A 57,671-nucleotide genomic window follows, 5' to 3' on the forward strand; every position below is an offset into this window, starting at 1 on the left:
CGCGGCCTGAAGCTGGTGGAGCTGGGGCAGGCGGAGCAGTGCTGCGGTTTCGGCGGCACGTTCGCGGTGAAGAACGCGGACACCTCGACGGCGATGCTCGCCGACAAGATGCGCCACGTGCTGGCCACCGGGGCGGAGGTGTGCACCGCCGGCGACGCATCCTGCCTGATGCACCTCGGCGGCGGCCTGTCCCGGCTCCGCGCCGGGGTGCGGACCGTGCACCTGGCCGAGATCCTCGCCAGCACCGAAGCCGACCCGGCCACCGGAGGTACCCGATGAGCGAGACCTTCCTCGGCATGCCCGCCACCGCCCCGCCCGGCGTGGGCCACCTGCGTGGCACCGAGCCGTTCCCGGTCGCCGCCCGGCAGGCGTTGGGCGACGCCCAGCTACGCCGCAACCTCGGCCACGCCACCGCCACGATCCGGAACAAGTCGGCGGCCGTGATCGGCGAGGTGCCGGACTGGCCGCGGTTGCGGGAGGCCGGGCGGGCGATCAAGACCGACACCATGGCCCGGCTACCCGAGCTGCTGGAGAAACTGGAAACGGCGGTCACCGGTGCCGGCGGAACGGTCCACTGGGCCACCGACGCGGTGGCGGCCAACCGGATCGTCACCGACCTGGTCCGGGCCGCCGGCGCCGACCGGGTGATGAAGGTCAAGTCGATGGCCACCCAGGAGATCGGACTCAACGAAGCCCTGACGGACGCCGGGATCGAACCGGTGGAGACCGACCTGGCCGAGCTGATCGTGCAGCTCGGCGAGGACCGGCCCAGCCACATCCTGGTACCGGCGATCCACCGCAACCGGGCAGAGATCCGGGAGATCTTCCTACGGGCTATGCCCGGCGTCGACCCGGGGCTCACCGACGAGCCGGCCGCCCTGGCCGCCGCCGCGCGCCGACACCTGCGGGAGACGTTCCTGAGCACCCGGGTGGCGGTGTCCGGGGCCAACTTCGCCGTCGCCGACACCGGCACGCTGGCCGTGGTCGAGTCCGAGGGCAACGGGCGGATGTGCCTGACCCTGCCGGAGACCCTGATCACCGTCATGGGCATCGAGAAGGTCGTGCCGACCTGGCGCGACCTGGAGGTCTTCCTGCAGCTGCTGCCCCGGGCCTCGACCGGGGAACGGATGAACCCGTACACCTCGATGTGGACCGGGGTCACTCCCGGCGACGGCCCGCAGTCGTTCCACCTGGTGCTGCTGGACAACGGGCGCAGCGCCGTGCTCGCCGACCCGGTCGGCCGCCAGGCGCTGCACTGCATCCGCTGCTCGGCCTGCCTCAACGTCTGCCCGGTGTACGAACGCACCGGCGGGCACGCCTACGGCTCGGTCTATCCGGGGCCGATCGGCGCGGTGCTCTCCCCGCAGTTGACCGGTGTGGCGGACAACGCCTCCCTGCCGTACGCGTCGTCGCTCTGCGGGGCCTGCTACGACGCCTGCCCGGTCATGATCGACATTCCGTCCATCCTGGTCCACCTGCGCGCCCAGGCACCCCACTCCCGCACGGAGGCGACGGCGATGGCCGCTGCCGCGTACACCATGGACCATCCCGCGCGGTACGCGGCCGCGCAGCGCGCCGCGAAGCTGAGCCGGCTCGCCGGCCGCCGCGGCCGCGGCCTGCCGCCACCGTTGTCCGGCTGGTCGGACAGCCGCGACCTGCCCGACCCGCCCGCGCGGACCTTCCGGCAGTGGTGGGCCGGACGGTGACCGGACGGGAGACGATCCTCGGCCGGCTCCGGGCCGCCCTCGGCGAGCCCCGGCCCACCCCCGACGAGATCCCCCGCGACTACCGGACCGCCGGTGTCGTCGCCGCCGACCTGGACGTCTTCGTGGACCGGCTCACCGACTACCGGGCCACCGTGCACCGCTGCGCCGACGCCGACGTCGCCGGACTGGTCGGCCAGCTGCTCGGCGGGCGACAGGTCGTGGTGCCGCCCGGGCTGCCCCGGCACTGGCTGCCCGAGACCGTCCACGCCGTACCCGACGACGGCCTCGCCGCGACGCGGATCGCCGCCGCCGACGGGGTCGTCACCGCGGCGGCGGTGGCCGTCGCCGAGACCGGCACCATCGTGCTCGACGGCAGCCCCGACCAGGGCCGCCGCATCATCACCCTGCTACCCGACGTACACGTGTGCGTGCTGCGCACCGACCAGGTCGTCGCCACCGTCCCGGACGCCCTGACCCGCCTCGACCCGCACCGGCCACTGACCTGGATCAGCGGGCCCTCGGCCACCAGCGACATCGAGCTCGACCGGGTCGAGGGCGTCCACGGCCCCCGGAACCTGCACGTGATCGTGACGGGCTGAGGGCGACGCTCTCCCCACGCCGACCGTGCGGACCTGGTCCACCACGGTCTCGCCGACAGCCCCAGACCGTAGTGCGGGGCGGTGTCGTGGTACCGCTCGACGTCAGTCCTGGGCCTTGCCGCTGGTGAGCCGCGCTGCAGGCCGCCGTGGACGCGACGAGCGCCGCAGCCATGGCGACGCCGGCGGTTACGCCAATCGTGATGGGTTTGCTCTATTCGCTGGCCGGGACGGATCTTTCGCCACCGGAGGTCGCCGTGGCGTCCGGCCGAAGGCGGAGCCCGTGCATGCCGCCGTCGACGGCGAGCACGGTCCCGGTGGTGGCGGCGGCCAGCGGGCTGGCCAGGTAGGCGATCGCGGCGGCGACCTCGTCGGCGGCGACCAGCCGCCCCATCGGCTGGCGGGCCCGCAGGGCGGCGAGTTCGGCGGCCGGGTCGGCGGCGGAGTCGAGCAGTCCGCGTACCCAGGGGGTGTCGGTGGTGCCCGGGTTGACGCAGTTGAACCGGATTCCCTGGGCGACGTGGTCGGCGGCCATGGCCAGGGTCAACGATTGCACGGCGCCCTTCGTCGCGCTGTACAGCGCGCGGTTGGGCAGGCCCACGGTCGCCGCGATGGAGCAGATGTTGACGACGGCGGCGTTGGCGGAGGCCCGCAGGTGGGACAGGGCCGCCCGGGTGACCCGGACGACGCCCACCACGTTGACGTCGAAGACCCGATGCCACTCGTCAGCCGGGTTCGCCTCGACGGTCCCCTGCGCGCCGATGCCGGCGTTGTTGACCAGGATGTCGATGCCGCCGAGGCGGTGGGCGGCGGCGGTGACCGCCTCGGTCACCGAGGTGTCGTCGGTGACGTCGCACCGCAGGCCGTGCAGCGGGGCCGGCACCCCGGACGGGTCCAGGTCGAGGCAGGCGACGGCCGCGCCCCGCTCGGCTAGCAGGCGGGCCGTGGCCAGGCCGATGCCGGAGCCGCCGCCGGTCACCACGGCGGACAGTCCGGTGAACTCGCCCGTCATGCCCCCTTCGCCTCCGCCCAGACGGGGCCGCCCGGGTAGGCGTAGTCGCTCATCAGGCGGCGCCCACGGTCTGGCGCTGCCTGCCGAGGCCGTCGATCTCGACCTCGATGACGTCTCCGGCCCGCAGGTAGGGCTTCGGCTCGGGCATGCCCAGGGCCACGCCGGCCGGGGTGCCGGTGTTGATGACGTCTCCCGGCTCCAGGACCATGAACTGGCTGACGTACCGGACGACCTCGGCGACACCGAAGACCATGTTCCTGGTGTGCCCGTCCTGGCGGCGGTGTCCGTTGACGGTGAGCCGCAGACCCAGTTGCTGCGGATCGGGCACCTCGTCGGCGGTGACCAGCCACGGGCCCAGCGGGTTGAACGTCTCGCAGGACTTGCCCTTGTCCCACTGGCCGCCGCGTTCGAGCTGGAACTCCCGCTCGGAGAGGTCGTTGGAGACCGCGTACCCGGCGACGCAGGCCATGGCCTGCGCGGGGCTGTCCACGTAGCGGGCGGTGCGGCCGATGACGACCGCGAGTTCGACCTCCCAGTCGGTCTTGACGCTGCCCCGGGGGATCAGCACCTGGTCGTTCGGGCCGACCACCGTGTTCGGTGCCTTCATGAACAGGATCGGCTCGGCCGGCAGCTGCGCGCCGGTCTCTGCCGCGTGGTCGGAGTAGTTCAGGCCGACGCACACGATCTTGCCGGGACGGGCGATCGGGGCACCGATCCGCAGCGAGGTGTCCGCGACCAGGGGCAGCTCACCGCCCGCGACCGCGGCACGCGCGGCCTGGATGCCCGCTCCGGCGAGGAAGCCTCCGTCGATCTCGGCCACCAGGCCGGAGAGGTCCACGAGGCGTCCCCGCGCGTCCAGTGCCGCGGGACGCTCCTGACCGGCCTCCCCCACTCGAAGCAGCTTCACTCCACACCCTCCGGCAAAACATCGGATCTGTCACCGAGTTGTATAGTGGAGTGACGCACATCTTGCAATAGGCAGTCCTCGATAGGATGCACAAAGGTCGGATGACATCGGCCCAACGGGATGGTCGGTAGTTAGTCGCCGGATAGACGACGCCCCGACCCTGCCGGGGCTCTCCCCCAGTCGAGGAAGGGCCTACTCCGGCTTGCCGAGGGCGTTGCGGAGCCACTGCTCGACGCCGGCGACGTGCACCGTGGCCCAGGCCCGTGCCGCTTCGGGTTGACGCGCCTCGATCGCCTCGCAGATCGCCTCGTGCTGCTCCCGCGTACGGCGTACCGCACCCTCCTGGGTCAGGCCGCGCCAGACCCGCGCCCTGGTCGTCGGCCCGGACAGGCTGTCGATCAGGGAACACAGGACCTTGTTCCCCGAGCCGGCCGCGATGTGGTGGTGGAACCGGAGATCGTTGGCCACCAGCGCCTCCACGCTCGGCGACTCACCCAACTCGACGAGGATCGCCCGCAGCCCGGCGATGTCCGCGTCCGTCATCCTGGTCGCGGCCAACTCCGTTGCCGCAGGCTCCAGGACCCGACGCACCTCGAGGAACTGCAACACCGTGTCGTCCTGGTGGAAGTCGACCACGAACCCGATCGCGTCCAGCAACAGGGCCGGCTCCAGGCTGGTCACGTAGGTGCCGTCACCCTGGCGTACGTCCAGCACCCGGATCAGTGACAGCGCCTTGACCGCCTCCCGCAACGAGTTGCGGGACAACCCGAGCCGCTCGGCCAGGTCGACCTCGCGAGGAAGGCGCGATCCCGGCATGAGCTCGCCCTGGACGATCATCGCCTTGATCTTCTCGATCGCCTCGTCGGTGACGGGCACCCTTGCCTCCCTCAGGAACATCCGATCTTTCGGATCCTACCTCGGTCCATCATGATGTCCGGGCCGGAAGGTGCGACCGGGACTGCGGATCGCTGTCCTGACCTCGCAGCGAACGGGTTCCCCCCGCAAAATCCCCGAGCTCACGGCCGACCGGACATTGGAGTTTGTCAGTGCGAAACCTTGCTCTGGGGCGAAACCGGCGGTAACGTCCGCGAAACACATCCGATGAATGGACGACCAAGGGGTTGCCATGCCGATCTTCGCAGGGAGAACGCCCGCCGCCCCACGGGCGTGCCCCCGGCACCCGGGCGGCCCGCCGCACCGGACCGTCGCCGCAGCACGGCGCTGGCCACCGCAGTGACCGTCGCGGCCCTCGGGCTGCCCGGTCCCCTCGCCGGACCCGCGACGGCGGCAGCGCAGCAGCCCGCACCGCCCCCGAACGGTACGACCCTCTGGTACGACAGGCCCGCCACCGACTGGGAGTCACAGTCCCTGCCCATCGGCAACGGAGCCCTCGGGGCCTCGGTCTTCGGCGGGGTCGAGACCGAACAGCTCCAGTTCAACGAGAAGTCACTGTGGACCGGTGGCCCCGGCTCGCCCGGCTACAACTTCGGGGACTGGACCACTGCCCGGCCGGGGGCGCTCGACGAGGTCCAACAACGGATCGCGACCGACAAACGCGTGGACCCCTCCTGGGTGGCAGGCAAGCTCGGCCAGCCCAAGAGCGGGTTCGGCGCCTACCAGGCCTTCGGCGACGTACGCCTGTCGTTCCTGCGTCCGCCGGCCAACTACACCGACTACCGCCGGCAGCTCGACATCTCCGACGCCACCGCCGGCGTCTCGTACACCGCCGACGGGGTCCGGTACACCCGCGAGTACTTCACCTCCGCCCCCGACAACGTCCTGGTCGCCCGGCTCACGGCGGACCGACCCGGCAGGATCGGGTTCACGGCGTCGATCACCACGGCGTCCGACCGGTCACGGAACCTCACCGCCGCCAACGGACGGATCACGCTCAGCGGCCGGCTCAACGACAACGGCATGCGTTTCGAGTCGCAGCTGCAGGTGATCAACACCGGTGGCACCCGGGTGGACAACAGCGACGGCACCGTCACCGTCGAGGGAGCGGACTCCGTCACGCTGCTCCTCGCCGCCGGCACCGACTACGCCGACGACTACCCGACCTACCGGGGCGACGACCCGCACGCGGCCGTGACCCGGCGGGTCGACACGGCGGCGGCCAAGCCGCACCAGGCGTTGCGGGCCGCACACGTGCGCGACTACCAGCGGCTGTTCCAGCGTCTCAGGCTGGACGTCGGCCAGCGGATGCCGGCCATTCCCACCGACGAGCTACTGACCAGCTACCGCAGGGGACAGACGGACCCGGCGGCCAGCAGGGCCCTCGAAGTGCTCTTCTTCCAGTACGGCCGATACCTGCTCGTCTCGTCCTCGCGGACCGGCTCGCTGCCGGCGAACCTGCAGGGGGTCTGGAACAACTCGACCAGCCCGCCGTGGTCCGCGGACTACCACGTGAACATCAACTTCCAGATGAACTACTGGCCCGCCGAGACGACGAACCTCTCCGAGACGGCCCTGCCGCTCTTCGACTACGTCGACGGCATGGTCGAGCCCGGCCGGGTCACCGCGAAGAAGATCCACGACAACCGCGGCTGGGTGGTGCACAACGAGACGAACCCGTTCGGTTTCACCGGTGTGCACAACTACCCCTCCGCCTTCTGGATGCCGGAGGCGGGAGCGTGGCTGGCACAGCACTACTACGAGCACTACCGGTTCACCCGCGACGACAGGTTCCTGCGCGAGCGGGCGTACCCGCTGATGAAGGAGCTGACGCAGTTCTGGCTCGACGAGCTGGTCGTCGACCCACGCGACGGCAAGCTCGTGGTGACCCCCAGCTACTCGCCCGAGCACGGGGACTTCTCCGCCGGCGCGGCGATGTCCCAGCAGATCGTGTGGGACCTGTTGACCAACGTGTCGGAGGCGGCCGGGGAGGTCGGTGACGGCGACACCGAGTTCCGCGCGCAGGTCGCGGCCACGCTGGCCACGCTCGACCCGGGGACCCGGATCGGCTCGTGGGGGCAGCTGCAGGAGTGGAAGGAGGACTGGGACAGCCGAGACGACACGCACCGGCACGTGTCGCACCTGTTCGGCCTCTTCCCCGGCCGGCAGATCTCCCCGCTGACCACGCCCGGGTACGCGGAGGCAGCGAAGGTCTCGTTGACCGCGCGCGGTGACGGCGGCACCGGCTGGAGCAAGGCGTGGAAGATCAACTTCTGGGCCCGGCTGCTCGACGGCAACCACTCCCACAAGATGCTCTCCGAGCTGCTCAAGACCAGCACCCTCGACAACCTCTGGGACAACCACCCCCCGTTCCAGATCGACGGCAACTTCGGGGCCACCGCCGGCGTGGCGGAGATGCTGCTGCAGAGCCAGACGGGCGTCATCGACGTGCTGCCCGCGCTCCCCGACGTCTGGGCCGACGGCTCGGTCAGCGGCCTGCGGGCCCGCGGCGACGTCACGGTCGGCACCGAGTGGAGCGGCCGCACCGCGACCCGGATCACCCTGGACCCCGGCCACACCGGACCGCTCCGGGTACGCAGCGCCCTGTTCGGCGGCCGCTTCCAGGTCACCGACGCCACCACCGGCCGCCGGGTCGACGTCGCCCGCGACGGGCAGGAGATCCGCTTCACCGGGGTCGCCGGCCACCGGTACGTGGCGGAGTCACTCGCCCAGGTGGCGATGCGGATGCCGGCCACCGCAGCGCCGGGCAAGCCGTTCCCGCTCGAGGTGACCTTCTCGGCCAAGGCCACGACGCTGCCGGCCGGCACGCTGACGCCGCACCTGCCCGGTGGCTGGACCTACGAACCCACCGCCACCGACGTGCGACCGATCCGACCCGGACGGTCCCGGACCTACACGTTCCAGGTCACGCCCGCCCTCGGTGCCGAGAAGCTCCAGGCGGTACGGGTCGCGCTGACCGGGGACGACTGGCGGGTGGAGTCCTTCGGCCGGCTGACGGTGGAGACAGCCGCGCCGTGTGCGGTACCCGCTCCCGCAGCTCCCGTCCTCGCCTGGGATCCCCGGTCCGGCTCCACCGTCGAGGACTCGTCCCCCCACGACCGGGACGCGACGATCGTCGGCACCCCCCACGTACGACAAGAGCGCGCCGACCTGGGACGGGCTCACCCCCGACGGTGAGACCTACCTGCGTACCGCCCCCACCTCGCTGGGCTTCCTCCGAGAGGCCAGCTTCGCCGCCGACCAGGACGGCGGACAGCGGTTGACCGGAGGGGTCGACCGGGTGGCGGTCTTCGCCCGCGCCCTGACCCCGACCGAGGTCACCACCTGGCAGTCCCGGGCGGCCAGAGTTTCGGGTTCGCCGCTGTCGGCCCGGGCGTAGGGCTGCAGGCAGCCGCGGGAACCACATGCACCGTCGCACCCGACGTGGTCGAGGTGCAGCATCATCGTCTGGCCCATCTCGGCCTCGTTGTCCTCATCATGGGCCAGAGCCGTGGCACCCGGTCGGATAACCTGTCTAGCGAGGTTCGGAGGTTACATGGACGAGGAACTACTTCTTACCCTGCTCAACAGCACGCCCGTGATCGATGGCACCCGCACCGACATCCTCGACCTCGACGTCGACGACCCGGCAGTCCTGCGGGCCGGTCGCGACCTCCTGCAAGCCGTCGTCCGCGGGAACGAGCCACCCACGGCTCTGGCGCCGCTGCTGCACGGCGTGACGTCACACCCGTCCATCGACGAGGACGGCCACCTGCTCTGGACGACCGACGCCCACGGCGCTCAGAGCATCCTGCTGCGGGCCATCACCGCCTGGGACGAGTTACAGCGCACCCGCCCCGATCGGCTCCGCCCGTGCGCCAACCACGAGTGCGCGCTGTTCCTGCTGGACCGCAGCAAGTCCAACAGCGCCCGATGGTGTTCCATGGCCACCTGCGGCAACAAGCTGAAAGCCCGCCGCCACTACCAACGAACCCGACGAGGCTGACCGCCTCCCCGTGTTCGTCCGGCCTCGACCGGGTCAGCGTCGAGGCAGTCCGGCCAGGAACTCCCGGATCAGCCGGGACACCTCGTCGAGGTTGGTCTCGAGCAGGAAGTGCCCGCCGCCCGGTACCAGGTGGATCTTCGCGTCCGGGAGGTCGTCGGCGAACGCGCGGGCGCCGGCCGGGCCGAAGATCTCGTCGCCCTCACCCCAGACGGCCAGCAGCGGCGGCTGGTGGGCGCGGAAGTACTCGTGCAGCTTGGGATAGAGCGGCAGGTTGCTCGCATAGTCGTAGAACAGGTCGAGCTGCACGGCGTCGTTGCCCGGCCGTGACACCAGGGCGAAGTCGTGCCACCACACGGTCGGGTCGACCAGCGTCGGGTCGGCCACACCGTGCACGTACTGCCAGCGGATCGCCTCGAGCGACATCGCATGGCTCATCCCGGCCTCGGTCTTCTCCTTGCGGTCGCGGTGGAACTCCCAGACGCCGTCCCAGAACGACGGCACGAACCCGGCCTCGTAGCCGTTGCCGTTCTGGGTGACGATTCCGGTGATGGCCGAGGGGTTGTTCAGGGCCAGCCGCCAGCCGATCGGGGCACCGTAGTCCTGCACGTAGATCGCGTACCGCTCCACCCTCAGCTGGGCCAGCAGCCTGTTTGTGAGGTCGGCGAGCGCGTCGAAGGTGTAGGTGAACTGCTCCACCGAGGGGGCGTCGGAGAGCCCGAAGCCGAGGTGGTCGGGCGCGATCACGTGGAAGTCCCCGGCCAGCCGTGGGATCAGCTCGCGGAACATGAACGAACTGGTCGGGTAGCCGTGCAGGAGCACGATCGTGGGCTTGGACGCCTCGCCGGCCTCACGGTAGAAGAGCCGGTGCCCGTCGACTGTCGCGAACCGATGGTGGACCATCGCCATAACCCCCTTGATTGTTTTTGGTAGTTAGAGCATGTCACCGTCTCCTGCAACCCGTCAACTCGGTTTCGGGGGTTAGATGAACAGAGAGCAACGTCGCACGTCGCTGACCGCCGCCGCTACCACCGGCACCAATCAGCCTCGTAGTGCACGTCGACCGCGTCGGGGTGTCCCTTGGAGAACACCACCTTCGCAGCCGCCGGCGCGGCGGTCGGCGCCTGCACCGTGCCGGCGACCACCACCGCCCCGGCGGCCATCAGGCCCGCGAGACCGCGAACCCCTCCCTGCCGCTCTCAATCTCCCCTTTCGCCCCGCGCGCCCACGGGCGTTGGCGCCTGCGGTGCGATCACCAGGACGCCTTGCGCACTCCGGGCATGTCGCCGCGCAGGGCCAGTTCGCGGAACCGCACCCGGGACAGCCCGAAGCGGGTCAGCATCCCGCGTGGGCGGCCGTCGGTCTGGTCGCGTGAGCGCAGCCGCACCGGGCTGGAGTCGCGCGGTAGCAGGCTGAGCCGGCGGACCGCCTCGGCGCGTACGTCCGGGTCGGTGTCGGGGTGGGCGACCACCCGCTTCAGCTCCACCCGCGCCCCGGCGTGCCGGGCCACCAGTTCCTCGCGGCGCGCCTGCCGGTTGACCAGACTCTTCTTGGCCATCAGCGGGCCTCCTTGAACTCGACGTGCCGACGCACGATCGGGTCGTACTTGCGCAGCACCAGCCGGTCCGGGTCGTTGCGGCGGTTCTTGCGGGTCACGTACGTGTAGCCGGTGCCGGCGGTGCTGCGCAGCCGCACGATCGGCCGCACATCGGTCTGGCGGGCCATCAGATCTTCACCCCCCGGTTACGCAGTTCGGCGACGACCTTCTCAATGCCCTTGCGGTCCACGGTCTTCAGCGCCTTGGCGGTCAGGGTGAGACTCACCCACCGTCGTTCCGACGGCAGCCAGTAGCGGTGGTTCTGCAGGTTCGGGTTCCACCGGCGGCGGGTGCGCCGATGGGAGTGGGACACGGCGTTGCCGAAGCTCGGCTCCGCCCCGGTGACGTCACAACGTCTGGACATGGTGATCGCTCCTTACCCAGGTGCCACGATAACGACAATCGTTTTCATTTTTACATCAACCGTTCGACCGGATCCACCCAGGGGCCCAGCAGGGACACCTGCGCGGGGGTCGGCGGCCAGCCGGGCCGCGACCCCCGTCGCGCGTCGGCGGTGGCAGCGCCGGCCGATCCGGTGGCACCCCTGCCCGCTTCGACCGCTCGCACGTGCCTATAATGACAATCGTTTTCAAGTAGCCCGGGAGGAATCCGATGTCGTCGTCACCTCAGGCCCCGCCCCATGCCGTGACCGTCGATGCCGACACCCGACCGTCACTGACCGTGCTGTCCGGGTTCTGGCCGGCGGCCACCCTCGCCGTCGCCCGCACGTTGCTCGCCGCCGATCCGTCGCTGCTGCTGGTGCGGCACGACCTCAGCGGGATCCGGCAGGGTGTGGTCCGGCGGGTGGTCCGTTGCGGCGTCGGCATCATCGAGGACGAGCAGGTCGAGCTGCGGCACGGCTGCGCCTCCTGCACCCTGCGCGAGGACGTGCTGCCCACCCTCGTCCGGTTCACCCGCAGTCATCCCGGCCAGGACCTGGTGTTGATGCTGCCCGAGGTGGTGGAGCCGGAGGCGGTCGCCGCCGCCTGCGCCCACTGCCTCGTCGACGGCGCCCCGATCACCGATCTCATCCGGATCGACTCGTACGTGACCGTCCTCGACGCCGAACACCTGCTCGACGGCCTGGCCAGCACCGACGACCTCACCACCCTGGGCATCCACGCCGCCGACGACGACCACCGCGCGCTCGCCGACGTCGTCGTCCGGCAGATCGAGTACGCCGACACCCTGGTGCTCTGGGGACAGTCCCGCGACGGCGCCTTCGACACCAGCAGGATGGCGGTCCTGTTGCAGCGGATGGCACCGTGGGCGACACACCTGCGCGTCGACGATCCGGTCGATGCCGGCACGTTGACCCGACAGCTGCGCCACACCCACCGGCACCGGTCGGGGACCCCCGGAACGCTCGCCCGCGGCCTGCAGGGCTACACCCTCGGGGCGCACGAACCGGAGCCCGACTGCGGCGTCGTCTCCGCCGTCCTCCGCGCCCGCCGGCCGTTCCACCCGCAGCGTCTGCACGACGTCCTCGAAGAGGTCAACGCCGAGGTCATCCGCTCCCGGGGGCACCTCTGGCTGGCCAGCCAGCCCGACACGGTGGTGGCCTGGGAGTTCGCCGGCGGTGGTCTGACGATGGGATCCCTGGGGCACTGGCTGGTGAGCCTGCCCGCCGACCGCTGGGAACACGTCGAGGACCAGCGCCGCCTCGCCGCCGCCCTGGAGTGGGATCCGTACTACGGCGACCGCCACCAGCACCTGGTCTTCATCGGCCTCGACCTCGACCCCGTCGAGCTGCACCGCGCCCTCGCCGGCTGCCTGCTCACCGACGCCGAACTCGCCGACGGCGAAGACACCTGGCGCAGTTACCCCGACCCGTTCGCCGGCTGCTTCCCCCTCGGGGCGGAGGAGCTGACCGACACCGACACCGAAGGAGCGCAGCGCGCATGAAGCCCGGCATCCATCCCGAGTACCGCCCTGTCGTCTACCGCGACAAGGGCGCCGACTTCGCCTTCGAGAAGTTCCGCGCCAAGTACGCCCGCCGCGAACCCCAGGGCGAACGAGCGCCGACGCGCCGGTCGACGGGACCGAACTGACGCCGCCGCCGGCCACCACTATGGAAACCAGGCCGCGAAGCCTCGAATTCCGCAATTTCGCGATTTCAGTCGCCACCCGGCCACGCATTGCGGAAGATAGGCAACACTAACAAAGGTTAGGCTTACTTGTTCGGATTCCCCGAAAGAGTAACCGCTGCGCATCGTGCCGGCTCTTTCGCCACTTTTTGCTATCGTCACGTCGTTGGCAATGTATTGTTTGACGCCGTGGGCACAGGGGTTCACCTCCCCTCGCCCAGGCAAGAAAGGAACGACCGACCCGCACGGCGGATCTACCCGCCGCGACAGCATGGAGGCGCCATGAAGACCTTGTTGCAGTCACCGCCTGTCCGCGAGTGCACCGCGACCGCATGCAGTTTCAACGACAACGGCTGCCACGCCCCGGCGATCACAGTAGCCGCGGCGGGCTCGGCCGCCTCCTGTGCGACCTTCGTCGAGTCGTCGGTGCAGGGCGGCATCGCCGAGGTGACCGGATCCGTAGGCGCGTGCGCGCGATCCGAGTGCGTCCACAACACCAACCTCGCCTGCACCGCCGAGTCCATCACCGTCGGCCCGAGCGCCACGGCCAGCGACTGCCTCACCTACCAGCCCGCCTGACCTGGCCGGCCGGACCGTCGACGATTTGGCAAGGTAAGGCTTACCTACTACTGTCAGACCCCTGGGCCGAACTGGCCCGTACCTCCATGGCCGAGGGGACTGACATGGCGCTCCACCCCGCCGGGCGGCCGACAGACCTGGCACACCCGCCTCACGGCACCGACGCGTTGGCGGCGGACGGGCACGACGCCGCCGTCGTGGCGCGCTCTGCCCTGTCCGCCGCCACTTCCCTGCGCCTCGCCGTCGCTGATGCCGCTGTCGACCTGACCGGGTCACACGCCGTCCTGCCCGAGGGCACGGTGGTCCTCGCCGTCGACGCGATGAGCAGGACCGGAGGTTTCCTGGTCGCTGCCCGTGGACGAACGGGAGCGGCACAGATCGACGTCACACACCTCGTCCCCGTCGCGGCGCGGTCACGGGTACGGGCCAGACTGCGGATTCTGGGTACGGCACGACCGTTCGACCCGGCGAGTCTGGACCTGTGTGACGGCGACACCGTCATGTCACTGCTCGCGCTACCTCCGGTAGCGCTCTGGACCGTCGAGCCGACCCGCATCCGCCTCACGCGCGACCACGACGAGCGGACCGTGGACACCGGCGCCTACCGCGCCGCGCGGGCCGACCCCGTCGCCGGCGACGAAGCCGCACACCTGCATCACCTCACCGGACGACACCGGGACCTCGTCGACCAGCTCGCGATGCTGCTCGACCCGACGTTGCGGGCCAGTTCGGCGCGCGTCCTACCGATCGCCCTCGACGCCGACGGTGTCGTCCTCCGCGCCGAAGCGCCGCACTGGCACACCGACGTACGGCTGGCGTTCCCCCGCCGCGTCGCCGGGGCCGTCGGCCTCACCGAAGGACTGCGCGCGCTGCTGGCGGAGGCGGCCCGAGCCGCCCGCTCCCCCGATCGGACATCGCGACCTGCGGGCTCCACCTGCGACTGCGACCTGCTCTCCGGGTGATCGTGTTGGTGGCGCCGGCCGGTGTGCAGTCGCATGCTCGGGGGTGCCGCGACTCTGTTCGTTGTTGTCCGTGCTGTCACCTGCTGGTGGAGGGTGAGGTCGCGGCAGATGCGGCCGGTGACTGGTTGGCGCCGATCGGCAGGAGGAAGGTCGCCGTGGTCAGTGCCGAGGCACCGGACCGGAAGTACGCGAAGAGGACCGCGTGCAGCCAGGCGGCTGGCCCGGTCAGGCGCAGCGGCTCGGTGTCGGCGAAGAGGAGCACCACGCCGTGCGGGTCGAGGTGGTATTCCAGGACGCCGGTGTGGTGGAACGCCAGCCAGCGTCCGTAGGAGTAGCACCAGGTCCGGGTGGGAGTGACCACGACCCGGGTGAGTTCGTGGTCGCGCCACTGCGGGCTCGCGAGGCGTGCCGCCCGGGATCGGGCGTTGCTGTTACCGATGGCGTTGGCGAGCAGGGCGCCGGTGACGAAGGCCGCTGATCCGAAGGCCAGCGCGGAGGTCTGCTGGTAGGTGACCGTCGTGCCGTAGTGCCGCGCGTAGTGCAGCCGGGCGTCCAGGTGAACCGGTTCGTCGATGAGGAACCCCGGGGGTGGGCACCGTGCCGGGCTGTCCGCCCCGGGCGAGGAATTCCAGGGTACGACGCGCGGCGTCACGACCCTCCGTCCAAGAGGTGTCGGCGGCCGGGGGTCGTAGTAGCCGACCGATGCCGTAGCCGGCGGCGTAGCTGGCAAGTGCCCATGGGGCGGTGACGCCGACGACGGTCACCGTGAACCAGCGACGGTGGCCGAAGCCGCGCCGGCGACGTCCCTCCGCCACCCCCACACACAACCCGGTGACCGCCGTCGCCGCGACGTAGGCACCAGCGATCAGTACCAGCAGGCCCAGGAGCGCGCTGATGTCCGAGCACGCGTCCGGAACTTCGACGTCGGGATCGTCGATCGACAATCCGTTGGCCCGCAGGCACCGATCCGTGGCACGGTACGACCGGTCGACGCCCCACACCAACGCCGGTGTGACGACCACGGTGGTGACGGCGGTGAAGGTCCAGTGCCGACTCTTCGGCAGTGGGGGCACGAAGGACATGACGGATCGTGGCTCCCTATGTCACCGCATCAGTACGCTCCGACGCGCGATGCTACCGCTCGGTCGATACGCTGTGGGGCCCACAGTGCACGAACGTAAGGTCTTTTCTGGTCACTGCGGCCACCGCGGCCACCGCGGCGCCCTCCACGTACTCCGCAGCATCCCCCTTGATCACGTACCCAGGACCTCGCCTCACGGGGGAGTCGGTGGCGGACACACCACCGGCTCCCCCGTCCTGCCCGTCCACGACCGACGATCAGAGTGCGCGACGCAGTCGGTCGAGGGTCTCGGCCCGCTGCCGCGCGGCCTCGGCGTCGAGCGTCCGCGTCCCGGGGCCGCAGAACCTGTCCTCCGGCATCGTGCCGTCGACCAGGTAGGCCGTGGTGACGTTGAGCGCGCACGCGTTGTCACCGAAGACGTAGACGCCGTGCCCGCTACCGTCGACGGTCACCAGCCGGGACCGGTCGTCGAACTTCTCCCGGAGCAGCTTCCCCCCACGCAGCGGGGTGGCCGGGTCCCGCCGGTTCTGCAGGATCAGCACGTTGCGCGGGCCGTCGTCGTTGATCGCCACCGGCGGCTCGGACGGCTCGTGCGCCCAGTAGGCACAGGGGACGATGTTCGCCCCGGCGGCGCCGAACATGGGGAACTTCTCGCGGTCCGTGGCCACCGAGGCCTGGTACCGCGCCACGTTCTCCGGCCAGTCGGAGTCGTTGCAGGTCACGGCGAGGAACGCCGACCAGTTGTTGTCCCACGGCAGCAGCTCCACCGGATCGTCGGCCCGGTTCGTGCGCTGCGGGACCGACCGGCTGTCGGCCCTGGCCACGAGCCGGGTGACCGCGGCCTCGTCGGAGTTCAGCAGCGACTGCCAGGTCTGCGCCAACAGTCCGTACTGCGCCTCGCTGTAGAGCGCCGTGAAGGTGAGGAACCGGAAGGTAGCGCCGTCGACGCCGGCGACCGGGGTCCGGTCGAGCCGTTCGGCGAGGGTGAACCAGTTCCTGGTCACCTGCGCCGGGTTGCGGCCCAGGCCGTACGCGCCATGCCGCGCCGCCGCAAACGCCGCGAAGTCGGGGAACGTCTGCTCCATACCCAGCGCGAACCGGCGCAGGGCCGCGCGGCTGAGGTGGGTGTCGCCGACGTTGCTGTCGAGCACGACCCGGTCGGTGGTCTCCGGGAACATCGACGCGTACGCGGCACCCAACGCCGACCCGTACGACGCCCCGTAGAAGCTGGCCTTCTCCTCGCCGAGCGCGACTCGGACCGAGTCCAGGTCGCGCGCCGTGTTCGCCGTGGTCAGGTGCCGCAGTCGGCCCTCGGTGTCGTTGGCCGCGCACCGCTCGGCGACCGTCTTCGCGATCGTCGCCTGCTCCGCGACCGCCGCGTCGTCCACCGCGTACGGCGGAACGTTGCCACGGTAGTCCAGGTCGCCGGTGAAGGCACAGCTCACCGGGGCCGACTGCCCGACCCCACGGGGGTCCACGCCGATCAGGTCGTAGCTGTTCGACACGGTGGACGGCAGGCCGAGGCTGACCATGTCCGCCGGCATCGTCAGCCCGGAGGCACCCGGCCCGCCCGGGTTGAGCAGCAGGATGCCCCGGCGCTCGGACGGGTTCTGGCTGGCGATCCGCGACACCATGATCTCGATCTCGGCACCGGCCGGGTCGCCGTAGTCCAGCGGAACCGGCACCGTCGCGCACTGCAACGACGGCGATACGGCCGCGACCTGCTCGGGGCAGGCTCCCCACTGGACCTGCACCCCCGGCTCGTCCGCCCCGGCGGGCACCGCGGTCAGGGTCGCGACGAGCCCGACGGCGACCGTGACAGCCATCCCCCGGCCCACGATTCGGCGTTGTTTCACGTTCTACCTCCGACTGGTGGTCTCACGGCGCTTCCTCTCCCCTGCATCACTTGTCTTCATGCCACCAGCCGGCGCATCGTGCCGACAGTGGTGCCGTGTCACCCCCAACGTGTGACGCGGTGGCACTGGCGCCACATCGGAGCCGACGGTACGGGGACAGGAGCCGGCGTCAGAGCGCGCGGAGGTGGTCGTGCGGGGTGGCTCGACGTCGAGGGGCTGCACCTCGCCTACGGCGGCGTGCAGGTCGCTACCCCGCCCGCGACGGTGGGCAGGCCGAACACGACCGGCACGCCGGGGGCGTACAGCACACTCACCGGCGCTGCGGCGGGCGCGGGCAGCCCGGCGGCGGCGACCAGTCCGTCATCCAGGTGCAGCAACTCGGCCCGGTGCAGCGGCCAACGGGGGTGCCAGTTCGGCAGGTGCAGCGTGCGTCCGTACGCCCGGGTGTGCAACCCCCAGCGGGCGGTGAGAAAGTGTTCCAGCGGGGTCGGGTCGGCGATCGGGTCGCCGACCCGGACCACCATGCGGCTCGCCGCGCCGGCCGGGCCGGGCCAGCGACGCCGGCAACGGTACGTGCAGATGTCGCCGTCACGGTCGATCCCCATCTTCGACCACAGGTACGGCAACCGCAGGCTCGCCCGGGCGACGAGCACGGGTACCAGCCGGGACGCGTCGAGCGACCGGAACACCACGGCGCGTCGCCCGGCGTCGTCGACGGAGTAGAGCCGGACGTTGGTCTCCCAGAAGGTGCCGAAGTACGGCACCCGCGGCCCCCGGCCGAGGCCCAGCCCGACCATCTGGAAGCCGACGAGACCGACATGGGTCAATCCGTCGAGGGTGTCCGGACGGGTGCCGGAGGGCAGCAGCGGTGCGACGAGTTCCGGCGCGACCGCCCAGTGCACGAACGTGAGATCTTTCCAGTACTGCCGCAGGCTCGCCCGGGAGAACGCCCGGCTCGGGGCGGGGTCGACCGGCTCGATGTCCACTGCCCCATCCTCCTCCCTCGCCGCTTCGGGCCGCGACCGAGGAGCGGGTTCAGGCCTTCGCCGGCAACAGGATCGCGGAGGGGTGGTCGCCATCGTGCAGGATCTCGAGGTGGGTGACGTGGGTGGTCGTGGCGGTCGCGACCGGCTCGTCCCCGCCGAGGTTGCGGGCGAACCGGGGAAACGCCCCGGCGGACACCTGAACGCGCAGGCGGTGCCCGCGCCGGAAGACGTACGCGGTGGGTGACAGCTCCACGGTCACCTCGGTCGTGCCGTCGGGCCGAACGGTGACCAGGTCGTCGCACACGTTGATCGACTTGCCGCGCTCGTCGACGTCGCACAGCCGGACGAACAGGTCATGGCTGGGCCGGTCGGCGCGCAGCCACACCTGCGCCGTGACCTGCCCGACAACCTCCAGGTCGGACTCGAGCACCGGTGAGGTGAAGGTCAGCACGTCCGCCCGCTTCTCCAGCGACCGGTTGTCCTTGGGGCCGGGACCGTTACCGTCCAGTTTCGGCCCGCCCACCGACGGGGTCGGGTCGTTCGGGTCGTAGCTGAAGGTGCTCGGCGGCGAGGCCGGGTTCACCCCCCGCTCCAGCGCGCCGCCGGAGCGCAGGTGCCAGCGCTGCTGCGGGTACCCCGCCGGTGGCCACTGGTCGAAGTCACGCCACTGCCCGGCACCCATCACGAACAACCGTACCGGCGCCCGGTCGGCCGGTTGCTCGCCCCGTGCGAGCGCGGCCCCCCAGTCGACCACCTGCTCGATCGCGGCGCCCATGCCCACCGGGGCGGCGTGCCACCACGGGCCGACGGTCAGCCGGGGGTTGCGGCCGGCGGCGGCCAGGGCCTGGAAGTCGCGCAGCTGGTCGGTCAGGAAGATGTCGTACCACCCGGTGATCGAGCTGACCGGCACGGTCACGTCGCCGACGGCGCCGCTGTGGTCCTCGTCCTTCCAGTACGGGTGGTTCTGGTCGTACCGCAGCGTCTCCTGAAAGAACGGTGACTCGTGACCGAGCAGTGCCGTGTCCACACCGGTCAACGGGAGCGTGTTCATCGCCGCGGCGACACGCTTACGGTCCAGGCCCAGCATGGACCGCAGCAATGCCCGCGGGCGCTCCTGCGTCTCGGTGTTCCACACCCAGTTGGCAAGCGTGTCGAGCTCGAACCGACCGGGACGCAGCAGGGTCAGCGCCAGCCGCGACGACGTGATGTGCGGAACCATCGCCTTGACCTGGACCGGTGCCTCAGCGGCGAGCGTGACTCAGTGTGCACCGAATCGTCGGATCACGAAGCTGTCCATGGCGGTTACAGGAGGTTGTGCCTACGGGCGTAGTTCGGGAACCCCGCCCCGGAGCAGGGCAGGCGAGCACCGGTCGCTCGCAGCGCCTCGATGAGGTTGCCGGCAGCCGTCGGGGTCTGCTTGCCGTCCCGGCAGGCACCGGCGAGAAGCCAGATGGTGCCGTGGACGCGGGCACCGTGGGTACGGGCAACCTGGGTCGCGTTCCTGTCGTCCGTGATGGCCACGCCTGCCCGCAGTTCGGCGGCGGCAAGAACGGATGTCGCGATCGCCCGAGCCGAGCCGGGCGGCCCGTTTGGTGAAACACCGCACCTCGTCGAGCGTGTCCAGTTCGGCAGTGGTCAGCCAGTCCGCCTCGCATGCGACGACCAGTTCCCGATACGCCTGCGAACCCACTCGCAGTTCCTCCCGCACCATCTTCGTCGTCCAGCAGTCGGCATCGAGCAGCAGATCCTGCAGGACGTCCAGCCGGTCAGCGAGAGTGAAGTGGCTGAGGACCATCGTGTCGAGCACAACGACGGATGCGCCTTGTGCCATCAAACTCACGGGGCGATCTCCGAGTCGTCGTCCTGCGGCAGGTCCGCCTCGACAATCTGGTCATGCATCAACTCCACAGCCCTCGCCCGGGTGATTCGCCTGTTCCGCAACGCCTCCATCACGGCCTGCGCGTAGGCGGGCGATACCCGTACTGACGCGAGGTCGGGCTGCGGTGCCCAGCCCAGCGCCTCCATGAACTCCGCGTACGTGGGCCGAGCCTGGCTCCAGGTCCTTCGGGTATCCGGGTCGATCACCCCCGCCTGCTCAGCCTGCCGCAATGCCAACAACCAGGACGTACGGTATCGGGCCGCGTAGCCGACGAGCTGTTCCCGGCTTATCGTCGCGTTGTCTGCGGTGAGCGCGAACGCCTGCACCGGCAGCAGCAGTTCCGCCGCGAAGACGTCGATCACCGCCTCCCGCTCCGCCCGCGATGTACTCACACCGAGGTCGGCGGAGTACTCGTCACCAACGATGAGATGCCCCAACTCGTGTGCTGCGGTAGCCCGACGACGGCCAGGATCACCCACCGTGCTGACGACAGCGACGGCAGTGTCTCCCTCGACCAGCGATGCGCCGTCGCCCGGCAGATCGGTGACCAGCACCCACTGACCTGCGCGCTCACAGACGTCCATGATGCTGTCGATCGGCTCCGCACCGAGCCCGAACCGCTGTCGTAACCAACGGGCTGCCCGACGAGCGTCATCCTCGCTGGCCACCGGGTGCGGGTAGCGAAGCAGCGAACGGGCACGCAACACCCCGATATCCCGCAACTGCTCGACATGACGGAGCCACTCGACCATGGCGATCTCAAGGCGCTCCGACGAACGTGCTACTTGGGTGTCGGTCTCCTCGGTCAGTGGCGCCGTCCGTCGGGACACCACCGCCGGCGGTGGATGGATCAGGTACTCCATCGACACCTTCAGAGCCTTGGAAAGCCGAGCCAACTCCAAACCGTCCACGCGACGGCTGCCCGCCTCGACCTTGGCCAGCATCGTCCGGTCCAGCCCCACCACCGCCGCGAGATCCTGCTGCGACATCCCTAACGACAGGCGGGCCCGCCGTACCTGCTCACCGACGAGCGGCCAGTCCCAGCCATCAGCCATAGTGCGATAATCGCACACTCGGCGTCGGAATGAGACAACACAAGAAGGTCTCCGGCTTTACCTCGAGCGTGAAGACGCCCGGGCCAAGGTGGTCGTCACCGTCCGATCGGCCGACCGGGCCGGCACCCCGTCACGCCGACCCGACCCGCAGGAAGGTGACCCGCTCGGCGGTCTCGGTCAGTTGCAGGGCCAGATCACCCGCGTCGACCTCGGCCGCGGGCCGCCCCAGCGCCTGCGCCACCGCCCCGGCCAACTCCCGCATCGGCACCGTCCCCCGGGGCCCGAACGGCAACGGGCCGAGGTGTCCCGGCGGGTCGTCGGTGCCCCCGGGAGCACGCAGCACCCGCCCGAAGGAGGTGCCGGAGGTGTCCGGCTCGACCGCCAGGTGCTGCGCCTCCGGCGGCTGATGCAGGTCCAGCCGGGCGAGCTGGTCGCCGGTGAAGAGGCAGAGCAGGATGTCCGGGGCGAGCCGGCGGCTCCCCCAGGACACCAACGGCTGCCTGCCCGCCAGGTCGGCGTAACCGTCGACGAGCAGCGCCGGATAACCGGAGACCACGTCGGAACGGATGAGCGCGCCGGTGACGGTGGGGAAATCCACCGGCACCGGGGCCACCGCGTCGCGTTCCTCGTCGGCCGGCCCGAGCCGGCCGATGCTGGTCGCCCCGTCGAGCAGGTGCCGAACCCAGGTCTGGTCCACGCCGAGGAACCTGATCGTCTCGGCCGGCAGCAGCCGCTCGTCGGGCACCAGGTAGGTGAGCGGGATCCCGTCGAGGCGGGTCAGACCGGTCAGCCAGTCGAGCACGCCGGCCGGCAGCGTGTCGTCGATCGGCGCCACGGCGAGCGGGTACCCGGGATCCACCTGCTGCTTGGCCCGCTGGTCCCGGCGGCGGCGCCACCCGTACAGGCCGGTGGCGACGTCGCCGCTGCTCAGCGCCAGCAGTCGGCCGAGCTGCCAGGCTGCGGCGTACCCGAGGTCGAACATGCCCAGCTCGGTGTCGAAGCGCAACAGCGCGTCCCCGGTCCGGGTCGGTGCGACCGGGCCGCCGTCGGTCGGGCCGGGGACCAGCGGACCCCGGTACCAGCCGATGCTGCGCCCGCCCTGACGCAACTGGTGCCGCAGGGGCACGAACCCCGCTGCGAGGTAGCGGTCGACGGCAGCGCCTCCGGCCGGCGGCAGCCGGAGCGTGCCGCCGTCGTCGGCCAGGTCCCGTACCAGCGTGGCGAAGGTGTGGTCGGCACTCACCGAGGCGAACCGCCAACTGGTCAGACTGACCAGGCGGACGGTGTGCGTCCGGCCGCCGCCCGGGGCCGGTCCGGGGTCGAAGACCGCCGGCCCGTCGCCCGTGGTCCGGAACCGGTGTTCCAGGGAGACCAGGTGCACCGTGCTGGTGCCCCCGGGTGTCGGCAGCCGGTTGCCGACCACCACGGCCGCTTCGGCCGCGTCGCCGTCGCCGGCGCGTACGTGCGCGAGCAGCGGCAGCTCGGCGTAGTCGGGCAGCAGCTCCGTCAACAGGTCGAGTGGGACGTCGATGACGGTGACCGGATCCTGGGCCGACTCGTGTCGCTCCGGGGTGGACGCCGCCGTGGGCAGCCAGCTGTCCGTCCCGAGCTGGCCGAGCGGTACGGTGTGCGGCTCGGGCCGTTCGTCCTCGGTGAAGAGCAACAGCGCCAGCCAGGGTGCGGCCGCCGGGTCGTCGCCGACCGGGCTGCGTTCCCAGGGCAGGGTGGCCCGCTCCAACACCACGTGCGGCAGTACGTTGCCGTGGTCGCCCACGCTGCCGTGTGGCGGGAACACCGCCCGGATCAGCGACGGGGCGAGACCGAACCGGTCACCGGCGACGGTGAACCGCCGGGTCACGGTGAAGTCCTCCGGTTCCAGGCTCACCTGCTGCGAGACGGTGACCTGGTAGTCGCCGGCGGGCAGCACCGGACGGTGGTGGGCGCGGAACTCCAGACGGGACTCAGACATGGGCGGCCACCTGGGGGATCGCGTGGAACTGGCTGGTGTCGAAGCCGGCGAGGTCGACCCGCGCCGAGGGCAGCAACGCGGCGAGCACACCGGCCCGGGCGGCGGCGACGGTGGGCGCGGTGATCGTCTGCTCGATGGTGGCCGCGCGGGCGGCCGGTTCGTCGGGTGCCACCTGCCAGCGCGGCGGCGGATCGAGGGCGATCGCCTCCCGGGTGTACAGCGGGGTGCCCGCGCGCAGGTGCGCCCGGTCGACCCAGGCCGGGTCGGCGGGGGTGACCGCCGGTCGGGGCCGGATCTCGTACCCGGTGACCAGGTCGGTCAGCAGCGCCGGGTCGGTGACCTCGGCCCGGAGCCGCCCGCCCCACAGCGCGTACGGCAGATCGGCGCGGACCGGGGTGTAGTCGAACCGGTCCTCGACCGGGGTGCCCTCGTGGGTGATGGCGATCCGGTGCACGGCGGTGACGGCGCCTACCGCGACGTCGACCGGTCCGACGCCGAACAGGGTCCGTCCGGACCCGGTGGGCAGGGCGGTCTGCCCGGTGCCGCGCACCGCGCTGCTGGCCGGCACGGCGCTGCTGCTGGTCAGCACCAGCCCGGTCGGGTCGGCGATGCCCAGGTCGTCGGCGGCGGCGTCCGGGGTGCTGCGGTGCGAGTCGGCGCGCAGGGACAGACCGACCACCTGTTCCCGGGGCGGCAGCAGGGTGTCCCGGAAGCGGGACCACGTCAACGGGGTGGGGGTGGACGTGGCGGCGGCCCCGAACGTGATGTCGATGCTGGTGACGTCCAGGTCGATACGCGCGGTGCCGCCGAAGTCCGGGCCCCAGAGCTGGACGTCGGTGCCGACGTGCACGCTTATCGTGTGCGCGCCGAAGGCCTGGAACGTGTACGACGCGGTGACGCCGACGTGCAGGGCCGCCTCGTAGTGGTACGGCTGCCAGGAGAGCAGGAAGTCCATCGAGGCGTCGAAGGCGGCGCGCAGCGAGTCGTCCTGCCACACCGCGCTGACCCGACCGCCGGCCATCAGCATGCTCGGGGTCAACGCGAAGTAGCCGCCGCCGGAGATGCTGAGCTGCTCGCAGACCTGCCAGCTGAAGCCGAGCCGGGGCACGTTCGGGTAGTGCGCCGGCACCGGGAAGTGCGGGTGGTAGCCGCCGGCGGTCAGGGCGAAGTCACCTGCGTGGTCTCCGGCGAACCAGGTGGAGAAGGCGAGACCGCCGGTGAGGTGACAGTCGGGGGACAGCAGGTACGACGCCCGGGTGAGCTGGGCGACCACCGTCAGGTAGCCGTCCTCCGGCACGATGCTGGCCCGCAGCGCGAGTTGGACCTGCGCGATCGGAGGGACCGGGGAGGCGGCCGGTTCCGGGGCCGGGAGCACCACCGTGGACAGGCCGAGCACGTCCAGCTCGAAGCGGTGCCCGAGGGAGGCGGCGACCAGCACGAACGAGTCCACCATCTCGAACGAGTTGAGCCGCAGGCCGAGGGCGAGAAAGTAGTCCCCGACCGACGGCGGCAGGTAGTCGTCGAGGATCCGCAGCTCGTCGGCGAGGGTGGTGCCCGGCGGTGGCCCACTGATCGCGTCGATGACCAGCGGGAACGTCGCCACCGCAGCGATCTCGGGGGCGATGAACCGGCGGTTGTAGCCGAACCCGGCGGCGAGTCCGCGTACCGACAGGAACGGTGGGCCGCCCTGGATGCCGTTGAGGAAGGCGTAGGCGAACAGCGACGGCCCGGCGGGCAGCTGGGCGTACGCGCCGAGCGCGCCGAGGGAGAACGACAGGGTACGAAGCTGCAGTCCACCGCTGTACGCGGGGTAGCTGTGTCCCTCGTAGGTGATCGTGCTCTTGCGGAACGCCCCGTCCACCCGCAGCGGGCCGCTGGCGTACGACAGGCCGATGCCGCCGAGGTCGAAGGTCGGCAGGCTGAGCGGGGCGGAGGCGGACACCTCGACGGTGAGGCCGGTCAGCGACAGGGTCAGGCCGGCCACCGTCACCGACGCGTCGAGCAGCAGCGCGATCCGGGCACCGCCGGCCGGTGGCCTACGGAACGCCAGGCCGACCCGGGCGATGTGCAGCGGGCCGAACGACCGTTGCACGGTGATCCACGACGCGTCGTCGCCGGTGCGTACCGGCGGGTTGGTAGGTGCCGGCCCGGGGCTGCCGGAGGTCGGTGCCGCGACCCCCGGCCGGCCGCCGACCGGCACGGCGAGCGCCTGGGTCAGCGGCCCGAGCATGACGGTGGCGTCGACGGTGAAGCCGGCGGCGAGGTCGCCGGTGGGCAGCCGGGGGGCGGTGTCGGGCAGCAGCGCGTTGAGCGCGGCGGCCTCGGCCGCGACGAGCGCCGCGGTGCTGGCGATCACCCGTAGCGGGTCGACGCCCATGGTGGTCGCTCCGGTGAGGTGGTCACCGACGACCGGCAGCTTCGCCAGGTCGAGCGTGGCGGCGACCTCCACCCCGAAGACGTACGACTTCGTGGCGCTGCCGGTGCTCGGGGCGGCCAGCGCGAACAGCGCCCGGCGCAGGTCGAGCCGCACCCCCTCGGGTACGTGGCCGGCGGCCGACGCCGACAGCGCCCCCACCAGGGCGCGCAGTTCCGGCACCGGATCGGTGGTGGCGTGCGAGTACGACGCGGCCAGCCGGCGGGCCGTCGGGTCCTGAGCGAAGTGCACGTCGAGCCGGGGGTGGAAGGTTCCCCCGTCGACCGGTACGGCCAGCGCCAACGCGCCGGCGACGGACCGGGCGGCGGTGTCCACGGCGACGGTGAGCGCCACCTCGGTGTCGTCGACCGGGAACCGGGCCTGCCCGGTGACCGCCAGCCGTTTCGCTCCGGTGGAGACCGCCATCGCGAGGTTCTCCACGGTCGCCCCGGCCAGCGGGGCCGGCAGTGCGGGCCCGCCGAGGCGGCTCGCCAGGTCGTCGAAGAGCCCACCGATCGGGATCCGCTGGCCCGGCCCGGTCTCCCCGGCGAACTCCCACCCGCGCTGCGGCGACGGGTCGTAGCCGGCCCGCACCCGGAGGCTTACCTGGTGCAGGTCGAACAGGGCCTCGGCCAGGAAGGTGGTCGAGGCCGACGTGTGGTCCAGGGCGAAGCTGACGGCCCGCAGCTCGACTCCGTCGGTGATCGCCCAGACGCCGTCGATCTCGATCATGCCGGTGAAGCTGGTGCCCTCGGTGCCGCTGCCCGGGAGGGCCACCTCGGCCATGAACGCGTCCACGGCGAGGTCGGGCAGGTGGGTCGGGTCACCTCCGGTGAAGTGTTCGTACACCTCTCGGATGCGCAGCGGTGGGTCGCCCTCGCGCAGGTGCCCGCCGAGCTGCCGGGTGCCCGGATCGGCGAAGAGCTCCAGCGTGCCCTCCTCGCCGATGCCGACCAGGCCGTTCACGGTGACGCCGAGGGCAGGGCTGCCGAACGGGTCGTTTACCCGGACGTTGACGTCGATCTGTTCCAGGGTCAGCAGGTCGGTGACGATCACCCAGTCGGCCTGCGTGTAGACGGTCGCGGTCACCCGGTCGACCGGGCGGGCCGTCCCGGGCGTCACGGTCAGGGCGACCTCGCCGAGGGTGATGCCGGCACCGGGATCGATGCCGAACGGGACGGTGAGACTGGACTGCCCGAGCAGGCCGGCGATGTCGGCCATGGTGACCGGGCCGAGCGGCCCGAAGTCCGCCGCGAGCCGGATCGACTGCCGCCACCCGCCGACCATGGCGCTGACCAGGACCGACCTGGTCCGGGTCGCACCGGCAGGACCGTCGGCCGTGCTGACGGGCAGCGCGCCGCCGACCCGGACGTACGCAACCACCTCCTGGTCGATGGTGGAGACGTTGAGTTGCGGCCGGCCGACCAGCTCGTACCGCAGGTCGGTGAGGGTGACCGGACCGAGGTCGAGTTGGTGTCCCCGATAGCCGGCCAGCTCCACCTCGGGCACCAGCGGGGTCGGCACGGGCAGGTCGGTGGGGGCGACCCGGCGCATGGTGAGCGTTCCGGTCACCGGGTGGGCGGTGCCGGGGAAGAGCAGGGTCAGCAGGCTCATCGCGGGGGTGATCCGCAGGTCACCGCTGAAGGCCATCGGCACGTCGGCCACGGCGGGCGCGGGGTCGGTCCCGTCGAGCAGGGTCGAGTCCAGGGTCAGGGTGGGGCCGTCGAAGCGCAGGTCGGCGAGGAGCCCGCCGCGCAGCGCCGGGAAGGCGTCGGCGAGGGACCAGCCCGGCCCGGCGGTGGCCGTGACGACGATTCCGGTGACCTCCTCGGCGACCAGCGTGAACCGGATCGTCACGGACATCGCGGCGAACGGTGCGGTGTCCCCGGTGCCGCTGACGACGGTGTCATCGCCCGGGACCGGCCGGGTGGCGGCGGTGAGCGTGATCCGGTGGGTGGGCAGGAAACGGCCGAGGTACCCGGCGACCCGTGCGGGGAGCGTGTCCACCGCAAGGTCGAACGTGCCGGCGTCGACGGCGGCCGTCAGTACGGCGAGGTCCCGGCGGTTCATCCTGGTGCCACCCAGGTGATGTCCAACGGCGACAGGGTGAGCGGCTGGGGCACGACCGATCCGGTGGAGTAGACCGGGGTCGTGATGTTCTCTGCCGACGACGGCGTGACGATTCCGTTGGGGTACGACCAGACGTCGTGTGCGGACGCTGCTTTGCCGTCTGTCACGAACTGGTTGTGGTACCGCTGCACCACGGCGCGGGACGGAAGCCCGTACCCCGGGTCACCGACCTTGCCGGAGCTGATCAGCGCGCGTTCGGTGGGCGCGACGAGCTGCACGAACTCCGGCGAGGAGGAGGTGTTGACGCTGCCGTGGTGGGCGACGTGGACGATGTTCACGTTCTTGAGCCGCTTCTTGTACTTCTTCGCCCAGATGCTCTTCGTCATGAGGTACTCCTCGGTCGACCAGGTGGCGTCCCCGCAGAGCAGCAGCTTCCTGCCGAAGACCTCGACCAGGGTGACCACACAGGCCCGGTTGTTGCCGTCGTTGGTGTCGTCGTCGGCGACGTACTTCTCCTCGACGCCACTGGCCAGGATGGTGATCGTGCAGTTGGGCTCGGTCAGGATCCGTAGCCCGCCCTCCGGATCGAGGCTGGGTGGACCGGCTCCGAGCGGGTGGGGCTGGTATTTGGTGTCGCTCGGGCCGCGGCGCTGCAGGGTGGTCGAGCCGTTGTCGTCGGTGTCCTCGTTGCAGGTCACCCACCACTCCGTGCCGGTCTGGCTCTGCTGGATCCATTTGCTGAGGGTGCTGCTGTACTTACTCAGCTCCCTGCTGTGATAGATCTCGCCGACGGTGACGTCGCCGTCGTGCAGCTTCATGACCTCCTTAAGCTTGTTGAAGTGGTCCTTGTCGCAGTGGGTGAGGATCAGAATGTCGATCTGCGGATAGTCGGCGCTGAGGAACCGGTCGCAGAAGAGGTTGTGGTAGGCGAAGAGCTTCAGGTAGGCGTCGGAGAGGCCGTCGTCGGTCCGGGAGGAGCCGCAGTCCACCAGGACGACCTTCCCGCCGGGGGTCTTGAGCACGATGCAGTCGCCCTGGCCCATGTTGACGAAGCGGGCGTAGAAGTTCCCGTCGTCGCGGGTGCCGGTCAGGCTGCCGTCGCCGCCCAGCGTCAGGCGATGCTTCAGGTTCGTGACGTCCGCCGGCTCAATCTTGATCTTCTTGCTGGCGGTCGGATCCTCGACGATCTTGCGCTTGCGTGCCATCGGAACGCGTCCTCCTCGTCGTTCAGCCCGGGAAGGCGATCCGCCAGCGGCCCTGGCCGACCCGCTCGCCCTTGCGCCGCCAGGTGAAGACGTGCCGCCGGTCGTTGTCGAAGGGACTGAAGTCGGCGGCGTAGGCGAACTCGTTCTGCAGCACGTTGAAGAGGTCGAACTCCAACTGCCCGGCGGCGAGCCGCACCAGCGCGCGCAGTTCGTGCGCGCCGATGGAGACCCCGTCCACGGTCAACGCCTGGAAGGTGCCCCGCGCGGCGCTCACGTCGATCAGCCCTTCGGAGCCCCCGTCCTTGAACGTGATGCCCTCGGGGCGGCCCTCGATGCGGTGCCAGAACTTGTGGGAGTGGTGGAACCTGATGCTGGGATAGACGTCGACACCGTTCGGCGTCTGCGCCTGGAACAGCTCCAGGAACAGCGCCCCACCGCCGGACTGCTCGTCGCGACGCAGCTGAAGGTGGTCGGAGCCGGCGGTGACCACCACCTGACCGGACCGGACCCGGTTGGCCCGCACCTCGGCGGCGTGCGCCACCGCGGCGTGCACGTCGATCAGCCCCTCCGATCCCCCGTGCTTGAACGTGATGCCGTCGGGGTTGGCCTCGATGCGGTGCCAGAACGCGTCCGCGTGGTGGAACCGGATGCTGGGGTAGACCTGCACACCCTTCGGGGTCGCCGCCTGGTACAGCTCCAGGAACACCGGGCTGCCGCCGGTCTGCTCCTCCCGGCGGAGCTGGAGGTGGTCGGTGACAGCCTGGACGGTCAGCCGCGCCACCGGGGCGGTGGTGCCGACCCCGACGTTGTTGCCCACCGGGTTGATCGCCAACGGCGCGCCACCGTGCGACTGCACCCACGAGTAGCCGCGGTCGTAGCCCAGCCGCAGGTTGGGCTGGTTCGTCGGTCCGACGATCACACTGCCCGCGTGACCGTTGGTGCTCTGGTCCACGACGTGCAGCCGCGCCTCGGGAGCGACCGTACCCAACCCCGCCGCACTGCCCGCGAAGACCAGCGGCGCACGCTCCACCTCGACGGCGAGCACCCCGTCCCGGAAACCGGGAATGTTGCGGTACGCGAGCAGCACCGGTGCCCGCCCCGGGCTGGCCAGACCGTGCACCTCGCTGAGGGTCAGGTCCCACCAGCCGTCCGGCGGTACCGCGGTGTCCTCGTCGGGAATCAGCGTCCACTGCGCGCGCTGGCCCAGCTGCTCCCGCCGGACCTGCCACCCACCGCCGGCCGGCCCACCGACGGCGAGATCGACCGCCCCGGCCGTGCCGGCGTCGGTCAACGCCCAGTCCCGGGACTCCTCGGCCAACTGCACCTCGAAGGAGAGCACCAGCTCCGACGGGGCCACGCCGTCGGCCCCGGTCAGCGGCACCGCGACGTCGCGGGACAGGTTCGCCACCCGCAGGCGCAGGGTGCTGGCGGTCACGCCGTCGCTGAGTACCCGGTCACCGCCGACCAGCCCCAGGTGCAGCGGAGGATCGGAGCGGCCCCGGTCGTTGACGATCTCCAGGATCTGGTGCCGGGCGCCGGTCAGCTCGGTCGGCTCGCCGACGTACCCGACACGTCGGTAGCCCAGCTCCACCCGGCTGCCTCGGGTGCCACCGGCCGCGTCGGCGCGTACCCCGGCGATCGGCAGCTCGACGCTCTGGCCGGCCGGGATCGTCAGGGCGTCCGGCCCGCGCAGGTAACAGGTGGTGGGGCCCGCGTCGGTGGTCAGGGTCCAGCCCGGGACCGACAGGGTGGGCACGGAGCCGGCGGCCAGCACCCCGCCCCGGAACCGCAGCGCGACGTGGTGCTCCTGCGCCGAGACCGGCCCGAGCCCCGGCCACAGGGTCAGGTCGTGCCGCGACGAGTTGGTCAGCCGCAGGGTGAGGCGTTGACCGGTCGGCGTGTCGTCGATCCGGAGCACCGGCTGTTCGTCGGCATCGACCAGCTCGAAGCCGATCGGATGGGTACGCACGAACGACGGCCGGACGGCCTGCCCCGCGCCCATGTCCTGACGCAGCTCCTCGACCGACCGGGTGTCGCTGTGCACCCGTACCTGGGCCGCCGAGAAGTCGAGGTACGAACCGGCGGCGTCGGGGTCCCGCCCGAGCGTGAACGGTGCCGTCGTGGCACGCACCGGCGCGGGCAGCGCGGTCTCGGCGACGACCACCCCGTCGAGCAGGACCCGGGCCGTCCGGTCCTCGCTGGTCACCGCCACGTGGTGCCATTCGCCGAAGGTCAGCGTCCCGGTGGGGGTGTCGTGCTTGACGATGCCGTCGGTGGTGACGAGCTGGTGCACGAGGCGACCGTCACCGAGCAGCCACAGCGTGAAGCCCTCCGCCTGCCCGAACAGGACGCCCGCCGCGTCGGCCGACATCGGCGGAACCCGCACCCAGGCCTGCGCCGTGACCGGTGCCGGCAGAGCCGAGACGCTGGTCACCGCGGCGGCACCGCCACGCAGCTCAAGGCAGCTGCCGAACCGCTCGTCGGGGCGGACCACCGCAGCACCCTCCACCGTGCCCGTCGTCCGGGCGACCGGGGTGCCGACCACCAGCGGACCGGATGCCAGGTCGTCGAGCTGCCAGTGCAGCAACAACCGCTCGCTCATGCCGCCACCTCGCTGGACGTGGTCGGGACGCCCACGGTGACCGGGCTGGTCGCGGCGGCCGGGGCGGTGGCCGGCTGGAGCTGGGCGCCGGCCTGCTCGCCGATCGCCTCGATCAGCGCGTAGACGCGCACGTAGGGCAGTTGCCCGAGCGCTTCCAGGACGGTGTTTGTCTGGTCCAGCGAGAGCTGGAGGGTGATCTGCGGCATCGGTGCGGTCCTCGATCCGACGGTGGGGTTCGGCTGGTGGCTCATCGGGTGGGGGCGGGTGGGCTGCTGCGCAGGGCGAGCCAGCCCTCGCGTGCGGTCAGGTCGGTCGGGAACCCGGCCTGCGGGCCGGGCGGGTCGTCGGTCTCGGTCCAGCCTGTGGCGTCGCGCTCGCGCCAGGTCCAGCTCCGGCCCGGCTCGGCGGCCAGGGCGAGACCGACCTCGTCCGCGCCGGTCAGCACCGGGGCCACCAGGAAGCCGGTCTCCAGGCGGGCCAGCGCGTCGTGGTGGTGGGCGGTGTCCAGACGCACCGAGACGGTGGGCAGGATGCCGGTGGTGGCGTGGATCGCTCCCGCGGGTTCCAGCAGCACCGTCAGCGTCTCGTCGGGCAGACCGAAGGCCAGCCGTAGCGGAGGATCGACGCCGGCTGCGGCCATCGCGGCGACATCGTGGTAGTCCGGGTCGAGAGCGCCGTCGGGCTGGTGACGCCAGAAGCCCAACACGCCGTCGCCGAGCCGGCCGTGCTCACCGATCCGGACCGGGAAACGTACCAGCGGAAAGCCGTTGGTCTCCCGGCCGGCCCGGCCGAGATCCTCACGGAACACGTTCCAGTCCTGGTGGATCGGGGGCGGACCGAGCAACTCCAGCCCGACCGTGAGCCGAACCACCGCGACGGGTCGGCCGGTCAGCCGGGCCCGGAGCAGGTGAGCGCCGGCCTCCGCCGGCTCCACCGCGTCCAACGCGTCGTCCAGTCCGCCGAGGAAGTCACCGACCCGGCCGGGGCCGTACGCCCGCAGCCGGGAGACGACGGCCCGCAGCCCCGGATTGTCGATCTGTTCGACGGCGGGCACGCCGCTGAGCGGGGCGGCCCGCCAGAGCGCCCACTCAGGTCGGTCCACGTCGGAGGTGGGATGGAGCGTGCCGAGCCACTCCCCCGTCTCGGCGTGGACCCGCAACCCGTCGTCGAGAAAATCGGGCAGCAGCCAGCCACAGACCGGTGTGGACTCGACCAGACCGCTGCACGGCTGATCGGGGCGGTCGGCGTCGAGCAGGCGCAGCCGCAGGCGGGCCGGTTGGGCCAGCCGGGGCGGCAACTCCACCCAGCCCGGTCGGGCGGAGACCCGCAACCGGTCCGTGGTGGCGAGCCGGTCCACCGGTACGTCGTGGCCGATGCCGAAGTTGTCCACCATGCGGATCCGGGCGACGCGCAACAGGCCGGCCCGGATCGGGTTGAAGTCGGCCAGCGGTACGGGCGCCTGCCGGTTCTGGTCGGCGACCCGGTCCCGCACCTCGGCGGCGAGCTGCTGGTCGCCGGGGAACCCGAGCGGGTCGGCGACCGGCAGCTGCCGGGTCAGCCGGTGCATGACCAGGGCGTCGTTGAAGCCGCCGAGGCTCTGCGCGAGGTTGCTGCTCTCGTGTTCGGCCAGATGGGCGTAGGCGGCGGCGAGCAGCGGCAACCGGGGTTCGTCGCTCTGGTCGGCGCACCAGCGCAGCAGCCGGTCCGGCTCCTGCCGGGCCTGTTCAGGGGTGATCGGCTCGGCCCCGGCGACCCGGTGCTCGTCGTTGCGGCGCAGCAACGGGGCGCCGGTGAGATACCGCAGGATCCGGGTGGAGAGCACCGTCCGGGCGGCGGAGGACAGCACGGTCACGCCGGTGTAGCTGGTGGCCACCGCGTCGGCCACCGCCCGGCCCGGCCGGGGGGTCAACTCCACACCGTCGTGGGGTAGCCGGTAGCTGGCCTCGACGAAGCCCGGGTCGTAGTCCCGCCCGTCCGGTCCGAGGTTCGTGCCGGTGCGGGTCGGGAAGAACTCGACCTCCCAGTGCAGCAGCACCGGATGCCACGGCTGTCCGGTCCAGCGGCGCAGCGCCGGATGCGGCTCGTCGAGTGAGCTCAGGTAGGCGTCGATCCGGTCGCCGAGCTGGGCGAGGGTCTCCGCGTCGCTCGGCGCGGGCACCTCCAGCACCGCGCCGGGCAGCACTCCACCGGGATGCTCGTCGTCCCGGCCGTACCGGTCCGACGGAGTCGCGGAGGCACCGGTGAGCAGCACCACCGGCTCGTTCGGCACGAAGTACGGGTCGTCGGGCAGCTGCTGCAACCGGTAGCCGAGCCCGTCGGGAACTGCGGCGTTCACCGAGTCCACCACCTGCTCCACCGCCCGCAGCGCGGTCAGCAGCCGGTGGGCCAGCGTGTCGCCCGTCCCGTCGGGCGGGAACTCGCCGGTCTCGGCCAGCAGCGCGTCCAGATCGGTCATCTCCTGCCGCAGGTACTGCGCGACCAGATCCGGATCGGGATAGTCGTGCGACTCCCCCGGCGGCGGGTAGGCGCAGACCAGGTAGCGGTGCCAGTCCGCGAAGAGGCGGCGGCGGGCCCCGTCGACGTCCGCCCCCGCCCTGTCGTACGCGGTCTGGGCGGCGTTCAACGCGACCAGCAGGTCACCCAGCTCGGTGGGGAGGTCCGCGCGTTCCCGGGCCGGCGCGGCGGCCCGGTCGCCGGCGGCGGCGACCAGCATCCCGGCATCGGTCTGGGCGGGCGCGTCGGCGGGCCGGACCGTCCACCGCAGGCCGGCGGCGACCGGGGTGAACGCGCCGGTGTGCCGGGCCTCGGCGAGCCGGATCGGCAGGTCCAGTGCGGCGGCTTCCAGTTCGTCCGCGCTGACCAGCGCCGCCAGCAGCCGATCCATACTCTCGGCGGTGACACCGGGCAACGCGTCCCCGAGGTGGCCGGCGAGCGCCTCGGCGGCGGTGTCGGCGATCCGGACACCACTGTCGTCGACGCCGGGCGGAACGGTGGTGACCCCCTCCTCGTCGAAGATCAGCCGACCGACGCAGACCATCCGCTCGGGCGCGGCACCATCGACCCGGGTGGTGGACCAGCCGAGCCGGTCGGCGATCTGGTCGGCCCACCCGTCGACCTCACCGACCGCCAGGGCGCGGGCCAGCTCGTCGAAATCCCCCCGGGAATAGAATCCGAGCAGGTCGTAGCGGGTTCCGGCCGGCGGACGCTCGCGGTGGTCCGGGTCGAAGAACCCGAAGACGCTGTACGAGTTCGGGTAGCTGGCGGCGAAGCTCGGCTCCCCGTAGCCGAGAGCAGTCAGCCGGGCCACCCGGTCGACATCGGTGCCGGGCCAGTCGGCCAGCGGCAACGTCCGGCCCAGCCGACGGTAGGGGCGGCCGGTCGTACCGGGCGGGTCGTCGGGCGTCAGGGGGTAGCCGACCGCGTCCCCCTCGTCGCGTAGGGCGTCGCTCTCCACCACCCACCGCGCCCGACCACCGTCCCGGTCGGTCCGGGTGACCAGCCACCGGTCAGGCACCCGGGGCGGCTCGTCGCCGTGGGTCAGCCGGGTGAGCGTGTCCGGCAGCGACCAGTGCAGGTGGACACCGGGGGGAAGGGTGAACTCCTGCTCGAACGCAGCGCAGAGCACCGCGTCGCTGAGGAACGGCTGGTCCTGGTTGACGTCGCGTCCGCTGCGCAGGTCCAGGTAGGGCAGGCGACTGAAGTCGGCCACCGGGCCGGTGACGTTCCGCTCGGCGGCGAGCCACAACGCATCGATGCGGACCGGCACGGCGAGCACACGCATGGCGGCATCCCTTGAGGCAGATGGCAGGTGGTGGCCCGCCATCAAACCCGCGGGCGAAACCGCGGTTACGGCTGCGGATCCACATTAGACTGTTACCAGCATCGAGAACAGTGCCGGGGATGCCCACCGTCCACAGGACGATCCCGCTCGGCGCGAAGATCCGGAATGGCGGACCCGGGAGTCGAACCCCTATGCCTGCCCTCGGCGCGCCAGGCGTCCGGAGCTTCTTCGCCGCAGCCGCCCGTCAACCCACGTCGTGGTGAGTCGTCGATCCGACAACTCACCCACGACCAGGACGAGCCGTTCGAACTACCGCTGCCGTTACTAGTCCTGCCAGACGTTCAGTGCCCAGGCCAGGACGTACCAGACGCAGACGTACTTCCGCCCGGAAGCGATTCCGGCGATGTGGCAGGTGATCGGGTCGGGAAAGACACCCTGAAGCCCCCACCCACCCGCCGCCATCGAGACGGGAACCACACTCGAAGCCGCGTTGACGGCGGGCACCGGAGCGGCTTGGGCAGCCCCGACCGTCATGCCCAGGCCACTGGCCACCAAGGTGACCACCACCATGGTCTGGGCCAGTCGCTGCCGCAGGGATCTTTTGCGCATCAGGCTCCTCCCACACCCCAGGCCCAACGTTCGACCGTGGGCGTCCGTCGATGAAACGTTGCGATACATGCAAAGCCGGGGAGGAGCACCAGAGCTAAAGCAAAGTTAGTTGATCTTCGTTTCGCCTGGTGAGGCGGCGTGCTCGCGGGTCAGCTCCGGGGTGGTGAACGGGTGCGGCCTTCCTCAGTAGACGATGACGGTTCTTCACGCCAGTCGTCGTCTGCAAAGAAAGGCCGCTCGTGTCAGTCTCCCATGCTGTCGTCGGTGTCGTCACGGATGAGGGTGGGGAGGTCGACACCGGGCAGGTAGCCGCGCTGGCTGCCGTGTTCGGGCAGGTCAGCGATCCGCGTAAGGCACGGGGCGTGCGTCACCGCCTGGCTGCGGTGTTGACCGTGGTGACGCTGGCGCTGTTGCGCGGAGCGCGGAACTTCCGGCAGGCCGCAGATCGGGTGGCCGAGTTGCCGCAGCCGTTGCTGGCCGCAGCGGGTGCCCGCCGGCACCCGGTCCTCGGGATCCGGACTCCTCCGGGTCGAGACACGCTGCGCCGGCTGGTCGAGGCGGTCGACGCGGCGGTGGTGGACCGTCTGGTCTGCGCCCGGCTGGCCACCCGGCTCGCCGATCCCGCCGAGGTCGGGCTGTCGCTGGACGGCAAGACCGTCCGGAACTCCGGTGGCGGCACCGGCATCGACGTGCAGTTGTTCTCCGCGATGCGGCATGACACCGCAGTGGTCATCGCCCAGAACCAGGTCCCGGCCGACACCACGGAGGTCACCCAGATCAAAGCCCTGCTCGACCCGATCGACATCACCGGCATGGTGGTCACCGCGGACGCCGCGCATCCCAGCAGCGGCACCGCCGCCTACCTGAGACAACGAGGCGCGGACTACGTATTCACCGTGAAAGGCAACAGGCCCGCCCTGCTGGCCGCGATCACCGACCGGCTACCAGAGGCGACAGCGGCGACCAGCGCCCACACCGACACCGCACGCCGCAGCGGCCACCGGATCACCCGCACCATCTGGATCGCATCCGCCACGGGCATCGACTTCCCCGGCGCGGCCCTGGTCCTCCGGCTCCGCCGCGACGTGTACACCCCCGACGGCCAACGCGTCAGCAAGCAGATCGTCCACGGAATCACCAGCCTGAACCGCACGGCAGCCGACATCGCCGCCTACGTACGCACCCACTGGTGGATCGAAAACAAGATCCACTGGGTGCGGGACGTCCTGTTCGGCGAAGACACCCACCACGCCGGGCTCGGCAACGTCGCCCACACCATGGCTGCTCTACGCAACCTCGCGATCGCCCTGATCCGGCTCGCCGGACACTCCAGGATCAAGCAGGTCATGGAACGTCACCACGCCGACAAGATGCTCATCCCCGCCCTGCTCAACGCATCCCGACCATGATCAACAGACTTTGCTTCGGCTCTGGCACGGATCTACCGCGAACTAGGGCTAACCCTGACCTACCGGCCAACCACCCGGATCGTGTCCGCTCAGGCAACCCCAAGTGGATCATGTACTAGTTTGTGTCCGAGGGGGGACTTGGACACCGATCTGAAGCACTCATGCTTACATGAGTGTTCATGGGCCTAGTGTACCGCCTCCGCGGATTGCAGGTTCGACATGAGTGGCCCGTTTCTATCGGCACCACAGTTGGGCTGACGCGGGCGCGAGAGCTGATCGGGTACGCCCGATTCCGGCCGGAGCAACCTCTGGTCCCGGCAAGGTCGCTTCCGAGGCCGGCACTCCTACAACCAGACAGCCATTTTCATCCTGCGTAGTGGTTGGCCTCGACGTGGTGTAGGACGAGGATGCCCCCCGGGGAGGTCGTCGGCCTCCTGGGCGTCTCCGGCTCGGGCAAGACCACCCTGGCGCTCGCCCTGCTCGGTCACCTGCGCCCCGGACTGCACCTACGGTCGGGGCGGCTACGGGTCTTCGGCACCGACCCCTTCCGTCCCGAGGGCCGGGCCCTGCGCGGCCAGGTCGTCTCCTTCCTCGGCCAGGACCCGGCCGCCGCCCTGAACCCCGCCCGCCGCCTCGGTGCCCAACTCGCGGAGGCCGCCGGGCCGGGCCGGGTCGGCGAACTACTGGCGGCGATGAACCTGCCCACGGACCACGCCTTCACCCGACGACGGCCCCACCAGATCTCCGGCGGGCAGGCCCAGCGGGTGGCCCTGGCCATCGCCATCGCCGGCAACCCCCGCCTGCTGATCCTCGACGAACCGACCAGTGGCCTCGACGTACCCCTCGCCCGGGACCTGCGCGAACGGCTCACCACCTACCTGCGGGACCGGGACTGCGCCGCCCTGGTCATCACCCACAACCCCACACTGGCCTCGACCATGGCCCACCGGATCCTCCACCTCGACTCCGGACGCCTGGCACCCGCCCCCGTCCACCCCGACCCGCCGCCGTTTCCTTGCTGCTGCGGCTCGGGGACTGGGAGGTGGCGGGTTTCAGCCCGGAGATCGCCCGGGTCACCCCCGACGGCACGGTCGTGACGCAGCCCCTCGCCGGCACCCGCGCCCTCGACGGCAGCCCGCTATTCGACGCCGCCCGCTGCGACGAGCTGTACCGGGACGCCACGGAGGTGTTCGAACACGCCCCTCGGTCCACCTCGCCGCCACCGAGATGTCCACCGTGTGCGCTCGCGCGAACCGACCGCCGCCGACGCCGGTGCGGGGCCTGCCCTCGTACCGCTGCCGGTGGCCTGCTCGCCAACGGCTGTCTGCCGGTCGCCGCCCACGGCCGGAGCGGGTGGAGCCGGTAGCACACGCCAGCCTGGTTGGCCCGATGCGCCTTGTTCGCGGTCGCGGCCGCTGCTCGTGCGCCGGCCCCGCCCGCCACCGCCGTGTCGAAGCCCACGGCGATCGCCTCCGCGGGAGCCACAGTCGACTGCTCCGCCGCTGGCACGGTGGAAAACGTCCGGGGTACGAGGCGCAGCCACGCAGACGATCCGACCAGTACGGGTTCCGCGGCGCCGCCACTCCCTCCTGCGGTGCCCGACCCCCGACCCCGCCGTGTGATCCTGCCCGACTGGTGACCCGTACCACCCGCTGCGGAGGTGGCGTGAAAAGGGCGTCAAAAAGCAGCTCACCGCCGTGATAGTTGCGTTAACACCCCTGTTCGGCCGGCGGCCCGAGGCGTTTGCTTGCCCGGCACGACCGGCCCGGTCGTGCCGAAGTCGTCCCGGTGGGAGATCAGTCGTGTCCGACGTGCCGTTCGTGGTGTTGACGGTGGTGCTGTTCGCAGCGCTCGCTCTCGTGGTGAGGGGGGTGGAGAAGCTGTGAGTGCTGTCAACGCCGTCGGCTTGGTGCTGGCGATGGGCTTGGCCGTGTTCCTGGTGATCGCCCTGCTCTTTCCGGAGCGCTTCTGATGACCACGACGACAGCTGGCGTGCTCTTCATCCTGTCCCTTCTCGCCGCTTTGGTCGCGGTCTACCGGCCCTTCGGTGACTACATGTACCGGGTGGTGTCCGGCACCCGGCAGTCCCGCGTCGAGCGGGGGGTCTACCACCTCGTCGGTGTCGACCCGGCCGCCGAGCAGACCTGGGGGGTGTACGCCCGCAGTGTGCTCGCCTTCTCCGCGATCTCGATCCTGTTCCTGTACGCGTTCCAGCGCCTCCAGCACCACCTCTGGCTGTCGCTGGGGCTCGACCCGGTGGTGCCGCACGGCGCCTGGAACACCGCGGTGTCGTTCGTGACCAACACGAACTGGCAGTGGTACTCGGGTGAGTCGACGATGGGGCACCTGGTGCAGATGGCCGGCCTGGCGGTGCAGAACTTCGCCTCGGCGGCGGTGGGCATCGCGGTGGCAGTGGCCCTGGTACGGGGGTTCGCCCGTCGTCACACCGGGGAGTTGGGCAACTTCTGGGTGGACATGACCCGTATCGTCCTGCGAATTCTGCTACCGATCGCGCTGCTCGGCGCACTGGCGCTGATGATCGGCGGGACGGTGCAGAACCTATCCGGCGGCACCGAGGTGACCACCCTGACCGGCGGCACCCAGACGATCACCGGCGGGCCCGTCGCCAGCCAGGAGGTGATCAAGGAACTGGGCACCAACGGCGGTGGCTTCTACAACGTCAACAGCGCCCATCCCTTCGAGAACCCGTCGGCGTGGACGAACTGGCTGGAGATATTCCTGCTCCTGCTGATCCCGTTCAGCCTGCCGAGGGTCTTCGGCCGCATCGTCGGGCAGCACCGGCAGGGCTACGCGATTGCCGCCGTCATGGGAGTCCTGGCACTCGCCAGCGTCACCCTGACCAACGTCTTCGAGCTGACCGGGCACGGCACCGTCCCGGAGGCGGTCGGCGCGGCGCTGGAGGGTAAGGAGGTCCGGTTCGACGTGTCGAACTCGGCCACCTTCGCCGCTGCCACCACGCTGACCTCGACCGGCGCGGTGAACTCGTTCCACGACTCCTTCACCGCGCTGGGTGGAGGCATGCTGCTGAGCAACATGATGCTCGGTGAGGTCGCGCCCGGCGGGGTCGGTGCCGGCCTGTACGGGATCCTGATCCTGGCGGTGATCACCGTCTTCGTGGCGGGCCTGATGGTCGGCCGGACCCCGGAGTACGTGGGTAAGAAGATCGGCTCCAGGGAGATCAAGTTCGCCTCGGTGTACTTCCTGGTCACGCCGACGCTGGTCCTGGTCGGCACGGCTGCGGCGTTCGCCACCGGGAACAACTCGACCGCGTTGAACGTCGGCCCACACGGGCTGTCCGAGGTGCTGTACGCGTTCACCTCGGCGAGCAACAACAACGGTTCCGCGTTCGCGGGCATCACCGTGAACACCCCGTGGTGGAACACGGCCCTGGGGCTGTGCATGCTGCTCGGTCGTTTCCTGCCGATCATCCTCGTGCTCGCCCTCGCCGGCTCGCTGGCCCGACAGACCCCCACTCCCGCCTCCGACGGGACCCTGCCCACGCACCGGCCACTGTTCGTCGGCATGGTCGTCGGGGTCACGGTGATCCTCAGCGCGCTCACCTTCCTGCCCGCGCTCGCCCTCGGCCCTCTGGCAGAAGGGCTGTGACCAGTATGAGAGAGATGGACATGACCACCTCCACGCCGGCGCCGCACGGCACCGCCGACACGGGAACCGCCAGTACCCCGGGCGCCCACGGCAGCCGGACCGGTGGTGGCCTGCTTGACCCGAGGCAACTGCTCCGCTCGCTACCGGAGGCCGTGCGCAAGCTCGACCCACGGACGCTCTGGCGCAACCCGGTGATGCTGATCGTCGAGATCGGCGCGGCCTTCACCACCGTGCTCGTCGTCGCCGCCCCCTCGATGTTCGCGATCGCGATCACGGTCTGGCTGTGGCTCACCGTGATCTTCGCCAACGTCGCCGAAGCGGTCGCCGAGGGCCGGGGCAAGGCCCAGGCGGCCACCCTGCGCCAGGCCAAGACGAACACGATCGCCACCCGGCTGATCGACTGGGCCCCCGGCACCCGCGCCGACGCGCTGCGGGACGAGGCGGTACCCGCCCCCGAACTGCGACAGGGCGATGTCGTCCTGGTCGTGGCCGGTGGGATCATCCCGGGTGACGGTGACGTGGTCGAGGGCATCGCCAGTGTGGACGAGTCGGCCATCACGGGCGAGTCGGCTCCGGTGATCCGGGAGTCCGGCGGTGACCGCAGCGCGGTCACCGGCGGCACGAAGGTACTCTCCGACCAGATCGTCGTGCGGATCACGCAGCGCCCTGGCGAGAGCTTCATCGATCGGATGATCGCCCTGGTCGAGGGTGCCAACCGACAGAAGACCCCGAACGAGATCGCGCTGAACATCCTGCTCGCGGCGCTCTCCGTCGTCTTTCTGCTGGCCGTGGTGACCCTGCAGCCACTGGCGATCTTCTCCAAGGGCTACCAGGCCGCGGCCCCGGACACCCAGGCGATCACCGACACCGGCGTGACCGGCGTGGTCCTGGTCTCCCTGCTGGTCTGCCTGATTCCGACCACCATCGGGGCGCTGCTGTCCGCCATCGGTATCGCCGGCATGGACCGCCTCGTCCAACGCAACGTCCTGGCGATGAGCGGTCGGGCCGTGGAGGCCGCGGGTGACGTCAACACCCTGCTGCTCGACAAGACCGGCACCATCACCCTCGGTAATCGGCAGGCGGCGGACTTCCTCCCCGTCGGGGGCATCACCGCTGCCGAGGTGGCGGACGCCGCCCAGTTGTCCAGCCTCGCCGACGAGACGCCCGAGGGTCGGTCGGTGGTCGTGCTGGCGAAGAACGAGTACGGCCTGCGCGAGCGGGAGCCCGGACTGATGCCGCACGCCACGTTCGTGCCGTTCACCGCCCAGACCCGAATGAGCGGCGTCGATCTGGCCGCCGCCGGTGAGGGATCGGACCGGCGGGTGCGCAAGGGAGCCTCGACGGCGGTGCTCAGATGGGTCCGCGACAACGGCGGAGACCCCACCGCTGACGTCGCCGGGATCGTCGACGCCATCAGCGGCAGCGGTGGTACTCCGCTGGTGGTCGCCGAGCACGTCGACGGCGAGCCGGCCCGCGTCCTCGGGGTGGTCCATCTCAAGGACGTGGTCAAGCCCGGGATGCGGGAGCGGTTCGACGAGATGCGTCGGATGGGCATCCGGACTGTGATGATCACTGGGGACAATCCCCGTACCGCGAAGGCGATCGCCGACGAGGCGGGGGTGGACGACTTCCTCGCCGAAGCCACCCCGGAGGACAAGCTCGCCCTGATCCGCAAGGAGCAGGAAGGTGGTCGACTGGTCGCGATGACCGGCGACGGCACCAACGACGCGCCCGCCCTGGCCCAGGCCGACGTGGGCGTGGCGATGAACACCGGGACCTCGGCCGCCAAGGAGGCCGGCAACATGGTCGACCTCGACTCCGATCCGACCAAGCTGATCGAGATCGTGGAGATCGGAAAGCAACTGCTGATCACCCGGGGTGCGCTGACCACCTTCAGTATCGCCAACGACATCGCCAAGTACTTCGCGATCATCCCGGCCATGTTCGTCGGCATCTATCCGAGCCTGGACACGCTGAACGTCATGCGTCTGTCCAGCCCCGAGTCGGCCATCCTCGCCGCGGTCGTCTTCAACGCACTGGTCATCGTGGCGCTCATCCCGCTCGCCCTGCGGGGTGTCCGGTACCGACCAGCCGCGGCCTCGAAGCTGCTCACCCGCAACCTGTGGATCTACGGTCTCGGCGGGATCGTCGTCCCGTTCGTCGGCATCAAGCTCATCGACCTGCTCATCCAGTTCGTACCGGGGATCTGACATGCGACTTCCCACCTGGCTCAACCAACACGTCGCCGCGCTGCGCGCACTGCTCGTCCTCACCGCGCTGCTCGGGTTGGCCTACCCGCTCACCCTGGTCGCCGTCGGGCAACTGCCCGGTCTGTCCGGCAGGGCAGACGGTTCCCTGCTCACCGCAGACGGCAGGGTCGTCGGCAGCGCGCTGATCGGCCAGTCCTTCACCGACATGGACGGCAACCCCGTTCCGCGCTACTTCCAGCCTCGTCCGTCGGCCGCCGGTCACGGGTACGAGCCCACCGCCACGGCCGCCAGCAACCTGGGCCCGGAGAGTGTCGTCGACACCCTCTCCGCCGAACCGGACGGAGCCGCCGAGAGCCTGCTCACCCAGGTCTGCTCACGCAGCAAGGCGGTGGGTGACCTGGAGGACGTCGACGGGCGCCGACCGTACTGCACCCCGGACGGGGTCGGCGCGGTCCTCGCCGTGTTCCGCTCCGACGGGCTCACCGGCCCGATCACCCGCGTGGTGAGCGTGAACCAGACCGCCCCGGCGACGCCGTTCGTCGGCACCTACGAGGGCGTACCGGTGGAGCTCGCCCAGCCGGGCGAGGACTACCTCGCCCAGGGCGGACTGATCATCCCGGTCCGCGGAGACGCCCCCGCCGACCCGGTCGTGCCCGCCGACGCGGTCACCGCCAGCGGCAGCGGCCTCGACCCGCACATCTCCCCCGAGTACGCCCGCATCCAGGTCACCCGCGTGGCACGGGAGCGCGGCGCGGACCCGGCGGCCGTCCGACGACTGGTCGCGACGCACACCACGGGCCGGGCGCTCGGCTTCATGGGCGCACCCGGCGTCAACGTCCTGGCCCTCAACCTCGCCCTGGACAGGGAGCTCCCGACCCGCTGAGGCACGATCCCGGGCAGGGTCCATCCCTGCCCGGGATCGTTCACCCATCGACGGCCCCAGCGGGCCCGAGGCCCACCCGACGAGCCACGAGCAGATCCACATCCAGAGAGGACCTTCCAGGTGTCACGAGGAGAACTCCGAATCTACCTGGGTGCGGCCCCTGGGGTCGGCAAGACCTACGCGATGTTGGAAGAGGCACGACGACGTGCCGAACGCGGCACGGACGTGGTGGTCGGCTTCGTCGAGACCCACGGTCGCCGGCACACCGCCGCCATGGTCGGCGACCTGGAACAGGTCGACCGCCGCACGATCACCTACCGGGGGACCGGGTTCACCGAGATGGACCTCGACGGTGTCCTCGCCCGTCGGCCCGAGGTGGTGGTGGTCGACGAACTGGCTCACACCAACGTGCCCGGCTCCCGCAACGAGAAACGGTGGCAGGACGTCCAGGAACTCCTCGACGCCGGCATCTCGGTACTGAGCACGGTCAACGTCCAACACCTCGAATCGGTCAACGACGTGGTCACCCAGATCACCGGGACCAACCAGCGTGAGACCGTGCCCGACGAGATCGTGCGGGCCGCAGGACAGGTCGAGTTGGTCGACATGACGCCGGAGGCGCTCCGCCGACGGATGGCACACGGCAACATCTACCGACCCGACAAGATCGACGCGGCGCTCGGCAACTACTTCCGGGTCGGCAACCTCACGGCGCTTCGTGAACTCGCCCTGCTCTGGCTGGCCGACAAGGTCGACGACCAACTCGACCGTTACCGGAACCAGCAGGGCATCTCCGACACGTGGGAGGCCCGTGAGCGGGTCGTCGTCGCCCTCACCGGCGGCTCGGAGGGTGAGACGCTGATCCGACGGGCCGCCCGGATCGCGGCCCGGAGCAAAGGCGCCGACCTGCTCGCCGTGCACGTGGCTCGCAGCGACGGCCTCGCCGGGTTCGACCCCGCCCAGCTCGCCCGGCAACGGGTGCTGGTGGAGAGCCTCGGTGGCACCTACCACCACGTGCTCGGCACCGACATCCCGACGGCGTTACTCGACTTCGCCCGAGGGGTCAACGCCACCCAGCTCGTCCTCGGCGCCAGCCGCCGGGGCCGCCTCGCCCAGGTGTTCTCCCGGGGGGTCGGGGTCACGACCACAGCCCTCTCCGGCGCCATCGACGTCCATCTGGTCACCCATCCCGAAGCCGGGCGGGGTCGGCCGGGCAGCGGGGTCCCGGCGGCGCTGTCACGGCGACGCCGGCTGCTGGGGTACGCACTGGCCGGGGTGGGCATGCCGGTGCTGACTCTGCTGCTGCGGGCCCTGCCGGACCTCAACCTCAGCAACGACATCCTGCTCTTCCTCGCCGGCGTCGTCGGCGTCGCGCTGGTCGGCGGCCTCTGGCCGGCCCTGGTGGCCGCACTCGCCGGGTCGCTGCTGCTGAACTGGTTCTTCACCCCGCCGTACCGCACGCTGACCATCGCCGAGGCGGACAATCTCCTCGCCCTCGGGGTGTTCGTCGGCGTCGCCCTCGCGGTGAGCTGGGTGGTCGACGTGGCTGCCCGCCGTACCCGGGAGGCGGCGCGCGCGTCCGCCGACGCACAGACCCTGGCCACCGTGGCCGGCAGCGTACTGCGTGGGCAGCGTCCCCTGCCGGCGCTGCTGGACCGGCTCCGGGAGACCTTCGGGCTGCGCGCGGTCAGCGTCCTGGAGTTGACCGCCGAGGCCGAAGGACGCCCCGGTCGGGCCCGCGAGGTGAACGCCTGGCGGGTCGTGGCAAGCGTCGGGGAGGCACCGGCGGGCAGCCCCGAGGAAGGCGAGACAACGGTACCCGTCGACGACCGGCTCACCGTCGTGCTCTGCGGCCGCCGACTGGACGCGGCCGACCGGCGGGTCGTCGAGGCGTTCGCCGCGCAGGCCGCCGTCGCGCTCCGTCAGGAACGGCTCGCCGAGGAGGCGGCCGCGGCCAAGCCGCTCGCCGCAGCCGACCGGATGCGCACCGCCCTGCTCGCCGCCGTCAGCCACGACCTGCGTACCCCGTTGGCCTCGGCGAAGGCGGCGGTGAGCAGCCTGCGCAGCCTCGACGTCGAGTTCGACGCCGACGACCGCGACGAGCTGCTGGCCACCGCCGACGAATCCCTCGACTGGCTCGGCCGGCTGGTGGAGAACCTCCTCGACATGAGCCGGCTCCAAGCCGGGGCGCTGGGCGTCACCGCCACCGCCATCGGGTTGGAGGACGCGGTACCGAGGGCTCTGGACGAGCTGGGGCCGGCAGCGGCCGACGTCACGACGGACATCCCCGCCGACCTGCCGGCGGCCGTCGCCGACCCGGGACTCCTGGAACGGGTCCTGGTCAACATCATCGCCAACGCCCTCCGGTACAGCCCAACCGGACAGCCACCCACCATCACCGCGAGCGCCCACGCCGGTCATGTGGAGCTACGCGTCATCGACACCGGCCCCGGCATCCCGGAGGACCAGTGGGAACACGTCTTCCTGCCGTTCCAGCGCCTCGGCGACCGGGACAACACCACCGGCGTCGGCCTGGGTCTCGCCCTGTCCCGGGGCCTCGTGGAGGCGATGGGTGGCAGCATCACCCCCGAGACCACTCCCGGCGGCGGGTTGACCATGGCGCTACGACTTCCCGCGGCCGCCCAGACCGTCACGCAGGAGTCAAACCGATGACCCGGATCCTCGTCGTGGACGACGAACCGCAGATCCTGCGGGCCCTACGGATCAACCTGCGCGCACGGGGCTACGATGTCGTGGTGGCCGAGAACGGCACGACGGCCCTCAAGGCTGCGGCCACCCACCCACCCGACCTCGTGGTTCTCGACCTCGGCCTGCCCGACATCGACGGAGTCGACGTCATCCGGGGGCTTCGGGGGTGGACCGCTGTACCGATCATCGTCCTCTCCGGTCGCACCGGCAGCGAGGACAAGGTGATCGCCCTCGACGCGGGTGCCGACGACTACGTCACCAAACCCTTCGGCGTGGACGAACTCCTGGCCCGCATCCGAGCGGTCACCCGTCGCCTCGCCGCGACGCCGACGGACTCCGCCGCGCTGCCCGTGACGGCCGCTGCCCGGGTGGGACGGCACGTCGTCAACCTCGCCGACCGCACCGTCACCCGCGACGACGGTGCCGAGGTACGGCTCACCCCCACCCAGTGGGCCATGCTCGAGCAACTGCTGCGCCATCCGGGCAAATTCATCAGCCAGCGTCAACTACTGCGGGAGGTGTGGGGCCCGGAGTACCAGCACGAGACGAACTACCTGCGGCAGTACATGGCCCAGCTACGGCGCAAGCTCGAAGACGACCCGGCCCGCCCCCGACACCTGATTACCGAACCAGGAATGGGGTACCGATTCCGCCCCTGACCATACCAACGGCCCGAAGAGTCATCGAAGCAGCGGCCCGGGGCGTCAGGTGTCACGTCGAGACCGGTGGCGCGACTCTCACCGACCGGTAAAGCGATTGGACTCGCGCCTGCCACCTAAGGTGTCCATCTGGTCGGCAGCATCCGACGTGGACGTACCCCCGCCGACTCACCAGAAGCTGACGCCTTCGCCATATGTTGGTCACTTCACTCCTTCAGGCTGGCGGGAAACGACAGGCCCGGAGAAAAGCCGGCCAGGATCCCATCAGGCGGTCCGGCGCAAGGCAATCACATTGTCGGTCACCTCGGCCGTCTGGCCACCTGGGCCGGTGGCCGTCCGATCGCGGGCTTCGCAATAGAGCACCTGCCAGGACGCGAGATCGAGATCCAGCCCGGCCAGGGTCTCGTCCGGGGTGGGAATCGTGGCCCCCTTGTTCCACGACCACGGGGCCACCGAACCATGGTCGACGATCAGCAGCATGCCACCGGGGTTCACCTGTCCGCCGAGATCACGCAAGATACGGGCCCTGGGAAACTCGAAGAGGCTCTGCAGGTAATGAGCGCTGACCAGGTCCCAACTTCCCGAGGGCAGGGAATCCGCCAGGTCATGCCGTTCGGTGCGGATCCTGTCGCTCAACCGCTCGTCGGCGGCGCGCTCGCGCAGCCGCTGCAAAGCGGCCTCGGCGATGTCGACCGCGGTGACCTGCCAGCCGCGTTGTGCGAGCCACAAGCTGTCCGCACCCTGACCACATCCCAGGTCGAGGGCGGCACCCGGCGGTAGGTCGCCGACCGCAGCGGCCAGGACCGCGTTGACGCTCAACTCCCAGGGGGAAGCGGCGATCTGTTGGTGCAGGCTCTCCCAGAACTCGGCCGGTGTGGCCGCGTCCGGTCGTTCCATGTATGTCATACGCTCACGTCCTCGCGATCGATCGGGCTCCACGGGCACAGTGCCCTTCGATCCACCCCCGGGCAAGTGAACTTGCGATATCGGCAAAACTGACCGGTGACGCCCCCAGACCACCGCCCGTCGCGTCCATCCGGCGCCACCGCTCCATCTACGCCGCACGACCAAGATCAAGGACTCGGGGTGCTGGGTCAGCTACGGAGAGACTGGGCAGGAGAACCCGCTCGAGCCGGTAGACAACGCGGCACAGGCCGCCGGCCACGGTCAGAGGAGAGCGGCGGCGCTGATGACCATACCGATCGACATCAGCAGATGGCACCCGGACGCGCCAGCCAGGGCCAGTGCCAACGTCGGTGGTGGCGCCTGGACTGGTGTCACTGTTCAAGTGTCGGAGGTCAGGCGAAGCGAGCTCTCCGGCACCTCGTTCAGCGACCAGGCAGAATCGGAGACCTCATGGGCACCTCAGCGGTGACGAGGCGATTCGAAGTCGTCGGCGATGACGACCCGCTGTTCCGCCGGGGCGGCCGGGTCGACGTACAGTTCCGGGCAGCCACAGTTGCAGTTGCCGCAGAGGGCGAGCGCCTAAACGAGGGCGGTCCTGGGTCATGAGTGCCTCCGGTGACGGGGTTTCACCCACCGTAAGTAACCCCCACCGGATCCGACATGCAGGACTGTCGCTTCTTCGGTTGTCGGAGGACCCGCGACCTCCGGGAACTCAGTCGAGGTCCGGACCGACCAACCGCCACACCAGCCCACCTCAGCGGGACAGCACGGCCGCGTCGATCAGGAGGCCGCCCACCCACCCGGCCGCGAGCAGGTCGGCCGCCTCAGGTCCAGCGGTCGCGGTCAACCCGCTCAGGGTACGGCTGCCGTCGCAAGCCAAATACAGGTCGTGGGCCTGCACGGTCAGCCGGAAGGTACGGACCGCCCCGTCGGGACGACCCGCCAGGGCCAGACAGGTGGGCCCGGACGCAGCCGGTGGGCGACCGCCGGCGAGCGCGAGCACATCCGCCTCGAAGCGGGCCACCCGTACGTGCGGGGCGAGCCGGAGGAGGGTGCCGGCCTGCGGCGGCGTTCCCCCGGGGTGGTGAGCCTGCACCCACGCGGCGCCACGCGCCGCCTCGGGGCTGTATCTCAGCTCCGCACGGAGCCATTCCAGCCAGGCCAGGTCGGCCACCGCGGTGGGTACCTCACCCCGGGCAGCCAGCTCAGCCAGGTACCCGACGAACCGCTCCCCCTCGTCGATCCACTTGGTGACCTCGTCTCTGGCGACCAGCGGTACGACCGACCGGAGGTAGCCGATGACGAGCCGGTCGGCGGCCTCCGGGCCTCCGGCGACCCGGAGTGTCGCCGGGAACATCCGCTTCAGGGTGCGGGCCCGGGCGCGTTCGATCCCGCCAGCGGTGAAGTCGAGCCGGTCGGGGTCGATGGCGGACAACATCCGGCGGTCGTCGGCGTCGAGGTCCAGCTCACCTGAGAGTAGCCGGGGGTCGCTGCGCCACCGGGCCCGCAGCTCGGGTTCGACCAGCAGCCGCGCCAACGCCTCCTGGAATCCGGAGGTGGTCACCGCAGGCCGCCCGGCCGGACGCCGAGCACGTCGCGGGTGCGGGCGATGTCCGCGAGGATCTCCGGGAAGTCGTCCGGGAGTTTCCCGTCCCGCTCGATCATGAATCCGCTGATCGGCGCCCGCGGTAGGACGTGCCGGAGCAGGTCCCACACCTCGGTGTGGACCGCCGCGCGGTGGTTGTCCTGGAGCAGACCCTGGGCGTACGTACCGCCGGCGAGGTGCACCTGGACGACGCGTTCCAACGGCAGGGCGTCGAGGTAGGTCAGGGGGTCGAAGTGGTGGTTGACCGAGTTGTTGTAGACGTTGGTGAGGTCGAGCAGGATCCCGCAGTCCGCCGACTCGACGATTCGGGCGAGGAACTCGGCGTCGGGCATCTCGCCCGGCAGCTCGATGAAGGAGCTGATGTTCTCCAGCAGGAAGGGCACCCCGACGACCTGCTGGATGTGGCGCACCTTGGCGGCGACTGCCCTGACCACCTCGTCGGTACGCGGTAGCGGCACCAGTGCGCTCAGGGCGATGCCACCCGCCCTCGTGTAGCAGAGGTGGTCGCTGCACCAGGGGGCTCCGACCAGGGCGACCAGCTCCGCGAGGCCGGTGAGGTACGCCTCGTCCAGGGGTTCGGCGCTGCCGATGGAGAGCTCGACACCGTGCGGTACCAACGGGAACCGCTCCCGGAGCGCGGGCAGGGTGGCCCGCCGGTGCGGGCTGAACACGTAGTCCTCGGTGATCAGCTCCAACCAGTCGATCCGGTCGGCGTGTTCGACGACGAGTTGCTCGATCTCCGGTCGTAGTCCGACGCCGACGCCGAGGCGGGGCATGCGGGCGGCGGCTGGCCACACACTCATCGGTTCCTCCTTCACTCTCGTACGGGTTTGCGGGCCTTCCAGATGACGTCGAACGGCCAGTTCGCCAACCAGTGGCGCCAGGTGGCCTCGTCGAGGTGGTCGGGAACCGGGACCGCCGGGTCAGGGGTCGGCTCGACCAACGCCTCGACGGTCAGTCCGGCCTGCCGGAAGGTCTGGATCCACCCGCCGTAGGGCAGTTGGAAGCGGACGGTTCCGGTGCCACCGGCGGATCGCCGCAGGTCGAAGTAACCCCGGCGCAGGTCGGTCCCGGGCTGGTCGGCGTCGGGTGCGGTGCAGAGCCAGTAGATCGGGCTGGCGGCGCAGACCACCAGCAGCCCACCCGGGCGCAGCACCCGGGCCGCCTCGGGCACCGCGACGACGGGGTCGGCGAAGCTGAGGGCACCCCAGTTCGAGACGGCGAGGTCGAAACTGCCGTCCGCGAACGGCAACCGTTCGGCGTCCCCGTTGACCAGGCCGACCCGGGCCCCCCCGGTGGGTGCCGCCGCGACGGCATGGGTCAGCTGCCGCGCCGCGGCGTCGATCCCGACGACGGTGGCCCCCTCGCCGGCGAGCCTGCGGGCCCACCCGGCGCCACCGCAGCCGAGGTCGAGCACGACCCTGCCCGTCACCTCGCCGAGGATCCCCAGCTCCCGCTCGGGGTGCCGCCACCACCCCCAGGTCAACTCCTGCGGGACGCCCATCTCCGCGAGGATGTCCTGGTACTGGTCCGCCATCCGGTTCCACGCCCGGCGGTTCCGGCGACCGTGGTCCTCGCCCGTCTCCGATCTCATCCCGTCTCCCTCCCGTTCGTCGCCGTGCCCTCGCCGGCCCGCAGCGGAAAGAAGGCCAGGTGCCGCCGGCCGGTGACCGGGTGCACCGACGGCACCGCGCCGACCCCGAACACCGTGCCGACCAGCTCCGGGCTCAGCACCTCCTCGGGTGGACCGCTGGCGACCACCCGACCGGCGTCCAACACGTACAGCCGGTCGCAGTAGGCCGCGGCGAGGTTCAGATCGTGCAGGGCGGTCAGGGTCGCGATCCCGAGTTGCCGCGTCAGTTCGAGGGTCTCCAACTGGTGCCGGACATCCAGGTGGTTCGTGGGTTCGTCGAGCACCAGCAGATCCGGTTGCTGGGCGAGCGCCCGGGCCAGCAGCACCCGCTGCTTCTCGCCACCGGAGAGGGTCCGGAAGCGGCGGTCGGCCAACGACGCGGCACCGACCCGGTCGAGCGCCTCGGTGACGATCCGCTCGTCGCCGGTGGTGGCCGGCCGCAGCACCGACAGGTACGGGGACCGTCCCATCCGGACGATCTCGCGGACGTCGAAGTCGAAGTCGGCGACCGGTTCCTGCACGAGGGCCGCGACCCGGCGGGCGGCTGCCTTCGCGGTCAGGTCCCAGATGCTGTGGCTGTCGACCTCAGCCCGCCCCGCCTCCGGTCGCAGCACCCGGTACACGCCGCGCAGCAGGGTCGACTTCCCGCTGCCGTTCGGCCCGACCAGTCCCACCACCTCACTCCGGCCGACAGTCAGGTCCACCCCCGAGACGATGGGGTGGCGATCGATGGTCATCGACAGGCCCGAGACGCGTAGCCGCATCATCGCTCCCCCACCACGTTCAGGCGGCGCTTGGATCGCATGACGGCGACGAAGAACGGCGCGCCCACCAACGCCGTGATGATCCCGATCGGTAGTTCCTGTGGTGCGACCACGGTCCGGGCCGCCACGTCGGCCCAGACGAGGAAGATCGCCCCGAGTAGCATCGAGATCGGCAGTACCCTGCGGTTGTCGGAGCCGACGAGCAGGCGTACCGCGTGCGGCACCATCAGTCCCACGAAGCCGATGCCCCCGCTGACCGCGACCATCACGCCGGTCATAAGTGCCGTCAGCGTGAACATCTGCAGCCGGAACCGGCCCAGGTTCACCCCGAGGGTCGCCGCGGTCTCCTCGCCCACCAGCAGCGCGTTCAGCGACCGGGCCCGCATGGTGACCACGAGCGTGCCCAGCACGGTCACCACCCCCGGTACGAGAACGTGGGACCACCGCGCCCCGCCCAGTCCCCCGAGCAGCCAGAACAGGACGGTCTCGGCGATGCTGGACTGACCGGCGGTGGCGGCCAGGAAGATCATCAGGCTGGTCAGCGCGGACATCGTGTAGGCGACGGTCAGGCCGGCCAGGATCAGCCGGGCCGGTGCGAGGCCACCGCCCGCACCGGCGAGGGCGAGCACCAGCACGAAGGCCACCACCGCCCCGCCGAAGGCGGCCACGGAGAGCGAGGCGCTGCCGAAGGCCGCGATCCCGAGCGCCATCAGGGCGGTTGCCCCCGTGGACGCCCCGGAGGTGATGCCGAAGACGTAGGGGTCGGCGAGGGGGTTGCGGACCAGCGCCTGCAGGGTCGCCCCGACGGTGGCCAGTCCGGCGCCGACGGCGGCCCCGAGCAGGATCCGGGGCAGCCGGATGTCCCAGACGATCTGCTCACGGACCGGGGTCCAGGTGACCTCCCCACCCAGCCCGGGATGAATCCGGTCGACCACGATCTGCCACACCTGCAGGAAGGGGATCGGTACCGGGCCGATGGTCACCGCCGTGGTGAGGGTGACCACCAGTCCGGCTGCCAACACGACCAACACCGACCAGAACGGAGGGCGGCGCCAGCCGCGGCCGCGCCCGGGCAGGGCGCGACCCCGACCTGTGGTCCCCGCGAGACTCCGCGAACTGATGGTCGTCATCGGCTCACGGGAAGGTGGGGAAGGACTTGTCCGGGTGCAGGCACCTGCCCACCACGTTGACGTCCCGCGCCAGTCGGAAGGGGGTACCGAAGGCGTAGAAGTCGGTCACGCAGAACCGGCCCTCCCGCACCGCGTCGCTCTGCCCGAGGATATCGCGCAGGAACCTCTCCTTCTCCTGTGGCGACTGCTCGTCCTCGTCGGAGATGACCACGGCCTTCGGATTGAGCGCCGCCACCGACTCGACGCTGACCTCCGGCGGCGGCAGCGGGGCCTTGTCGTCGAAGATGTTCTGCCCACCGGCCCGGCGGAGCCCCTCGTTGGAACCCCCGCCACCGCCGAAGGTAGACAATGGTCCGCTGCCGGAGCGGTAGATGAAGGTGGGCACCGGCGTCGCCCCACCCAGGGCGGTCTCCGTCCTGGCCAGGGACTCCCTGACCTGGGTGATGATCTGCTGCGCCTTCGGCTCGGCCCCGAAGATCCGGGCCAGTTCGGCGAACCGGACGAACATCCGCTCCGGATCGGGCTGTTCGTTCTGACACTGCAGGGTGTAGGACTTGATGCCCTTGTCGCCCAACTCCTGCCGGGTGAAGTTGGAGCCCGGCGGGAACCCGCTGTAGGTGAAGAAGTCGATGTTGCCGACCACCAGGTCCGGCTCCGCGCTCAGCAACACTTCCTTCGAGGGGTACATCTCGGCGAGGACCTTGACCTTGGCGTACTCAGCCGACACGGCGGGAAAGATCTCGTCGTTGCGGAACGCCGTACCGGCGATGGCGTCGGTGAGCCCCAGGTGCAGCAGCGACTCGGTGGAGATCTGGTCCATCGCCACCACGCGCTTCGGCGGGGCGTCGAAGGTCACCTCCTGGCCGCAGTTGCTGATCGTCACGGGGAAGCTCCCCCCGGCGGACACCGGTGCCCCACCCGTCGACTCTGCGTCGGCCCCGCCGTCGCCGCCGCATCCGGAGGTCGCCAGGATCGCGGCGAGTGCCGCCGCGGTGAAGCCCTGTCGCCATCTGTTCCTCATACCGTGTCGCTCCTCGTTGCGGTGGATCTGGTGGATTCGGAGTCCGGGGTGGTGGTGGCCGGCTCGGCGGCCAGGTCGGCGTCGCGTAGCCGCCAGGACAGCAGCCAGGCGCCCACCGCGAGCGGAAGGGCGACGAGCAGGGCGTCCCGGAGGCTGGCCGCGTACGCCTCCCGGATGCCGTCCCGGACGGCGGTGGGCAGCGCGGCGACCCGCCGGGGGACGTCGATGACGGCGTTGACGTCGCCGGTCCAGCCGGGCAGGCGCTCCGGCAACCGCACTCCGAGTCGCGCCACCAGGACGGCGCCGAAGCCCGCCGCGCCCACCGCCCCGCCCAGGGCCCGGAAGAACGAGACGGCCGACGAGGCGACCCCGACGTGCTGGCGCTGCGCGGCGTGCGTGGTCGCGATGAACAGCGCGGGGGTCGACATGCCCACCCCCACCCCGAGCAGCACCAACGGCATCACCACGAGACCGTAGGAGGTGGACTGACCGACGGTGGCCAGCAGCCCGACGCCCACCGCCAGGGCGGCCATGCCCGCCGTGACGAAGCGGCGGTACCGACCCAGTCGTCGGATCAGCCGGCCCACCACGGTCGAGGTCACCAGCGCGCCACCCAGTACCGGGACCATCGCGAGCCCCGCCCTGCTGGCGCTCATGCCCTGCACGAGCTGGAGGAACTGCGGCAGGAACGCCAGCAGGCCCAACATGATCGCGCCGATCACGAAGGCGAGCGTGAAGCTGGTGACGATGGTCCGGTCGGCGAAGAGGGCGGGCGGCAGCACCGGCTCGACGAAGGTGCGCTGCCGCAGGACGAACCCGGCCAGCAGTACCGCCGCCAGCACCGCCAGCGCGAGGGTGCTCACCGAGAACCAGTGCAGTTCCCGGCCGCCGAGGGTGAGGACCAGGATCAGCGCCATCACCCCGGCCACCAGCAGCAGCGCACCCCACCAGTCGATCGCCGCCGGCCGGGTCTGCGCCGGAAGGCGCAGCAGCACGCCGACGAGGACCGACACCCCCAGGGCGAGGAGGGCGGTGACCCAGAAGGCCCAGCGCCAGCCGGGCCCGTCCACGAAGTAGCCACCGAGCACCGGCCCGAGAATGGCGGCCAGCGCGAACACGCTGACGTAGGCGCCCTGGTACCGGCCCCGTTCCCGAGGAGGGAACAGGTCCGCCACCACCCCCAGCGTGGCGGCCAGGATGCCACCGGCCCCCACCCCCTGCAGGCCACGGAAGGCGATCAACTGCCACATCGACTCGGCCAGCGCGCACAGCACCGATCCCGCGAGGAACACCACGATGGCGAACTGCAGGATGCGCTTGCGTCCGTACAGGTCACCGGCCTTGCCGAAGATCGGGGTGAACGCCGTCTCGGCCAGCAGGTAGGCCGTGACCACCCAGGCGTACCGGTCGGCGCGCTGGAACTCCCCGACGATGGTGGGCAGCCCCGTGGCGACGATCGTCTGGTCCACCGAGGCCAGGAACATCGCCACCAGCAGGGCGCCCATCACCACGCGGATCCGGGCCGGTGACATAGGTACGTCAGCCACGGGCAGCGGTCACCCCGAACTCGGCGACGGGTTCCAGGCTGTCCAGCGGCGCGAACATCGCCCCCCTGGCCCGCAGGTCGGCCTGCCCGCCGAAGCCACGGTCCAGCAACGCGAAGGCCGGCTCCGCGACCCCCCACCGACGGCCGACCCACGCCCGCAGCTTGGTGTCCGCGATGTAGTGGGGGTTGAAGGTGGCCCGCAGCTGCGCCAGCTTCTCGTTGCAGCGCACCGCCCGGGCGACGAGCCGCTGGGCGGTGTCCCACGCCTCGGTGCCGGCCAGCTCCTCCACCAGCGGCTCCACCACCCGCACGTTCGGGGCCCAGCGGAACGAGCGGACCAGGGCCAGCAGCCCCGCCTCGGCCGGTGACAGTTCACGCTCGGCGGGGTTCAGCCAGTGACCGAAACCCGGGGGCAGCGGTTCCGACTCCGGCCCGATCAGGCCCCGGTCGCGGGCCCGCCGCAGTGCCGCCGACGGCAACTCGTCCGGGTCGGCGTCGACCGGCAGGCCGGCCAGTTCCCGGAGCACGATCCGCCGGTGCAGAGCCGGGTAGTCCGCGCCGAACAGCTGGACGGCGGTGAGCGCCGCAAGATCGGACACCGGGACCCCGTCCACCTCGACGGTCGCCGCCGAGCGCCGCCACCGCAGCAGGAAGGAGGTCATCGGCATCGTCCCCGCCGCCGCCGGAGGTGGGGTGCAACGGTCCCGACCCAGCTGGTCGAGCAGCAGTTCGGCGTCGGCGTGCTTGGCGTTGAGCCGGCAACGCCGGACGTACCCGAGGGTGGCCTCACCCACCCCCGGGTCCAGCCCTTCGGTGGTCGCCTGCTCCACCAGCCGGCGCCAGGTGCGGTCCCCGAAGGGCAGCCGCTTGGCGGTCACGACCAGCCGGTGCTCCTCGTCGGGGCCGAACACCCCGTCGACCCGGGCCCGACGCAGCGCCAGCCGGATCGAGACCAGAGCCTCGCTCATCTGCCGGTAGCCGTCCTCGGCGTCCGCGTGCAGGACGGCTACCTCGTCGTCGCCCACGACGACCCCGCTGGAGTAGAGACGGTAGACCCGGCCGACCCCGCGCATGCCGAAGCTGTCCAGCTCGGCCGCGCGCAGCGCCCCCATACTGCTGGCGCCCCAGACCGGCACGCCCTGCTGGAGCAGGTGCAGGATCTCCTTGTGCCGGATCGCCCCGGTACGGAAGAAGACCCCGTCGATGATCGCGACCCGGTCCCCGGGCGTGAGCCCCAGCGCGAGCAGGTCACCGTGCCGCACCGGGGGGTGGACCACGGCGCCCGGCAACCGCCGGGTGATCGTGTCGGCCCCGATGGTGGGCCCGGCGAACACGTGGGTGGTCATCGCGGCCCCACCCGCTCCACCAGTCCGTGGGCGGCCTCGAACCGGAGGCCGGGGGCCACCACCTTGGCGACCGCCACACCCTCGTGGCCACGACCCAGGTCGACGTAGAACGGCTCCCGGCCCCGCCCGGCGAGGAGCCGACGGGCGGCGACGGCCAGGTCCCCGGCCAGGGTCGGACCGGACTGGTCGGGCCGGGTGAAGTCGACCACCCGGGTGTCGTCCGACGGCGGCGGTGGCCGTTCCTGCCGCACGTTCTGCAGCAGGTAGACCTGCTCCGGGATGCTCTCGCGGGTACCACTGATGATGGCCAGTCGGGACTGGGCCGCCTCGGTCAGCGCCCGGTTCAACGCGACCGTCGGGTCGAGGTGACAAC

47 protein-coding genes and 2 pseudogenes (2 of these 49 running past the window's edge) are annotated in these 57,671 nt (G+C 71.0%); 18 read left to right on the forward strand and 31 right to left on the reverse strand.

The features are described 5' to 3' along the window. The 3 genes in view from ACN28G_RS14140 to ACN28G_RS14150 are tightly spaced (each overlapping or abutting the next) and all read left to right on the forward strand, a layout consistent with a single transcriptional unit that may run on beyond the window. Window positions 1-279: the 3' end of a (Fe-S)-binding protein gene (locus ACN28G_RS14140; RefSeq protein ID WP_421479321.1), read on the forward strand. 477 nt of this gene lie to the left of the window's left edge; the window shows 279 of its 756 coding nt (coding positions 478-756); its start codon lies beyond the left edge, outside the window; the stop codon is at window positions 277-279. Further along, window positions 276-1,706 carry a lactate utilization protein B gene (locus tag ACN28G_RS14145; protein ID WP_091439911.1) on the forward strand — a complete coding sequence of 477 codons (1,431 nt, stop codon included), beginning with the start codon at window positions 276-278 and terminating at the stop codon, window positions 1,704-1,706. The genes ACN28G_RS14140 and ACN28G_RS14145 overlap by 4 nt, the downstream gene beginning before the upstream one ends. Beyond that, window positions 1,703-2,305, forward strand: a complete 603-nt coding sequence (locus ACN28G_RS14150; protein WP_421479322.1) for a LutC/YkgG family protein — start codon at window positions 1,703-1,705, stop codon at window positions 2,303-2,305. The genes ACN28G_RS14145 and ACN28G_RS14150 overlap by 4 nt, the downstream gene beginning before the upstream one ends. A 211-nt stretch (window positions 2,306-2,516) precedes the next feature. Here the strand turns inward: ACN28G_RS14150 and ACN28G_RS14155 are convergent, their stop codons facing one another. The 3 genes from ACN28G_RS14155 to ACN28G_RS14165 all read right to left on the reverse strand — a co-directional run bounded on the left by ACN28G_RS14155 (window position 2,517) and on the right by ACN28G_RS14165 (window position 5,097). Further along, entirely contained in the window at window positions 2,517-3,314 is a 798-nt protein-coding gene (locus tag ACN28G_RS14155) for an SDR family NAD(P)-dependent oxidoreductase (protein WP_421479323.1), read from the reverse strand. Between the two features lie 52 nt (window positions 3,315-3,366). Further along, on the reverse strand, window positions 3,367-4,221 hold the full coding sequence (locus tag ACN28G_RS14160) for a fumarylacetoacetate hydrolase family protein (protein ID WP_091439918.1): 855 nt from the start codon (window positions 4,219-4,221) through the stop codon (window positions 3,367-3,369). Window positions 4,222-4,413: 192 nt separating this feature from the next. Continuing rightward, window positions 4,414-5,097 (reverse strand): FadR/GntR family transcriptional regulator, encoded by a 684-nt coding sequence (locus ACN28G_RS14165; RefSeq protein ID WP_421479324.1) that lies wholly within the window; start codon window positions 5,095-5,097, stop codon window positions 4,414-4,416. A 291-nt stretch (window positions 5,098-5,388) separates the two neighbouring features. Between ACN28G_RS14165 and ACN28G_RS14170 the strand changes: the two genes are divergently transcribed. Both ACN28G_RS14170 and ACN28G_RS14175 read left to right on the forward strand, forming a co-directional pair. Beyond that, window positions 5,389-8,313 carry a glycosyl hydrolase family 95 catalytic domain-containing protein gene (locus ACN28G_RS14170; protein ID WP_421479325.1) on the forward strand — a complete coding sequence of 975 codons (2,925 nt, stop codon included), beginning with the start codon at window positions 5,389-5,391 and terminating at the stop codon, window positions 8,311-8,313. A gap of 358 nt (window positions 8,314-8,671) precedes the next feature. After that, window positions 8,672-9,121 (forward strand): CGNR zinc finger domain-containing protein, encoded by a 450-nt coding sequence (locus tag ACN28G_RS14175; protein WP_091439935.1) that lies wholly within the window; start codon window positions 8,672-8,674, stop codon window positions 9,119-9,121. A gap of 33 nt (window positions 9,122-9,154) precedes the next feature. Here ACN28G_RS14175 and ACN28G_RS14180 read toward each other — a convergent pair whose 3' ends face one another. The 5 genes from ACN28G_RS14180 to rpmB form a co-directional block, all read right to left on the reverse strand. Continuing rightward, a complete protein-coding gene (locus ACN28G_RS14180; protein ID WP_421479326.1) occupies window positions 9,155-10,021 on the reverse strand; it encodes an alpha/beta fold hydrolase in 867 nt (288 codons plus the stop codon). Window positions 10,022-10,143: 122 nt separating this feature from the next. Then, the gene (locus ACN28G_RS14185) at window positions 10,144-10,281 is read right to left on the reverse strand and encodes a hypothetical protein (RefSeq protein WP_175440383.1); all 138 of its coding nucleotides are present in this window, start codon (window positions 10,279-10,281) and stop codon (window positions 10,144-10,146) included. Between the two features lie 89 nt (window positions 10,282-10,370). Further along, a complete protein-coding gene (gene rpsN, locus ACN28G_RS14190) occupies window positions 10,371-10,676 on the reverse strand; it encodes a 30S ribosomal protein S14 (RefSeq protein WP_421479327.1) in 306 nt (101 codons plus the stop codon). Then, on the reverse strand, window positions 10,676-10,843 hold the full coding sequence (gene rpmG / locus ACN28G_RS14195) for a 50S ribosomal protein L33 (protein WP_091439946.1): 168 nt from the start codon (window positions 10,841-10,843) through the stop codon (window positions 10,676-10,678). The genes rpsN and rpmG overlap by 1 nt, the downstream gene beginning before the upstream one ends. After that, window positions 10,843-11,079, reverse strand: a complete 237-nt coding sequence (gene rpmB / locus ACN28G_RS14200) for a 50S ribosomal protein L28 (RefSeq protein WP_091439948.1) — start codon at window positions 11,077-11,079, stop codon at window positions 10,843-10,845. Before rpmB ends, rpmG begins: the two co-directional genes overlap by 1 nt. Window positions 11,080-11,327: 248 nt before the next feature. Between rpmB and ACN28G_RS14205 the strand changes: the two genes are divergently transcribed. The 4 genes and pseudogenes from ACN28G_RS14205 to ACN28G_RS14220 all read left to right on the forward strand — a co-directional run bounded on the left by ACN28G_RS14205 (window position 11,328) and on the right by ACN28G_RS14220 (window position 14,343). Continuing rightward, window positions 11,328-12,620 (forward strand): CobW family GTP-binding protein, encoded by a 1,293-nt coding sequence (locus tag ACN28G_RS14205; protein ID WP_421479328.1) that lies wholly within the window; start codon window positions 11,328-11,330, stop codon window positions 12,618-12,620. After that, window positions 12,617-12,685 (forward strand): annotated as a pseudogene (locus tag ACN28G_RS14210) (50S ribosomal protein L31); the annotation flags it as partial. The gene ACN28G_RS14205 and the pseudogene ACN28G_RS14210, both read left to right, overlap by 4 nt. A gap of 399 nt (window positions 12,686-13,084) precedes the next feature. After that, window positions 13,085-13,381, forward strand: coding sequence for a DUF1540 domain-containing protein (locus ACN28G_RS14215; protein WP_091439959.1), 297 nt, complete (start codon window positions 13,085-13,087; stop codon window positions 13,379-13,381). 104 nt (window positions 13,382-13,485) lie between these two features. Then, entirely contained in the window at window positions 13,486-14,343 is an 858-nt protein-coding gene (locus ACN28G_RS14220; protein WP_421479329.1) for a DUF2470 domain-containing protein, read from the forward strand. 76 nt (window positions 14,344-14,419) lie between these two features. Here the strand turns inward: ACN28G_RS14220 and ACN28G_RS14225 are convergent, their stop codons facing one another. From ACN28G_RS14225 to ACN28G_RS14285, 13 genes and pseudogenes are all read right to left on the reverse strand, one after another. Continuing rightward, complete coding sequence (locus tag ACN28G_RS14225; RefSeq protein ID WP_421479330.1) at window positions 14,420-14,995, reverse strand: hypothetical protein; 576 nt, start codon at window positions 14,993-14,995, stop codon at window positions 14,420-14,422. Between the two features lie 686 nt (window positions 14,996-15,681). Further along, on the reverse strand, window positions 15,682-17,250 hold the full coding sequence (locus tag ACN28G_RS14230) for an alpha/beta hydrolase (protein ID WP_421479331.1): 1,569 nt from the start codon (window positions 17,248-17,250) through the stop codon (window positions 15,682-15,684). Window positions 17,251-17,507: 257 nt separating this feature from the next. Next, on the reverse strand, window positions 17,508-18,266 hold the full coding sequence (locus tag ACN28G_RS14235) for a YqjF family protein (RefSeq protein ID WP_091439968.1): 759 nt from the start codon (window positions 18,264-18,266) through the stop codon (window positions 17,508-17,510). Between the two features lie 49 nt (window positions 18,267-18,315). Continuing rightward, window positions 18,316-19,509, reverse strand: a pseudogene (locus ACN28G_RS14240) (CocE/NonD family hydrolase); the annotation flags it as partial. A 59-nt stretch (window positions 19,510-19,568) separates the two neighbouring features. Beyond that, window positions 19,569-19,787, reverse strand: a complete 219-nt coding sequence (locus ACN28G_RS14245) for a hypothetical protein (RefSeq protein WP_421479332.1) — start codon at window positions 19,785-19,787, stop codon at window positions 19,569-19,571. A 315-nt stretch (window positions 19,788-20,102) separates the two neighbouring features. Continuing rightward, window positions 20,103-21,200: a helix-turn-helix domain-containing protein gene (locus ACN28G_RS14250; RefSeq protein ID WP_421479333.1), complete on the reverse strand. Its 1,098-nt coding sequence runs from the start codon at window positions 21,198-21,200 to the stop codon at window positions 20,103-20,105. Between the two features lie 130 nt (window positions 21,201-21,330). Next, the gene (locus tag ACN28G_RS14255) at window positions 21,331-23,169 is read right to left on the reverse strand and encodes a hypothetical protein (RefSeq protein WP_421479334.1); all 1,839 of its coding nucleotides are present in this window, start codon (window positions 23,167-23,169) and stop codon (window positions 21,331-21,333) included. Then, the gene (locus ACN28G_RS14260; RefSeq protein ID WP_421479335.1) at window positions 23,162-27,652 is read right to left on the reverse strand and encodes a DUF6603 domain-containing protein; all 4,491 of its coding nucleotides are present in this window, start codon (window positions 27,650-27,652) and stop codon (window positions 23,162-23,164) included. The genes ACN28G_RS14255 and ACN28G_RS14260 overlap by 8 nt, the downstream gene beginning before the upstream one ends. After that, window positions 27,649-28,857: a ComEC/Rec2 family competence protein gene (locus ACN28G_RS14265; RefSeq protein WP_421479336.1), complete on the reverse strand. Its 1,209-nt coding sequence runs from the start codon at window positions 28,855-28,857 to the stop codon at window positions 27,649-27,651. The genes ACN28G_RS14260 and ACN28G_RS14265 overlap by 4 nt, the downstream gene beginning before the upstream one ends. Before the next feature lie 22 nt (window positions 28,858-28,879). Continuing rightward, window positions 28,880-31,459: a LamG-like jellyroll fold domain-containing protein gene (locus tag ACN28G_RS14270; RefSeq protein WP_421479337.1), complete on the reverse strand. Its 2,580-nt coding sequence runs from the start codon at window positions 31,457-31,459 to the stop codon at window positions 28,880-28,882. Continuing rightward, the gene (locus ACN28G_RS14275; protein WP_421479338.1) at window positions 31,456-31,665 is read right to left on the reverse strand and encodes a hypothetical protein; all 210 of its coding nucleotides are present in this window, start codon (window positions 31,663-31,665) and stop codon (window positions 31,456-31,458) included. Before ACN28G_RS14275 ends, ACN28G_RS14270 begins: the two co-directional genes overlap by 4 nt. 41 nt (window positions 31,666-31,706) lie before the next feature. After that, window positions 31,707-35,240, reverse strand: a complete 3,534-nt coding sequence (locus tag ACN28G_RS14280; protein WP_421479339.1) for a hypothetical protein — start codon at window positions 35,238-35,240, stop codon at window positions 31,707-31,709. 324 nt (window positions 35,241-35,564) lie between these two features. Continuing rightward, entirely contained in the window at window positions 35,565-35,849 is a 285-nt protein-coding gene (locus ACN28G_RS14285) for a hypothetical protein (protein WP_421479340.1), read from the reverse strand. A 239-nt stretch (window positions 35,850-36,088) separates the two neighbouring features. Here ACN28G_RS14285 and ACN28G_RS14290 point away from each other — a divergent pair, with 239 nt between their 5' ends. From ACN28G_RS14290 to ACN28G_RS14330, 9 genes are all read left to right on the forward strand, one after another. Further along, window positions 36,089-37,258 carry an ISAs1 family transposase gene (locus ACN28G_RS14290; protein ID WP_421479341.1) on the forward strand — a complete coding sequence of 390 codons (1,170 nt, stop codon included), beginning with the start codon at window positions 36,089-36,091 and terminating at the stop codon, window positions 37,256-37,258. Between the two features lie 407 nt (window positions 37,259-37,665). After that, window positions 37,666-38,355, forward strand: coding sequence for an ATP-binding cassette domain-containing protein (locus tag ACN28G_RS14295; RefSeq protein ID WP_421479342.1), 690 nt, complete (start codon window positions 37,666-37,668; stop codon window positions 38,353-38,355). Next, window positions 38,301-38,624 carry a hypothetical protein gene (locus ACN28G_RS14300; RefSeq protein ID WP_421479343.1) on the forward strand — a complete coding sequence of 108 codons (324 nt, stop codon included), beginning with the start codon at window positions 38,301-38,303 and terminating at the stop codon, window positions 38,622-38,624. The genes ACN28G_RS14295 and ACN28G_RS14300 overlap by 55 nt, the downstream gene beginning before the upstream one ends. A 516-nt stretch (window positions 38,625-39,140) precedes the next feature. Beyond that, window positions 39,141-39,230, forward strand: coding sequence for a K(+)-transporting ATPase subunit F (gene kdpF / locus ACN28G_RS14305; RefSeq protein ID WP_139135711.1), 90 nt, complete (start codon window positions 39,141-39,143; stop codon window positions 39,228-39,230). Then, window positions 39,230-40,885: a potassium-transporting ATPase subunit KdpA gene (gene kdpA, locus ACN28G_RS14310; protein WP_421479344.1), complete on the forward strand. Its 1,656-nt coding sequence runs from the start codon at window positions 39,230-39,232 to the stop codon at window positions 40,883-40,885. Before kdpF ends, kdpA begins: the two co-directional genes overlap by 1 nt. Window positions 40,886-40,905: 20 nt before the next feature. Further along, entirely contained in the window at window positions 40,906-43,095 is a 2,190-nt protein-coding gene (kdpB, locus tag ACN28G_RS14315; RefSeq protein WP_421479345.1) for a potassium-transporting ATPase subunit KdpB, read from the forward strand. 1 nt (window position 43,096) lies between these two features. Next, the gene (locus tag ACN28G_RS14320; RefSeq protein WP_421479346.1) at window positions 43,097-43,978 is read left to right on the forward strand and encodes a potassium-transporting ATPase subunit C; all 882 of its coding nucleotides are present in this window, start codon (window positions 43,097-43,099) and stop codon (window positions 43,976-43,978) included. 120 nt (window positions 43,979-44,098) lie between these two features. Further along, on the forward strand, window positions 44,099-46,651 hold the full coding sequence (locus tag ACN28G_RS14325; protein WP_421479347.1) for a DUF4118 domain-containing protein: 2,553 nt from the start codon (window positions 44,099-44,101) through the stop codon (window positions 46,649-46,651). After that, complete coding sequence (locus tag ACN28G_RS14330) at window positions 46,648-47,346, forward strand: response regulator (RefSeq protein WP_091440045.1); 699 nt, start codon at window positions 46,648-46,650, stop codon at window positions 47,344-47,346. The genes ACN28G_RS14325 and ACN28G_RS14330 overlap by 4 nt, the downstream gene beginning before the upstream one ends. A gap of 264 nt (window positions 47,347-47,610) precedes the next feature. On the opposite strand, the gene ACN28G_RS14335 is transcribed toward ACN28G_RS14330, so the two are convergent. The 10 genes from ACN28G_RS14335 to ACN28G_RS14380 form a co-directional block, all read right to left on the reverse strand. Continuing rightward, window positions 47,611-48,243, reverse strand: coding sequence for a class I SAM-dependent methyltransferase (locus ACN28G_RS14335; protein ID WP_421479348.1), 633 nt, complete (start codon window positions 48,241-48,243; stop codon window positions 47,611-47,613). 763 nt (window positions 48,244-49,006) lie between these two features. Further along, window positions 49,007-49,816 (reverse strand): hypothetical protein, encoded by an 810-nt coding sequence (locus ACN28G_RS14340; protein ID WP_421479349.1) that lies wholly within the window; start codon window positions 49,814-49,816, stop codon window positions 49,007-49,009. After that, window positions 49,813-50,661: a DUF692 domain-containing protein gene (locus ACN28G_RS14345; RefSeq protein WP_421479350.1), complete on the reverse strand. Its 849-nt coding sequence runs from the start codon at window positions 50,659-50,661 to the stop codon at window positions 49,813-49,815. Before ACN28G_RS14345 ends, ACN28G_RS14340 begins: the two co-directional genes overlap by 4 nt. A gap of 11 nt (window positions 50,662-50,672) precedes the next feature. Continuing rightward, on the reverse strand, window positions 50,673-51,452 hold the full coding sequence (locus ACN28G_RS14350) for a class I SAM-dependent methyltransferase (protein WP_421479351.1): 780 nt from the start codon (window positions 51,450-51,452) through the stop codon (window positions 50,673-50,675). After that, on the reverse strand, window positions 51,449-52,195 hold the full coding sequence (locus ACN28G_RS14355) for an ABC transporter ATP-binding protein (RefSeq protein WP_421479352.1): 747 nt from the start codon (window positions 52,193-52,195) through the stop codon (window positions 51,449-51,451). Before ACN28G_RS14355 ends, ACN28G_RS14350 begins: the two co-directional genes overlap by 4 nt. A gap of 59 nt (window positions 52,196-52,254) precedes the next feature. Beyond that, window positions 52,255-53,286, reverse strand: a complete 1,032-nt coding sequence (locus tag ACN28G_RS14360; RefSeq protein WP_421479353.1) for a FecCD family ABC transporter permease — start codon at window positions 53,284-53,286, stop codon at window positions 52,255-52,257. 103 nt (window positions 53,287-53,389) lie between these two features. Beyond that, window positions 53,390-54,268, reverse strand: coding sequence for an ABC transporter substrate-binding protein (locus tag ACN28G_RS14365; RefSeq protein ID WP_421479354.1), 879 nt, complete (start codon window positions 54,266-54,268; stop codon window positions 53,390-53,392). 134 nt (window positions 54,269-54,402) lie between these two features. Continuing rightward, complete coding sequence (locus tag ACN28G_RS14370) at window positions 54,403-55,953, reverse strand: MDR family MFS transporter (RefSeq protein WP_421479355.1); 1,551 nt, start codon at window positions 55,951-55,953, stop codon at window positions 54,403-54,405. Beyond that, window positions 55,946-57,298, reverse strand: coding sequence for a TfuA-like protein (locus ACN28G_RS14375; RefSeq protein WP_421479356.1), 1,353 nt, complete (start codon window positions 57,296-57,298; stop codon window positions 55,946-55,948). The genes ACN28G_RS14370 and ACN28G_RS14375 overlap by 8 nt, the downstream gene beginning before the upstream one ends. Further along, window positions 57,295-57,671 carry the 3' end of a YcaO-like family protein gene (locus tag ACN28G_RS14380; RefSeq protein ID WP_421479357.1) on the reverse strand. It continues 802 nt past the right edge of the window, so only the last 377 of its 1,179 coding nucleotides appear in the window; its start codon lies off the right edge, out of view; its stop codon occupies window positions 57,295-57,297. The genes ACN28G_RS14375 and ACN28G_RS14380 overlap by 4 nt, the downstream gene beginning before the upstream one ends.

This window comes from Micromonospora sp. WMMA1923 (assembly GCF_049179195.1).
Lineage (GTDB): Bacteria > Actinomycetota > Actinomycetes > Mycobacteriales > Micromonosporaceae > Micromonospora > Micromonospora yangpuensis.

Excerpts from the sequence above, each read along its gene's own strand:
- ACN28G_RS14145 (WP_091439911.1), top strand. The coding sequence starts at position 276 with ATGAGCGAGACCTTCCTCGGCATGCCCGCCACCGCCCCGCCCGGCGTG.
- ACN28G_RS14155 (WP_421479323.1), bottom strand. The coding sequence starts at position 3,314 with ATGACGGGCGAGTTCACCGGACTGTCCGCCGTGGTGACCGGCGGCGGC.
- ACN28G_RS14175 (WP_091439935.1), top strand. The coding sequence starts at position 8,672 with ATGGACGAGGAACTACTTCTTACCCTGCTCAACAGCACGCCCGTGATC.
- ACN28G_RS14180 (WP_421479326.1), bottom strand. The coding sequence starts at position 10,021 with ATGGTCCACCATCGGTTCGCGACAGTCGACGGGCACCGGCTCTTCTAC.
- ACN28G_RS14185 (WP_175440383.1), bottom strand. The coding sequence starts at position 10,281 with ATGGCCGCCGGGGCGGTGGTGGTCGCCGGCACGGTGCAGGCGCCGACC.
- rpsN (WP_421479327.1), bottom strand. The coding sequence starts at position 10,676 with ATGGCCAAGAAGAGTCTGGTCAACCGGCAGGCGCGCCGCGAGGAACTG.
- rpmG (WP_091439946.1), bottom strand. The coding sequence starts at position 10,843 with ATGGCCCGCCAGACCGATGTGCGGCCGATCGTGCGGCTGCGCAGCACC.
- rpmB (WP_091439948.1), bottom strand. The coding sequence starts at position 11,079 with ATGTCCAGACGTTGTGACGTCACCGGGGCGGAGCCGAGCTTCGGCAAC.
- ACN28G_RS14205 (WP_421479328.1), top strand. The coding sequence starts at position 11,328 with ATGTCGTCGTCACCTCAGGCCCCGCCCCATGCCGTGACCGTCGATGCC.
- ACN28G_RS14215 (WP_091439959.1), top strand. The coding sequence starts at position 13,085 with ATGAAGACCTTGTTGCAGTCACCGCCTGTCCGCGAGTGCACCGCGACC.
- ACN28G_RS14220 (WP_421479329.1), top strand. The coding sequence starts at position 13,486 with ATGGCGCTCCACCCCGCCGGGCGGCCGACAGACCTGGCACACCCGCCT.
- ACN28G_RS14230 (WP_421479331.1), bottom strand. The coding sequence starts at position 17,250 with ATGGCTGTCACGGTCGCCGTCGGGCTCGTCGCGACCCTGACCGCGGTG.
- ACN28G_RS14250 (WP_421479333.1), bottom strand. The coding sequence starts at position 21,200 with ATGGCTGATGGCTGGGACTGGCCGCTCGTCGGTGAGCAGGTACGGCGG.
- ACN28G_RS14255 (WP_421479334.1), bottom strand. The coding sequence starts at position 23,169 with ATGTCTGAGTCCCGTCTGGAGTTCCGCGCCCACCACCGTCCGGTGCTG.
- ACN28G_RS14260 (WP_421479335.1), bottom strand. The coding sequence starts at position 27,652 with ATGAACCGCCGGGACCTCGCCGTACTGACGGCCGCCGTCGACGCCGGC.
- ACN28G_RS14265 (WP_421479336.1), bottom strand. The coding sequence starts at position 28,857 with ATGGCACGCAAGCGCAAGATCGTCGAGGATCCGACCGCCAGCAAGAAG.
- ACN28G_RS14270 (WP_421479337.1), bottom strand. The coding sequence starts at position 31,459 with ATGAGCGAGCGGTTGTTGCTGCACTGGCAGCTCGACGACCTGGCATCC.
- ACN28G_RS14275 (WP_421479338.1), bottom strand. The coding sequence starts at position 31,665 with ATGCCGCAGATCACCCTCCAGCTCTCGCTGGACCAGACAAACACCGTC.
- ACN28G_RS14280 (WP_421479339.1), bottom strand. The coding sequence starts at position 35,240 with ATGCGTGTGCTCGCCGTGCCGGTCCGCATCGATGCGTTGTGGCTCGCC.
- ACN28G_RS14285 (WP_421479340.1), bottom strand. The coding sequence starts at position 35,849 with ATGCGCAAAAGATCCCTGCGGCAGCGACTGGCCCAGACCATGGTGGTG.
- ACN28G_RS14295 (WP_421479342.1), top strand. The coding sequence starts at position 37,666 with ATGCCCCCCGGGGAGGTCGTCGGCCTCCTGGGCGTCTCCGGCTCGGGC.
- kdpA (WP_421479344.1), top strand. The coding sequence starts at position 39,230 with ATGACCACGACGACAGCTGGCGTGCTCTTCATCCTGTCCCTTCTCGCC.
- kdpB (WP_421479345.1), top strand. The coding sequence starts at position 40,906 with ATGACCACCTCCACGCCGGCGCCGCACGGCACCGCCGACACGGGAACC.
- ACN28G_RS14320 (WP_421479346.1), top strand. The coding sequence starts at position 43,097 with ATGCGACTTCCCACCTGGCTCAACCAACACGTCGCCGCGCTGCGCGCA.
- ACN28G_RS14330 (WP_091440045.1), top strand. The coding sequence starts at position 46,648 with ATGACCCGGATCCTCGTCGTGGACGACGAACCGCAGATCCTGCGGGCC.
- ACN28G_RS14335 (WP_421479348.1), bottom strand. The coding sequence starts at position 48,243 with ATGGAACGACCGGACGCGGCCACACCGGCCGAGTTCTGGGAGAGCCTG.
- ACN28G_RS14345 (WP_421479350.1), bottom strand. The coding sequence starts at position 50,661 with ATGAGTGTGTGGCCAGCCGCCGCCCGCATGCCCCGCCTCGGCGTCGGC.
- ACN28G_RS14350 (WP_421479351.1), bottom strand. The coding sequence starts at position 51,452 with ATGAGATCGGAGACGGGCGAGGACCACGGTCGCCGGAACCGCCGGGCG.
- ACN28G_RS14375 (WP_421479356.1), bottom strand. The coding sequence starts at position 57,298 with ATGACCACCCACGTGTTCGCCGGGCCCACCATCGGGGCCGACACGATC.